Source organism: Mesorhizobium sp. M0954 (assembly GCF_040319155.1).
Classification (GTDB): Bacteria; Pseudomonadota; Alphaproteobacteria; order Rhizobiales; family Rhizobiaceae; genus Mesorhizobium.
In genome coordinates this window covers 507,119-561,778 of record NZ_JAMYNR010000001.1, presented here as the reverse complement: position 1 = coordinate 561,778, position 54,660 = coordinate 507,119, and the positions used below count along the sequence as shown (strand labels likewise).

The window sequence follows — 54,660 nt, the reverse complement described above, 5'->3', positions numbered from 1 at the left end:
CCAGGCGGACCATCGCCGGTTCGAGTCACTGCCCGTATCTGGTCCTGAAAGCACCAGCCGTGGTACCTTGATTCCGGGCAGCTGCTGCTGTCGGAACGTCGATGGCACGAGCGCATTTCCATGTCCGGTGCAACGCCGATGCAACCCGGGTTGATTTCAAAAGCCCAGATTGATTTCGAAAGCAAAGGGACCAGCAATGACAATCGCCAAGAACACGATCTGCCTTTGGTACGACAAGGACGCCGAGGCTGCGGCCCGCTTCTATTCCGAGATTTTTCCCGACAGTTCGGTGAAATCCGTCCACCGCGCTCCCAGCGACTACCCGTCCGGCAAGGCAGGCGACGTGCTGACGGTCGAGTTCACGGTCGTCGGCATCCCCTGTCTCGGCCTCAATGGCGGGCCCGCGTTTAAACACAACGAAGCCTTCTCCTTCCAGATCGCCACCGACGATCAGCAGGAGACCGACCGCTATTGGAACGCCATCGTCGGCAATGGCGGCCAGGAAAGTGCCTGCGGCTGGTGCAAGGACAAATGGGGCATCTCCTGGCAAATCACGCCGCGCGTGCTGACCGAAGCGATGGCCGCCGGCGGCGATGAAGCAAAGCGCGCATTCGAGGCGATGATGGAGATGAAGAAAATTGACGTTGCGGCGATCGAGGCGGCGCGGCGCGGCTGACAGTCCTGCGGTGACCCGAAGCGGAAGTCGGTGCATCACCCGGTCCGGCCTTCCCGTCAGTCCATTTGCGGCGTGACTTCTGAGAGCAGCCAATCCCTGAAAGCCTTGACTTTGCGCTGACGGATCGCCTCCGGCGGGTAGACGAAATAGAAGCTGGAGGGGGATTTCAGGGCGTGGCCGAAGGGGCGGACGAGCCGCCCGGCGGCAAGGTCGGCCGCAACGAGCATGGTCCGGCCGAGCACCACGCCCTCGCCTTGTGCGGCCGACTCCATGGCAAAGGTGGCAGAGTCGAAGGTAATCCCGCTCTGCGGGTCCACGCCCTCGACCCCGGCGCTTGCCAGCCAGGTCGCCCAGTCGATCGGAAAGCTGTCACGGATCAGCGTGTGGTGTTTGAGGTCCTCAGGCGTGCGGAGCGGATGTGCACCCTCAAGAAGCTTTGGGCTGCACACTGGAAACACCTCCTCGCCGGTGAGGAACTCTGACGTGAGCCCCGGATAGTTTCCGTTGCCATAACGGACGGCGACATCGATGCCGTCGCCGAGGAAGTTGGTCAGCTTCCCGCTTGTCGAAACCCGCACATCGACGTCGCCATGCGCACGGTGAAAGCGATAGAGGCGCGGCACCAGCCATCTGCCCGCGAAGCCATCGGAGGTGCTGACGTTCAATGTCGAGCTCGAATAGCGGGCTGTTGCTGCCGCGGTGGCGGTGGCCAACTGGGCGAGCGCCTCGCGCACCGCCCGCGCATAGGGCTCGCCAACGGCTGTCAGACTCACCGAACGCGTACCGCGCTCGAACAGCTGCACACCGAGCTGATCCTCAAGATTCTTGATCGCCCGGCTGATCGCACCGTGGGTGACATGAAGTTCCTCTGCCGCCTTGGAGAAACTCAACAGGCGCGCCGCGGCCTCGAAACTTGGCAAGGTGGTGAGGGGAGGCAGCTTCCGGGGCATGGATCGATACCTGTACGTGTGAGTGATGCTCACAGATTGTCGCCGATAAGTCGTTTGTCGTCCAGGCCAGAAGCCGGCATGTTTGCTCGCGTAATCAGTCATTCACCGCCGCTGCAAAAGGCGAGTTTGATGTGACTGATACTCTCGCTGACGAAAGTCGCGGGGCAACTGCTGAAACCAAAACTGCCGCCACTCTGGGAGAGCACCATGAACGCCAAACGAGTTGAACCCATCGTCGACGTCCTGACCGGCATGGCCGGCCGCATTCTCGCCTCGAGCAGCCGGCGCCGGACCGGGCGGCAGATTGCACGCTTCTCGACCCGCCGGCTCGAAGACCTCGGGTTTGCCCGCGACTGGGACGGTTCGGTCTATCGGCCGTCGGACCACCGCTAGCCTGAACGAAAGCAACAGCGGACAGGCTCTTCGCCAAAGATCGCTGTCGCAAGGAATTAATGGAGAACGGACATGGCCACCATCCACCCATTCCTCTGGTTCAACACCGACGCGGAGCAAGCCCGCGATTTCTATCTCTCGGTCTTCAAGAACAGCAAAGCGCTCCAGACCATCGAATACACCGACTGGGTGTCCGGAACCAACAAGACGGTCCCGCATGCCACCTTCGATTTCGAGCTCGAAGGACTGCACCTTACTGCGCTCAATGCCGGGCCGCAGCCGCCCTTCAACGAGCGGCTCTCGCTTTACATCGAGACCAGGGACCAGGCCGAGACCGACTACTACTATGAGGCGCTCACCGCCGGCGGCGGCAAGGCACAACCCTGCGGCTGGCTCACCGACAGATACGGCGTCTACTGGCAGGTCATCCCGGAAATCCTGCCGCGGCTCAGTGCCGATCCGGATCGCGAAAAGGCCAACCGCGTCCGGCAGGCGATGTACGGGATGCGCAAGATCATCATCGCCGACCTCGAAGCCGCCTATGCCGGCAAGGCCTGACCCTCACCGCAATCGCAACGAACGGAGAACCCTCATGACATCGCTCGTGGACAGGAAAGTCATCGTCGTCGGCGGTAGTTCCGGCATCGGTCTCGGCGTCGCGGAAGCTGCTCTCAACGGCGGAGCGAAGGTCGTGATCGTCGGACGCTCGCCCGAGAAACTGCTGGCTGCCGAACGGACGCTCAATGCGGGCCGCGTGACCAGCGTGGTCGCCGACATGACCGACGAAGCGGACGTCGCTCGCCTGTTCGACGAGGTCGGTCCCTTCGATCACCTCGTATCGACCGCCGGAACACTGCCGCCCGGCGATCCGATCGGCAGTACCGACATGGAGGCTGTGCGAGGCTTCGTCGATAACAAGCTGATTGGCGCTGTCATGCTCTCCAAGCATGCTGTGCGCACCCTGAAAGCCGGCGGCTCGATGACCTTCACCTCGGGAATAAATAAGGATCGGCCGCCGGTGCCGGGAGGCTCGGTCGTCTCCGCGATTGCCGGTTCATTCAGCTACTTCGCCCGCGCTCTGGCGCTCGAACTGGCCCCGACGCGCGTCAATGTCGTGTCGCCCGGATGGGTCGATACACCGATGTGGGACATTGTTGGAGAAGCCAAATCCAGCTTCTTTGCCGACATGGCTGCCCGGTTGCCATCGAGAAAAATTCCGACCGCTGCGGACGTCGCCGCCGCCTACCTCTACCTCATGGAAAGCGACTTCACGACCGGCGAGACGATCCGCATCGATGGCGGCCATAACCTGATCTAGCCGCCATTTGCACGCCGCCTGGATGGGCTGAGCCGGCATGACTGCTAGACCGGTGCACTGCTGCCGAAGGCGACGAACGCCGGCGGGTCATGCCGGCGTCGCGCAATCGGGGTTTACATCGGCAGCCAGGTCCCTAGTTTTAGCGTTTCGCGCCGCGCACCTAAGTGTGTGGATGATCGAGGACGGGACCGTGAGCTCTGGCCGGCCCCTCGAAACTTTCAAAGGATGGCTATCATGACACAGGCCAAGAATGGCGACACCGTGCGCATCAATTACAATGGCCGCCTGGCTGACGGCACTCAGTTCGATTCTTCCGGCAACGAACCGCTGCAATTCACGTTGGGTGAAGGACAAGTGATCGCCGGTCTCGAAACCCATGTCGAGGGTATGGAGGTGGGCGCGAAAAGCACCGTCACCATTCCCGCCGACGCCGCCTATGGCCCCCACCGCCCCGAAGCGGTCATGACCGTCGACCGCGCCCGCGTACCAGACAACATCAATGTCGATATCGGCGCTCGACTGCAGGTCAGAACCCCGGAAGGGCGCCCGATGCCGGTAACAGTCGTCGGCGTGGACGACACCAGCGTCAAGCTCGACGGCAATCATCCGTTGGCCGGGCGCGATCTCGTGTTCGACGTTGAACTGGTCGAGATCGTTCAGGCGGCGTAGGGCACGGCAAAGCGCGTGACGGCCATGATTTTCGGGTGACGCATTTCGACCGGCGGTTCCGGCGGTGCGTCACCTGTTTGGAGGCAAAGACCGCGACGGCGGAAATCGTGTAGCGTGCAGCAACCCATAGAGACATTCGGCATCTGGAATGTCCAATTCAGGTCGCGGTCTCGAGGACCTGTGGAAGGGTAGTGTCTCAGTTTGAAATTAAGACGACGGTCCATCGTAGTCAGGCGGTGGCGGCGTGCCTGGCCACCGAAGCACGACTTCCTCGCAGGAGTCTTGCATGCGCATGACGCGGACGGCGTTGCCGATCACATCGGCGGGGCGCTTCTGGCCTTTAGGTCCGGTGGGCAATTGCTGCCTCCTGAATTGGCCAGCGCTTATACGCGACGACCCAGAGAATGATTATCATTCCCAACGGGACCACAGAGAGAAGCACCCACGCCCGAGACATTCTTAGTCGCCCAAACAGCACCCACGCGGGGATTGCTGTGAGGACTGTCAACAAGGCGAATGGTAGCAACTGAATCGGATCTGACATTGGGTGCCTTCCATGCTTTCCGCTGAGCACATAGGCGGTTTCGCCTAGGCGAGCAAACCGGGATAGGCGCTTTCGCATATTTCAAATTTCAAACTGAGACACTACCTTTGGAAGACCTCGCTTGACAGCCGACTTCTCGTGACAGCAAAGTCTCGTGATGCGGGCGATTGGTTGGAATAGAATTGCGCGTGCCGGGGCAATCGTGCTGATGATTGGCACAAATGTTCCTGCGCCGGCACGTTCCGACTCGCTCCTTCTCACAAGCCCGTCCCAGCCAGCCAATGTCGGCGATGCGATGCTGGCGGCTGCCAATTATCATGATTCCGGCGACTATGACCGCGACCTTGCCGCTGTGGCGAAGCAGGCAGGCGACTGGGTCATCAAGCGCGCAATGGAGGTGCCTCGCCCCGCACTGGTGCTCGATATCGACGAGACGGCTTTGGCCAACTGGGAAGTGATCACACGTGACAATTTCGGCCGCCCGATCGGCGGCGCCTGCGACATCGCAATCGATGGTCCCTGTGGCTGGGCCGCCTGGGATCAGCTTGCGAAGGATCCGGCCATCGACGCCGTGCTGGAGGTTTTCCGGCAGGCGCGAACGGCGAAAGTCGCGGTGTTCTTCATCACCGGACGTCCGGAGGACCAGCGTCAGGCAACCGAACAGAACCTGCAGTCGGCCGGCTATGCCGGCTACGAGCACCTTTACATGGTCCAGCCTGGGGCCAAATACGGCTCCGCCGCAGATTTCAAGGCACCCATAAGGGCCGAAATCGAAAAGGCCGGCTACACGATAATTGCCAATGTCGGTGACCAGCCATCCGACCTGTTCGGGGGGCATGCGGAGAAGCTGTTCCTGCTGCCAAATCCGTTCTACCGGGTTCGCTGACGGCCTGTACGGCACAACCCCGGATCCTTGCGGAGCACCTACTAAGGTATCAAGACGACCTTGCCGGTCGCGCTGCGCTCCTCCAGCAGGCGATGCGCCTGGCTGGCCTGGTCGAGCGGGAAGCGGCCACCTTTGGTCACCACAAGCTGACCACCAGCGGCCAGACCGAAAAGCTCCAAAAGGCCGTCACGGAGCCCGTCCGTAGACAGCAACGGCAGCAGGGCAAAACCCTTCAGCGACTGGTTGCGGCCGATCATCGCCTCCATCTCCGGGGCGCCGAGCGCGTATCTGCCAAGTGCTGCAAACACCAACTCTCCGCGAGGTGCCAGAGCCTCCAGCGCAACCGCCGTCAGCGGGCCGCCGACAATGTCGTAGATGATGTCGACGCCGGCGCCGTCTGTGGCTGCCCGGACGTGCACCGGCCAATCCGTGTTGCTGTAGTCGACGGCAGCATCGGCTCCCAGCGACAAAGCAACGTCGAGCTTGGCCTTGCTGCCGGCTGCCGCGATGACACGGCTCGCGCCGGCGCGCTTGGCAAGCTGGACGAGCAACGAACCGACGCCGCCCGCGGCAGCGGCGACCAGCACCGATCTGCCGGCCGGCGGGCTTTGCCGCGATAGATACAATGCCGTCAGTCCTTGCACCATCAATGCCGTCGCGTTTTCGAACGAGAGCGAATCCGGCAAGGGCACGGTCAGGCTTGCGTCGATCGTCACATACTCGGCATAGCCGCCAAACGGGCGGCTCGAGGCGAACAACGGCGCGGCGACGCGCGTGCCGAGCAAGGAAGCGTCCGCCCCCTGGCCAAGCGCCTCCACGATCCCGGCGGCCTCGACGCCAGGGATCATCGGCAGTTGCGGCGTCACCGCATAGCGATCCGCGCGCATCAGCACTTCGAAGAAATTCACCCCGGCCGCATGAACGCGGACCAAGACTTCGCCGGCTTGCGGCTCAGGCTTCGGCACCGCGACTATGTCGAGAACGTCGGGCCCGCCGAAGCGGCTCAGTTGAATGGCTCTCATCGCATGCACCGATCGCTGTTGGCATCGGCCGCTGTTTGCCACTATCTGCCTGGCTTCGACTACACACCGATTTGTCCGCTGCTGACCGGGAGGTGACCATGGCCAAGCTGATCAAGAGACTGCCGACGCTGCCGGCGGAGCGCGCGCTGAAAGTGATTTCGGGCCGCTGGAAGGCGGTCATCCTGTACCATCTCTTCGACGGCCCCCGGCGGCTGTCGGCGCTGCAGGCGCTGATGCCCGATATCACCCAGAAAGTGCTGATCCAGCAACTTCGCGAAATGGAAGAGCACGGCCTCGTCCGCCGCGAGATCTTTGCCGAGATACCTTCGCGCGTCGAATATTCGGCGACGCGGCTCGGCCTCAGCCTCGAGCCGATCCTGCTGGCACTTTGCCAGTGGGGCCAGCATCACGCCGACGAGCTGAATGAGATGGACCGCCTTGCCGATTGCATCATCAGACCACGGCAAGCGCAGGACGCCCATGCCGTATGAACAAAAAGGGCGGCGCATGCGCCGCCCCAATGCTTGGGAGAATTAATCCTTGGGAGGACTGCTCGAACCTGTGCTCAGGCCGCCTTGACTTCCTCGGCGACGGCATCGGCCTGACGCGCCGTCTTCAGCACCCTGGCCCACCATGCAATGTCGTTGACCAGCGCGGTTGCCGCCTGGTTGAGGTGCTCGAACTCATCGAGCTTCTTGTCGCCTTGCTTGACGGCAAGGAAATCGGCCCAGGCGATGTGTACGGCGGACTTCACCGGCGCCATCTGCAACTCGACCGCATGCAGCCTCAGCTGCTCGACCGCGCGCGCGCCACCGACGCTGCCATAGCCGACGAAGCCGGCCGGCTTCTTGTTCCACTCGTTGGCGGCGTAGTCGATGGCGTTCTTCAGCACGGCCGTCGGGCCATGATTGTATTCGGCGGCGGTGAAGATGAAGCCGTCGAATCCGGCGACCTTCTTTTGCCAGCGCTGCGCCACTTCGTTCTGCGACGGCACCCAGGCGGAGGATGCGACCTCATCGAAGAACGGCAGCGGGAAATCGCGCAGGTCGACGACTTCGACGTCGATGTCGGCGTGCGACTTGGCTATCTTGGCAATCCATTGGGTCGGGACGTCGGCAAAGCGGGCCGCGCGGGTTGAACCAATGATGATGGCGATTTTGGGTTTTGACATAGAGGGGGCTCTCCTTACGGGAATACTGGTATCGTTTAGATACCTGAGCTATATGAGTAACTGGCCGTTCAATGTGCAAGGAGGCACTTTTTTGTTACCAAGGCACCCGCACCGCACCGAGGACTGCCGCGCCATCTCGGAAATCCTGCAGCGCGTCGGCGACAAATGGACGGTGCTCGTAGTCGGCAAGCTTGGCAACGGGCCGCTGCGTTTCAACGAGTTGCGCAGCGCGGTCGGCGGCATTTCGCAAAAGATGCTGACCACGACCTTGCGCGGGCTCGAGCGCGACGGCTTCGTTACGCGCACCGTGTTCCCGACCATCCCGCCGCGGGTCGACTACGAATTGACCGATCTTGGCTACGAACTGCTGGTGCCGGTCGATGCGCTCGGCGAATGGGCACGCAAGAACACCGAGCGCGTCAAGGCGGCGCGCGAGAAGTTCGACGCCATGCACAGCTGAACCCTTGTGCTGCAAGGGTTTGAACCTGCCCGGGAGCCTCCGGATGAGCGCTACTGCTGTAACTGCATCTTGGTCTTCGGCAGCTTCTCGATCCGGTTCCGTTTCGGGTTGGGACTGACCACCCTGCCGCCAATCGTGCAGGTCGTGGTCGTCTCCTTGCGGCAATTGCTCACCGTCGTGCCGCTGGTGTCGCATTTCGTCGCCGAGCAGATCTCGCACTTGGCCGCCTGCCCGTTGATGGTGCGGTTTTCCGACGTGCAGGTGGCGCCTGGATCGCCTTTTTTGACCTCGGCAAAAGCGCTTGCGGACGACAGGCAGAGCAAGGCTGCAAAGCCACTCGCCAGGGCAGCGTTCAGCATGTGTTGACGCATTGTGTTTCCTCCCAAGATCCCGTCGGTCGCGCTGCAGGCGCGCATGCGGGAACCCGTTAGCCAAAGACCCCGCGGGATCGCTGTCCGCATCCCCCGCGCGGGAGAGACGGCTGTTTAAATCCGTCTTCTGGAATCAGGCCGGGTCAGCCTTCGGCCGGAACCGCCTTCGGCTTGCCTTCGCCGTCCAGCGCCACCATGACGAAGTCGGCATGGGTGACCTTCTCCATCAGGTCGGAGAGATAGCGCTGCGCCCAGGCCTCGACCTTGAGCGTCATCGAGGTGCGGCCGACGCGTTCGACATGCGTATAGATGCACAGCGTGTCGCCGATCTTCATCGGCTTGGCGAAGGACATTTCCTTCACCGCCGCCGTCACCACGCGGCCCTTGGCGCGCTCGGCGGCGCGGATGCCGCAGGCGAGATCCATCTGCGCCATCACCCAGCCGCCAAAAATGTCGCCTGCCGCATTGGCGTCGGAAGGCATGGCCAGCGTCCTGAGCGTCAGATCGCCGATCGGCCGCCCGTCCGCGTAATGCACCATTTGGCCAATCCTCTCGAAGCCGATTGTCCCGATCCCGTATCGTCATGGCACGGACAGGTCAACGCGCCACTGGACAGGTCGCGGCCTGAAGTTCGGCTATCGGTCGACAGTGTTGAAAAGATGCTGTGCGAAGCGGGACGTAGGCATAGGCGTTGCCCTCGCGGATAACATGACCGATGCCTGGAAAGCGCAGGTGCATGCCTGCGACGAGCAGGCCATCCGCCGACACCATGTCGAGCACCTTCTTGCGTGTGACGATTGCGGCCTTCTGGTCCACGTCGAAGGCGATTGCCCATTCCGGATGCGCAAATTGCAGCGCGGAGGCGTGGATTACGTCAGTGAAGAGCAGCAGGTGGTTGGCCTCCGAACGGCCTCGCTGAGCCCCGGCTTGGCCGCCTACTGGACAGGTGTCCGACGTTCGAGCGCTCGACGCAACGTCGGCGCCTCTTGCTCGATATGATCCCACAGACGGTTCGAGATCGGCCCGTGCGGCCGGTCGCGGCGGCGCGCCACCACCAACTCCTCGGTGCGGCCTGGCAGATGACGGCCGGCAACGGATTGCAGGCGTCCGTCGCGCAGCTCTTCCTCGATCAGGAAGCGGGGCATGTGGCCCCACGCGAGGCCCTGCAGGATGATTTCCTTCTTCATCCCCTGGTCGGCCACCATGCATTGCGGCGCACCCTCGATCATGAAGTAGTCTTGTTGCGGTGAATGGCGGGCCGTGTCGCGCATGACACATTGGGTGAACGCGTGCATCTGATCCGGCGTGATGGGGTGCTTGATCCGCTCCGGTAGAAAGCCCGACGCCACTACTGGGACGAAGGGCACCTTGCACAGATCGATCCATTCCACCCGCGGATCGCTCTTGTCGATCCAGTGCAGGATCAAATCGGCTTCGTCATCGAAGAGGCGCTCCCACGGGCCGCCCACCGCCTCGAAATGCAGGTGCAGGCGTGTGCCCGGACACTGGGCGAAGAACCGTCCGAGCATGCCCAATGCCTGCGGGGCGCGGGCAAAGGTCGCCGATCACCACATGGATCTCGCTTTCTTCGCCCATTGACAGCTGAGCAGCATGAAGCCGCAAGCCCTCGAGCTCGCGCAGCAGCGATTGTGCCCTGCGATGGAACGACAGCCCTGCCTCGGTGGGGCGCACGCGATAGCCGCTGCGATCCAAAAGAACGAGGTCGAGTTGCCGCTCCAGCTTTGCAACGGCTGCGAACACAGCCGGGTGCGAACGATGCAGCATGGCCGCCGCAGGCTGAAAGCCGCCGCAGCGGACCACGGCATCGAAGCATTGCAGGTCGTGCAGGGTGAATTCGGCCATGTCGGCTTCTATTACAGAGATAGTCCTATGTTTGTAATATCTTCAAAAGCGTGCCGCAGCTAGGCTTTGCCACATTCAACGCTCCAAGAAGGAAGGTGTATTCACCCATGAATGAGCTGGATTTCGTGACCGTCGGCGATGGCACACGCATCGCCTACCGCATCGACGGCGACGCCGGGAAACCCGTGCTGATGCTGTCGAATTCCATCGCCACCACGCTGCGGATGTGGGACATGCAGGTCGGCGAGCTGTCGAACCATTTCCGTGTTCTGCGCTATGATTTTCGCGGCCACGGAGGGTCGAGCGTTCCGGCCGGCGCTTATTCGCTCGACCGGCTTGGCCGCGACGTGATCGAGTTGCTCGACACCCTGGGCATTGAACGCGTACACTTCCTCGGTCTGTCGTTGGGCGGCTTCGTCGGGCAGTGGCTCGGCATCCACGCGCCCGAGCGGATCGAGCGCTTGATCCTGAGCAACACCTCATCCTACCTCGGACCGGCAAAGCAGTTTGACGAGCGGATTGCCGCCGTGCTGCAGGCGCCGGATATGTCCGAAACCGCCGAGATGTTCCTGGGCAACTGGTTTCCTGCGCGTATGCTGGCGGCCAACGAGCCCGTCATCGAAGAATTTCGCGCCATGCTGCTGGCCATCGACCGGCAAGGCTTGGCTGGTCTGTTCGCGGCGGTTCGCGATGCGGACCTTCGCCGAACCGTAGCGCTGATTTCCAGGCCAACGTTGGTGATCGCCGGCCGGCACGACACTGTGACAGCCGCCAGCCATAGCGAGTTGATCGCGGCGATGGTGCCCGGCGCGAAACTGGTTGTCCTGCCCGCGGTCCACTTGTCGAATGTCGAGTACCCCACCGAGTTCATGGAGGCCGTGCTTGGTTTTCTGCGCTGAGATGGAGCACGACAGGGACGCTGAGTGAAACCCCGGTTTGAACATCCCCGCATGGACCGCAACCTATGATGCGCTAGCGCGCAGTGCAGGCTAGACTGGGCAATATCAATAGCGGATGACGGCTGACATGGAACTTGGCTTTCGCCCATTAACGCCCGATCTGTGGCCGGCGCTCGAGGACCTGTTCGGTGACAGCGCCGTCTGCAGTCGCTGTTGGTGTATGTACGGACGGATCGGCAGTTCTTATCGAAAGCGGCCCGGCGAGGAAAACAAGGCAGCGTTCCGGCAGGCCGTCCAGCATGGTCCGCCTCCGGGTTTGCTCGCTTTCGACGGCGATACGGCTGTCGGCTGGTGCCGGGTGACGCTGCGAGATGCCCTGCCCTGGCTCGATCGGCTATGGCAGCTCAAGCGCGTGGACGACAGGCCGGTCTGGTCCCTGTCCTGCCTCTACGTGCGAAAACGATACCGCAGGCGGGGCGTAACATTCCAGCTGATTGCGGAAGCACTGGAAGTCGCAAGGCGCGCAAATGCTCCGGCACTCGAAGCCTATCCTTTCGAGGCCGACGTATCGCCGAGTGCTTCCGGCAGCGGATATGCCTCCACCTTCGCGCGCGCCGGGTTCAGGGTCGTCGCTCGCAGAACGCCGGCCCGCCCGATCATGCGCTATGATTTCAAGCAGATTGCCGATCATCGCCTGTAATGCTTGGATCGCTTGCGAGGAAGCTCAGGCACTTCGAAATGAAGCCGGATCGTTTTCAACTTTTGGTCAGAGGCACAACGTGGATTGGTTCACACGACGCAAGCCGTTCTCGGGCGCTGCGAAGTCAGCTTTCCCATTCAGCATGTTGACCACCATGGCAGAGGAGGAGCTGACGCCCTTTGTCGACGACACTTACCGAACGACGTCCCGACATCTCATTTCTGATGGAGCGGTCATCTATATTCCTTATCGGTTACATTTTCTGCCAAGCGTGCGAGAGCATCACCTTGGCTTTTCATTTCCGTCGCATTGCCTGCTGACACGATCGACAGATGGCTTTTTGCGGCAGAAATCAGCCAAGGTGATCCTGTCGCTGAACGAAAGTTGGAGCATCGCCTTCGTCGTTCTGCTGTTGGGCGAATATGTCGTCGAAATCGCCGAAGACATCTACGCCGCAGTACCTGATCTGGACGCTTCAGCCTATGCCAGTTTTGTCCGACAGAACCGAGACGTAATGCGTGCAATGCGCAGCAAGGCCACAAGCTATTGGAATGCCTATTACAGGCGTGCTTATCCCAACCGGAAATCCTATCCAGCCATTGCTGTCCTCAATCAACTCGATGCGTGGGCAAGTTAGGTCTTCATCAATCTTCTTGGCGCTGAAAGTCGAAATTCAAACGAAGTTGCCAGTCGCTTTTTTCACATCGGATGCCGGAAGACCCGGCGACGCCGCGCCGCGCTCAAGTCTAGGCTAGAGCTGAATTCCGGAGCCAGCCGTATCCACCATGCAGACCTATGATTTCATCATCGTCGGCTCCGGTTCGGCCGGCTCGGTCCTGGCCGAAAGATTGTCGGCTTCCGGCCGCTTCTCGGTGCTGGTGCTCGAGGCCGGCGGCAGCGACCGTCGCTTCTACGTGCAGATGCCGCTCGGCTACGGCAAGACCTTCTTCGACCCGGCGGTCAACTGGAACTACAAGGCCGAGCCGGATCCCGGCCTGGCCGGCAATGCCGACCACTGGCCGCGCGGCAAGCTGCTCGGCGGCTCGAGTTCGATCAACGCCATGGTCTGGATCAGGGGCGCGCGTGAGGATTTCGACGCTTGGGCAGCGGCCGGCAATCCCGGCTGGGGCTTCGATGACCTGCTGCCCGCCTTCAAGGCGCTGGAGGATAATCAGGCCGGCGCCGACCAATGGCGCGGCGTCGGCGGGCCGCTGCATGTCACCGACTGCTCGACCTCCGTCCATCCGCTCACCAAGCGCTATCTCGCCGCCGCCAACCAAGCCGGCCTGCCGCTCAACCCGGATTTCAACGGCGCCTCGCAGGAAGGCGCCGGCGTCTACCAGATCACCACCAGGAACGGCCGCCGCATGTCGGCGGCGCGCGCCTTCCTGCGCCCGGCGATGAAGCGCAAAAACGTCCGCGTCGAGATCAACGCCCTAGCGACAAAAATCCTGTTCGAGGGCAAACGCGCCGTCGGCATCGAATATCTCCAGAATGGCGCGACGAAAACCGCCCGCGCCGGCCGCGAGATCATCCTGTCGGGCGGTTCGGTCAATTCGCCTCAACTTCTCCAGCTTTCCGGTGTCGGCCCGTCGGCGCTTCTTGGCGCGCTCGGCATTCCCGTCGTTCACGCCAACGAGAATGTCGGGGCAAACCTGCAGGACCATGTCGGCATCAACTACACGTTCAAGGGCAGGCTGCCGACGCTCAACCAGATCCTGCGCCCGTGGTGGGGCAAGCTGCTGGTCGGCATGCAATACGTGTTTTTGCGCTCAGGCCCGCTGTCGCTGTCGATGAACAATGCCGGCGGCTTCTTTCGCACCGATCCGGCCACGGCACGGCCCAACATGCAGCTCTATTTCCAGGCGTTTTCAACCGTCATTCCGAAGAGCGGCGAACGCCCGATCCTGACGCCCGATCCATGGCCGGGCTTTTCCATCGGGCTGTCCAATTGCCGTCCGTCGAGCCGCGGCGAAATCATGATCCGTTCCGCCAATCCGCGCGATTATCCCAAAATCGTCGCCAATGCCTTTTCGACCGAGGCGGACGTCGCTGAAATGCTGGCGGCGGTGAAATTCGTCAGGAAGATCGCCTCGATGCCGGCGATGGCCGAGATCATCGAGGAAGAGGTTTTGCCCGGTCCCTCGATCACCTCCGACGCGGATCTCATTCAGGATTTCAGGAAGCGCTCGGGCACCGTCTATCACCCGGTCTCGACCTGCCGCATGGGGCCGGACGCGGCGCACGCCGTCGTCGATCCGCGCCTCAAGGTACACGGCATCCAGGCGTTGCGCGTCATCGATGCCTCGATCTTTCCCGACAACATAACCGGCAACACCAACGCCGCCGCGATCATGACCGGATGGAAGGGCGCCGAACTGGTTCTGGAGGATCAGAAATGAAAATCACCGACGTCAAGACCTGGGTGGTCGGCAATCCGCCGCCCGGCATCGGCGGCAAGTATTTCATCTTCGTCAAGCTCACTACCGATGGCGGCGTCGTCGGCTATGGCGAGGCCTACAACGCCACCTTCTCGGCCCATGTCACGGCGAAAATGGTCGAGGACATGGCCGAGCGTTATCTGATCGGCCGCGACCCGCACGATATCGAGACCTTCTTCCGCCGCGCCTATTCATCCGGCTTCACCCAGAGGCCCGACGTGTCGGGCATGGGCTGTTTCTCGGCGCTGGAAATCGCCTGCTGGGACATTATCGGCAAGGAGGCCGGCAAGCCGGTCTACAAGCTGCTTGGCGGCCAGGTACACGAAACGCTGCGTTCCTATACCTACCTCTACCCGCACAGCGGCAGCGTCCATTCGGAGGACGCCCGCGGCAAGAACGTCTACAACGACCCAGATCTGGCCGCCGCCTGCGCGCTCGAATATGTCGAGCAGGGTTTCAATGCGGTCAAGCTTGACCCAGCCGGCCCCTACACCGCCTTCGACGGCCACCAGCCGCGCCTCGTCGACATCGACCTCTCCGCCCGCATGGTCAAGGCGATCCGCGAGGCGGTCGGCACCAGGGCCGACATCCTGTTCGGTACGCACGGCCAGTTCACCGCATCGGGCGCGCTGCGCCTCGCCCGCGCCATCGAGCCCTATGATCCGCTGTGGTTCGAGGAGCCGGTGCCGCCCGACATGCCCGAGGTGATGGCGCAGGTCGCCCGCGCGACCTCGATCCCGATTGCCACCGGCGAGCGGCTAACAACCAAATTTGAGTTCGCCCGCGTCATCGAGAACCGTGCGGCGACCATTCTTCAGCCCGACCTTGGCCGCTCCGGCGGCATTCTCGAAACCAAAAAGATCGCCGCCATGGCCGAAGCCTACCACATCCAGGTCGCGCCGCACTGCTACTGCGGACCGATCGTCGGCGCCGCCAACATCCAGCTTGCGGTGACGCTGCCCAATTTCCTCATTCTGGAATCGCTGAAACAGTGGGACGGTTTTCACGCGAAGCTGCTCAAGAAGAAGATCGAATGGCTGGACGGCAACGTCATCCCGTCGAAGGAGCCAGGCCTCGGTGTCGAACTCGACGAAGCCGTCTGCGAGGCGCATCCCTGGACCGGCAAGGACCTGCATTTGCAGATGCTGCAGACGCCGTTGATGCCGTGAGCGCGCGTCAGAGCTATGCCTTCGTCGGTCTTGGCCATCTCGGCGGCCAGTTCGCCGCCAACCTGATCCACAACGGCTTTGCCGTCACCGTATTCGACCTCGACCAGGCGGCCGTCGAGCGGCTGGTGATGCTTGGTGCCGATGCCGCCAACAGCCCGGCTGATGCCGCTGGCCGCGCCGGCAATGCCATCACCTGCCTGCCCTCGCCAAAAGTCAGCGAGGCGGTGCTGGCCGGCCCCGGCGGATTGCTCGAAGGCCTGCCCGCAGGCGGCAGTTGGATCGAGATGTCGACCAATGGCCAAGACGAGATCTTGCGCCTTGCATCCCTCGCCTCGGCAAGAGGCGTCGAGACGCTCGAATGCCCGGTCACCGGCGGCGTGCATCTGGCAGCCGTCGGACAGATCACCGCGCTGGTCGGCGGCGACACAGCGCTTTATGCGCGCCACCGCCCTGCCGTCGAGGCGATGTGCGCGCGCTCGTTCCTGATGGGTCCGGTCGGCTCGGCGGCGGTGATCAAGGTCATCACCAACATGCTGGCCTTCATCCATCTGGTCGCCGCCGGCGAAGCGCTGATGCTGGCCAAAAAGGGCGGGCTCGACCTTGCCCAGTCCTATCACGCCATCGTCGCCTCCTCCGGCAACAGCTTCGTCCATGAGACCGAAAGCCAGCTGGTGCTGAACGGCTCCTACGACATCGGCTTCACCATGGACCTGGCGTTGAAGGATCTCGGCTTCGCCCTCGGCATGGGTGAAAAATTCGGCGTTCCGCTCGAGCTTGCCTCGCGCGTCGACGCAATCTTCAGGCAAGGCAAGCAGGCCTATGGCGGCAGCGCCTGGTCGACGATGATCGTGAAACTGCTCGAGGATGCCGTCGGCACCGACCTGCGCGCACCCGGTTTCCCGGCTAAACTCGCAAGTTGATATTGGCCGGATTATCAATCGATTTCAGTCGATTGGAGAGATCGCCGGAACCAGAGCCGCAGTCAACTGAATCAAAGACTTAACAGCTTGATTCAATATCTCAGCGTCAATGCGCCGGGCAGGATCTCGAAAGTCGCTGGTATGCGACCCGGCGATTCGCCGTCTATGTCGATCAGCGCGGCGTTCTTTTGCAGATCGCCGAGCGGCTCGACAACCACTTTCTTGCCGCGCAGGATGGTGATCGCAGGATGGTTGCGGTGCCGCCCGCCATAGAGCAGGCGGATGTCCCAGATCAGCTTCAGCTTGCCGGCGGCGCGCAGGATGACGATGTCGAACTCGCCGTCGTTAAGCTCGGCGTCGGGCGCGATCATCATGCCGCCGCCGAAGAATTTGCCGTTGGCCACCGCCACCAATGCCATGCGCGCCTCAACCGGGGCACCGTCGTCGATGGTGATCGCAACCTCCTGGAAGCGGTAGCGGAGGAATTCCCAGACCGTGCGCCAGTAGAACAGTGCCTTGGCCGAAACCTTGCCCTTGCGCCTGTCGGCGTTGACGGCACGGTCGGTAGCGCCGGAAAGCCCGAGGCTGGCGATGTTGATGAAATGGCGGCTGGCCAGTGCGCCATGGTCGTCGACATAGCTGATGCAGCCGGCATCGACCTTGCGCGGCTTGGCCTCGGCAATCCGCTTCAGCGTCAGATCGACATTGTTCGACAGGCCGAGCCCGCGGGCAAAGTCGATGCCGGTGCCGCAAGGCAGCAGCCCGAGTTCGGCCGTCCGGCCGCTTTCCCGGAAAGCCTTCAGCAGCCCGTCGGCGACTTCGCTGGCGGTGCCGTCGCCGCCGGCCGCGATCACCAGCTCGAAGCCGATGGCGGCAAGGTCGAGCGCCAGCCGTTCGGCATCCCCCTCGGCCTGCGTTTCACGCAGCTCGAAATCACCGAAATGTCTTTTCAGCGAAGCCGCAACCTCGGGCCAATGCCGCTTGAGCCTGCCGCCGCCGGCGATCGGATTGAGAACCACCGCGACCTTCAAGCCTGCCTCCCCAAGGCCATCGAACACGCCTTCCAATCATTTGCCGGCATTGAAGCCCGCGCCGGCCTGCGGGGCAAGGGTCGATTACCCGACAATGCGGCTTCGGCATCGAGGCGGCAAATCCCGACCGGCGGCGGCAGAGATCGGAAAGTCGCTATTTTGGCAGGGTCAGTCCCCGATAATCCCGCTATCCACAGGCATGCGGCAGTTCCGCCAAACGCTTATCCGACGTACGTTAAAACCCATCTCAGGCGGCTACCGATCGCCACGCCGAAAGGCAAAGCGGAACGGCGGATTTCCTGAGGCCCGTACGGCCCTGAACGAGAACAGGCTTGCTTGTTGGAGGGATGGACGCCGAGACCTACGGGGCCGCGGAAAGCGTGCGAACGCCGACGGCGGACCGATGCTGCCATGAAGGACGGCAAAAACCTTCGATGGCGCGCTGGGCAAAGCTCGCAAGAGTGGAGACCGGCGTGGTCCGGAACGGACGCTGCCCTCGGGTGGCGACTGGCAGGACCGTCAAAATCAAGGCCGGCATGGCGCGACATCTTTCGGGAGTTGCTGCCGCGACCGTGTCCTGATCTGACAGGGAGGCGCTGGGAGAAATCCCGGCGCCGACTGTCTTTGTGGCCCCGCCTGACGATTTTGCCGGCGACGCTTCACGCTGCGCCAAAATCAGCTACTATCCATTTGTCGTCGGGGGCCGTTTAAAGGGGCTGACGGCAGGGGGACATTTCATGACGCTCATCCAGAAGCTTGCTGTTGCCTATGCTTTCCTGTTCTTCGGCGTTGTTGCCATCGGCTATGTGCCGGCTTTCAACGACGCCGGCGGCAATCTGTTCGGCCTGTTCTCGCTGCAATGGTACGACGATTTGCTGCACGCCTTCTCCGGCGTCTGGGCGCTGGCCGCCGCCTTCATCTCGCACCGCCAGGCGGTGTTCTATTTCAAGCTGTTCGGCTCGGTCTATCTGTTCGACGGCGTGCTCGGCCTGGTCACCGGTTCCGGCTGCCTCGATGGCGGCATCTTCATCAACGGCTTCCGCTCCCTGAACGACATCGAATTCCCGGCCCGCTTCTTCGCCAACCTGCCGCACATCGTCATCGGCGGCTTCGCCGTCTACGTCGGGTTCTGGCTGTCGAAACGTGTGTACGACCATTTCGCCACGGCCTGACCGGCCATGTTCCTGTTCCGCTGGCTGAAGCGCATCATCAAGGCGATCCTCTGGCTCGTCGTCATTGTCGTGTTGATCCCGATCGCCGGGCTGGCCTACGGCTTTCTCACGACGCCGTCGCTGGACACAACGCCATTGCCGGGCGTCGCCGAGGGTGCCCCGCCAAAGGCGCTGGCCGACAAGATCCGTGCCGAGATCCCCGGCTACCAGCGGCCGGAGGAATCGACCTTTCTTACCTATCCGGAATGGGCCATCGTCTACGCCGCCCGCGAATATGCCGGCTTCGTCGACAAGAACCAGCCGAGCGGTTTTCCCTATCTCTCCTATATCGGCCGCTTCTGGCAGGACTATGCGATGGTCATCCGCGCCAGTTCTACCTACAAGTTCAACCTCGACAACCACCAGATGCTGGTGATCATCGGCACCAGCCACACGATCGAGCACGCCATCCAGTGGGCCTATGAAAATACGATCGGCCGCGTCACCGAAGCGACAGCCGGCAAGCGCACCGCCGTCGACATCTACCAGGCCAAGGTGGCGGCCGACTACGCCGGTTTTCTCGATCAGGTGCCGTGGTACCAGTTTCCCTATGCCGAAAAGCGTGCCGGCCTGTTTGCCGTCCAGCCGGCAGCGGACGACAGCGCCGTCCGCACCAGCGAACGCAAGCTCGCCTTCGGCCTCGCCGACACGGTCAAGCAGGGCTATGCCGATCTGATCAAGTCGGCGCTCGCCGCCACCACCGATCCCGCCTTGCTCGATATTCATGTCTGGGCCAAGGGTCCGGTCGGCGAGGTGACGCGCAACGAACCCGACACCTTGCTGGAGCGCGATCTCGGCGCCGACAGCGCGATCTTCGTCACCAGACGCTATCAGGTGTTCACCGACATGATCCCGCGCCTGATCGCCAAGGGCGTCTCCTTCGTCGAGATCGGCGGCAATGACGAGATCATGGTCACCATGCTTTCCAATGACGAGATCAATGTTCCCGAAGGCGCACGCACCTTGTTCAGCTACCCGCTTCCGGCGCAACCTTCGACGCGCCGCACCGGCCTGACCGTCGCCGTGCGCAAGCTGCACATCGTGCTGCCGGCGCTGATGACGGCGGGCGCCAGGCTCGAGCATGTCTACGATTACTGAGGCCTTTCGGTCACAGCCGGCCTCGGCAGGACGTTGCGTGATGCTCCGTCACGCTCATTCCACAATCGCGGCCAAATCCCGCCTTGTTCCGCAACGATTGATGATGCCGTAGACACGTTGTCTTGCGCACATGTGCCAGGCAACTCGGAGGGACACGACCGTGATCAAGACCGCCCTTGTCGCCATGACCATCGTCGGCTGCGATTGCGACGCCAGGCTTTGCGAATATATCGGCGAGACGCCCGCCAAATGGTCGACCATCGCCGAATGCGAAGCGGCGATGAAAAGCCAGATGCTGCACAAGCGCAATTTCGACTATCCGCTGGTCTCCGGCATCTGCCGGACACAGAACTCGTCTTCGTCATCGCAGCTCGCTGCGACCGCTTCCGAGCCTGAATTGACGACGGCCAGTACGGCCGCGACAGACCCGCTGCCACCGGAACTGAGCCATCGGCCCAGTGCTGCGGTCGGAACGCAGGCCACGGCGACGGAAACGGAAGCCGTCCGGCCGGTCGCCTATGAAGCGGCGGTCGATGGCGGCCGCGCCGTGCTCTACCGCACGAAGGCCGGCTACGCCGTGGTCAAGACCGATCTCGGCCGCGCCGCATCGGCAACGATCGGCATCGCCAGGCGTTCGGCGAACTGGCTGGCGGCGAAGCTGCCTGACGGTCTGTAGCCGCCGCTTCAGGCCGCGCCGATCAGTGCCTTGACGGCGCGATAAAAAATCGACGAAAACAGCTCGCCCGGATCGTATTGCAGCTTCTTCGCCAGGAAGGACGGCAGTTCCGGATAGGAGGCAAGCAGCTCCTTGCCTGTGTAGTGGAGCTGGTAGGGCAGGAAAAAACGCCCGCCATGCTTGATCGTCACGTCGATCAGCGCCCTTGTCAGCGCCCGCATCCTGGCATTGCCGTCAGCGTTTGTCGGCTGATTGATGTAGAGCACCAGCGAATAGGCCGGCTCCGGCGCATAATTCAGCGCTACATCCTCCTTGTGGACGATGCGTACCGACGCGTTGAGCACCGGCAGGGTCTGGTTGCGCAGGATCTCGCGCGCTTCCGCGATGAACGGGTTATAGGCCGCCCGCGGGATGAAATACTCGTGCAGGATGTCGGTCTCATCGAGCAGATCGTTGAACAGATAGGGCACTGAATCGTGCATCGGATGGTTGCGCGTGACCAGGCAGGCCTCGCCCTCGCCCATTGCCGTCGTCCGCGCCACCGTGCAGCTCTCGAATTGCGGCTCCAGCGTCTTTTCGGTGAACCATTTCAGCTCCTGGAACAGGCTGCCCCATTTCGCCAGGTTGATGATCACCCGCTTGAGCCCGACCGAACCCGGTTCACCGATTGCCGGCTGGTCGGCCGGCGGCTGGTCGGCGACCTTATCATAGCGGTAGACGATCATATCCTCGAGGAAATTGCCCGGCGCAGTCGACAGATGCCCATAAAACAGACCGATCGCCCTGTTTGGCTCCAGAACCTCGGCGAAGAACGTCGGGAAATCGTCCGATTTGATGATCTCGCGCGAGGTCCGGTAGACGGCGTTGTCGACGATGTCGAGTGTCGCCTCCAGCACCACGCCGAACAGGCCGTAGCCGCCGATGACGTGGCGGAACAGCTCGGTATTTTCGGCCGGTGAGCAGGTCGTCACCGAACCGTCCGCCAGCATCACCCGCATCGATCGGATCGAACCGGCGACCGAGCCGGCCTGGTGGTCCATGCCATGCGCGTTGACCGACAGCGATCCGCCGACCGAAAAGATGTCGGTCGACTGCATCGCCTTCACCGCGAAGCGCGGGTGCAAAAGGTTCTGGATGTCGTGCCAGCGCGCGCCCGGCTGCAAGGTCATCGTCTTTGCAGCCGGGTCGATACTGACCTTGTTGAATTTACGCATGTCGAGGACCAGCGCGTTGTCGTCGAAGGCGTGGCCGCCCATCGAATGGCGCACCGCCGCGACCGAGACCTTCAGGCTATTGGCGCGGGCAAAGGCCAGCGCGCTCGCGATGTGGTCTTCCTTGCTGACTTCGATAACGCCGTAGACCGGTGTCATCGACAGGCCGCTGGCATCGTTGATGTTGCCGCCTTTGGTCAGCCATGGCAGCGCCGGATCGTAGGCTGGCGGGCCCTCCAGCGGCTTCTGCGCCAGGTCGATGCCGTCAATGTCGGCGATGCGCCCGGAATTCTTCTGCCCCGACGGACCGCGCGCCAGCCGCGCCACGGTCGTGCCGCCCCAGAGCATCGCGCCGCCGACCACGGTTGTACCCAGCAGCAGCCGCCGCGACAGGCGAAACCCCTTGCGTTCTTCGACCATAACCCCACCCCACTGGCCCAGGAATAGCGCCTGATGGAGACAAAAACCAGTTGCCAATCAGACGTTCGGCGAACGATGATCCGGTTTGTCTGGCGAAAATGTCGAAAGCAGTCGCATCATGAAGCTTGCAGCCCGTATCGCGCTTGCCCTGTTGCTTGCGTTTGCTCCGGCATCAGCCGACGCGCAGACTCCTGGTCAAGGCGACGACAAGGTCGTCAGCGTAGCTGGCGACGATCCGGAGATGGCGGCCGCTATCGAGCAGGCGCGTGCCAGTCTCGACGACTTCCTGGTATTGGCCGACGCACCGCCATCCGGAACGGCCGACTTCCAATTGAAAGTCGTGGTCAGGGACGGGGACGCCACTGAACATTTCTGGGTCTTTCCCTTCCACCGGACGGCGGCCGGATTTGCAGGAACCTTGGACAACGAGCCGCAGACCGTGCACAACGTCGTGGCAGGCCAGGAGATCGAATTCAGCCGGGACGATATTTCCGACTGGGGCTACATGAAGAACGGCCGCCGGGTGGGAAGTTTCACTGTCTGCGTTCTCTTCAAAAAAATGTCGAAGGAAGACGCCGACTATTATCGCCAGAACTATGGCTTCGATTGCTGACGGCTGAATTCTAGTTCAACCGGCTTCTACATCCTTCACGCCGATCTTGCGGACCAGTGCCGCGGTCGCCAGGATCGTGGCCATGTCGGCGATCATCGGCGCAACATGCTTGGCATAGTCGAGCGGCACAGAGATGTCCGGCAGTTCGAAGAAGTTCTTCGTCTGCGGAAGCAGCAGAAAGCCGTCGCTGCCGTTGAGCGCGACGCGTGCCGGTTCCTTCGGCCATGTTTCGCCAAGCCATTCGAGCGCCTGCGCCAGCCGGCCGGTCACCAGCGGCCGCGCCGCTTCGATGTTGTCGGTGTGGAACTCGTAGGCGGCGTCGAGTTCGGGTACGCCGCATGACAGTTGTTCCGTCTTGCTGCCGAACATGCCTCGGAAGAAACCTACCACCATATTGGCACGGCGCGCCGCCACCAAGATTCCCGGGAACGGCGCAATGGTGTCGAACGCGATAATGACGCCCTTGAACGCCTGAGATGTGGTCTTGCCGTTCCTCTCCAGCAGCGTCACCTCATAGAGCTCGAACGCAAAGCCTTCATACCGACCGGAGACGACGTCCTCGAAATACGAACGGTTGAACACGCCAATCGTCTCGCGCGGCAGCCGATCGAAGGAGTTCGGCGTTACGCCATGCTGATAGCGCACGTCCTGGATGAAGCCGAAGACGATCGGCAGCAAACTGTTGCGGAACGTCTGCTGCAATTTGCGCGCCGGCCTGATCGCGTGGAGATAGAGCAGGATCGCCGCCAGGAACCCGCCGATATAGAGGAACACATGCGGGGTCGAGAACCACTGCTCGTTGGGGTCGGCAACCCCGTTGAAGAGCCAGGCCACCAGCGCCACGAAGACAACCACCGATCCGATGAAAAGTGGCACCCGCCAGTGCGTCCGGCGATAGGCCGAAGCCCTTTGCGCCTCGTAGGCCTCGATGTCCTTCCTGAGGCCGGCGATCACCGCTTCGCTCGGCATGAAATCCGCAGTTTCCATCACCCACCCGCCCCACAAGCCCGCCCGCGTTGGGCATGATAGCCGGTTTGGTGGACCGCGTCAGCGCAGCTGTCAGCGCCCGGCACCGAAGATCGCATCGAGGCGGGCCAGAACCATTTGCCTGGATTTTCCCGCCAGCGTTTCAACCGGCATCAGCCGCTCGTGATCGCCGGCGCGCAGCCGCATGAAGGCATGCAGCCGGTAGGCGGCGATGGCCCCGCGCGTGCCGGGATCGTCGCTGATGTCGACGACGAGAATGGCGCCGATGCGGCCGGGCCATGGCTGGCGCGCGAAGGCGGTGCCGATGAAATCGCCGAGCCCATAGGCGACGAGCGTCTTGCCGATCCGCTCGATCGGCTGCACGACATGGGCATGATGCCCGGCGATCAGGCCGACGCCATGTTCGGCCAGAAGTCGCGCCATTGCCCGCGTCTTCGCACGTGGAAAATGCCGGAATTCCCAATCCCAATGCGGCACCGCGCAGAGGAGGTCGACACCCGAAGCGGCAGCGTGCGGCCATTGCGTCGGATCGGCTTGCATCGAGACTCGGCCCGCCAACTGAGCCTCGTCGGTATTGCGCCACAAGGTAAAGGCGGCAAGGCCTATGGTCAGCGAACCAACCGCAAACCGCTCGACCGGAGCCGCACTGCCGATCGTGCGGATGCCTAATTGCTCCAGCGCGGCGACGGTCTCGTCGAAGCCGGCAATACCCTGGTCGAGCACATGGTTGTTGGCCAGCGACAGCACCAGTTTTTCACGCGAAATGCCGGCGGCGGCCAGCGCCTCGGCAAGGAACCGCTCGCTCATCGCGTGGTGCGTGCCGAGCCTGGTGCCCCAAACAGCGCTCGGCCGCTCCACCACCGGGCTTTCGCAATTGCCGACCACCAGATCGGCCGAGGCAAGCAGTGCCGCGATCGCCGGATCGCAGTCTGGCGCGCGGCGATTGGCCACCGCCGAGATATCGCCGACGAAAGCCAGCCGCACCGTCCGCGCCGGCAGTGGTTCGAGCAGGGCTGCGGCCGCCGGAGCAAAGCCGCGCGCGTCGCCATTGAGCGAAGGCCGGAGAAAACGCGGCAGCCACGACAGTTTGTAGGAAAGCGGATAGTTCGACACGCGACGCCCAATCGTTTGCCTTGTGTAGACCGTCCGCCGGATTGATTGAAGCGTCGACTGTTGTGGGTGAACCGCAGGCCACAGGCGCAGCGAACCAAATGCGTGTATGATCCACTGCGGAGCGACAAAGGGGCGATCACGATGACGCGTTTTTCCAGGCTGGTGGCGTGCGCCATCATTCTTCTCCTGCCGCTGGCTTCACCCAGCGCCGCGGCTCCCGAAGCGGCGGCCCTGTTCGAGGCAAAAATCGTAGCCGAACGCGACAGCGCTCTTGCCGCTCTGGAAGCCGCCGTGCCAGGCGATCCGGCAGCCGCCTACGCCGCCGGCGCCGGCGAATTCTTCACCGCGCTGGAGATCCTGGCCGGCGGCCTGCACCGCCACGGTTTCGACAGCCCGCAATCCTTCATGCTGCCGCTGATGCGGCTGCCGGTGCCGGACAATGCCAATCCCGAGCCGCTGACCTACGAACAATTCCGCGCCATTCTCGTCGCCTTCCGCGACCGGCTGGAGAAATCCGCAGCCACGCTCGGTTCGGTACCCCCCGACGCCGACATCGGCATGGTCATCGACCTCACCCGCCTCGGCATCGACCTCAACGAGGACGGCACGATCGCGCCGGACGAGAGCGCCGCCGCGATCATGGCGTCTCTGTCACGCGGCGGTGGTGCGCCAGACGCGGCCGCACCCGCCCTCACCTTCCGCTTCGACCGCGCCGACGGTTATTGGCTGCAGGGCTATGCCGAGTTCCTGATGGCGCAGGCCGACTTCTGGCTGGCGCATGATTTCAGAAACACGTTCGACGGCTCCTTCCACATGCTGTTCCCGCGCGCAAAACTGCCGCTGCAGGATACGCTCGTGCCGCTAGACGGTGGCACGAATGGCGGCATCCTGACGTCCGAATGGCGACTAGCCGACTTTATCTCCCTGGTGCATCTCATTAACTGGCAAGTGGTCGAGCCTGAGCGCCGGCAAGCGGCACGCCGCCATCTCATGGAAATGATCCGGCTGTCGCGCGAGGACTGGAAAGCCATCCGCGCCGAAACCGACAATGACCGCGAATGGCTGCCCGGGCCGCAGCAGAAAGGCACCAGCCCGCTGACCGGTCTCGAAGTTGGTGAGCAGCAGGTACAGGCCTGGCTCGCCGCCCTTGATATGGCCGAGGATCTTCTGGAAGGCCGCACCTTGCTGCCGCATTTCCGCATCGCCGACAAAGGCATCAACATGAAGCGCTTCTTTGATGAGCCAAAAACCTTCGACCTGGTGCTGTCGATCACCGGCCCGGCCATCGCGCCCTATCTTGAGCGCGGCAAGACTCTCACCAGCGAGGAGTTCAACCAGATCCAGCGCCAGTTCGGCGGCGCCGGGTTTCTGACGTTCGCGCTTTGGTTTAATTGAGCGGCGCACTTCGACGTTGCTCCTGACAGCCTGCTGTCAGCAGCCAAATTGCGCGCGGCACCCTTCACCACTCCGCTCTTTCCATTTTGGCCGATACCTCCCATATTCGGGGCCATGGCCAGACTCTCCGACAAGAAAACGCCGCCGCCGGCGAATGACGAGCGCGCTTCGCCGCCCAAGCGGCGCAGTCCGCTGACCGATTTCCTCGATGCGTCGGAGCCCCTGTACAAGGGCGGCTTTGCCGAGGCGCCGCAGGCCGAGTTCACCGGCGCGCCGCTGACCGGCTCGATCGCCGACTGGGCCGAACAGATCGAGCAGGAAGCCGAGAAGGAAGGGCGTCAAATCTCCCCCCTCGAGGGGGAGATGTCGCCGAAGGCGACAGAGGGGGTCGGCAAAGGAAGCGCTCGGCGTCAAGGGTCGCCGAGCACTGCCGCACCGACCCCACCCGGCGGCTCCGCCGCCACCCTCCCCTCGAGGGGGAGGGAAGGCGCCAAGTCTGCCAAGAAAATCCCGGAGCGCTCCTCTTCTCCCGGCCGTACGGCACGCGGCACCTCGATGGGCGGCGCGGCTTCGGCGCGGGAGCGCACTGCGGCCGGTCTCAACCCTGTCGCTGGCCTCGATGTCTCCCTGGAAGAGGCCGAGACCATGGCCTCGGGCGGCGTCACCGCGACCGTCGCGGCGCTGTCGGCGCTGATCGAATCCGGCAATCCGCTGCACAAGGACGGCGTGCTGTGGACGCCGCACCGCCCTGCCCGGCCTGAGAAATCCGAAGGTGGCATCGCCATCAGGATGGTCTCGGATTTCGAGCCGGCCGGCGACCAGCCGACGGCGATCAAGGATCTCGTCGAAGGCGTCGACCGCAACGACCGCACCCAGGTGCTGCTCGGCGTCACCGGCTCGGGCAAGACCTTCACCATGGCCAAGGTGATCGAGGAGACGCAGCGCCCCGCTCTGATCCTGGCGCCCAACAAGACGTTGGCCGCGCAGCTCTACTCCGAGTTCAAGAAATTCTTCCCGGAAAACGCCGTCGAGTATTTCGTCAGTTACTACGACTATTACCAGCCGGAGGCCTATGTGCCACGGACCGACACCTACATCGAGAAGGAATCCTCGATCAACGAGCAGATCGACCGCATGCGCCATTCGGCGACGCGTTCGCTGCTTGAGCGCGACGACGTCATCATCGTCGCCTCGGTGTCCTGCATCTACGGTATCGGCTCGGTCGAGACCTACACGGCGATGACCTTCCAGATGCAGATCGGCGACCGGCTCGACCAGCGCGCGCTGCTCGCCGACCTCGTCGCCCAGCAATACAAGCGCCAGGATATCAATTTCGTCCGCGGTTCGTTCCGGGTGCGCGGCGACACGATCGAGATCTTCCCGGCCCACCTTGAGGATCGCGCCTGGCGCATCTCGCTGTTCGGCGACGAGATCGAGGCGATCACCGAGTTCGATCCGCTGACCGGCCAGAAGACCGGCGAGCTGAAGAGCGTCAAGATCTACGCCAATTCGCACTATGTGACGCCGCGGCCGACCTTGAATCAAGCCATCAAGTCGATCAAGGAAGAACTGAAGTATCGCCTGCAAGAGCTTGAAAAGGCTGGCCGCCTGCTTGAGGCGCAGCGGCTTGAGCAGCGCACCCGCTTCGACCTGGAGATGCTGGAGGCGACCGGGTCCTGCGCCGGCATCGAGAACTATTCGCGCTATCTGACCGGCCGCCAGCCGGGCGATCCGCCTCCAACCTTGTTCGAATACATACCCGACAATGCGCTGGTCTTCGTCGACGAAAGTCACGTCACCATACCGCAGATCGGCGGCATGTATCGCGGCGACTTTCGTCGCAAGGCGACGCTGGCCGAGTATGGTTTCCGCCTGCCGTCCTGCATGGACAACCGGCCGCTGCGCTTCGAGGAATGGGACGCCATGCGCCCGCTCTCCGTCGCGGTTTCGGCGACGCCCGGCGCCTGGGAGATGGAGCAGTCCGGCGGCGTCTTCGCCGAGCAGGTCATCCGCCCGACCGGCCTCATCGACCCGCCGGTCGAAGTACGCCCGGCCAAGACGCAGGTCGACGACGTCGTCGGCGAAATCCGCGAAACCACGAAGGCCGGCTACCGCACGCTGGTGACCGTGCTGACCAAGCGCATGGCCGAGGATTTGACCGAATATCTGCATGAGCAAGGCATACGCGTGCGCTATATGCACTCCGACATCGACACGCTGGAGCGCGTCGAGATCCTGCGCGACCTGCGCCTCGGCGCCTTCGACGTGCTCGTCGGCATCAACCTGTTGCGCGAAGGCCTCGACATTCCCGAATGCGGTTTCGTCGCCATTCTCGATGCCGACAAGGAAGGTTTCCTGCGCTCCGAGACATCGCTGATCCAGACGATCGGCCGCGCCGCCAGAAACGTCGACGGCAAGGTCATCCTCTATGCCGACCAGATCACCGGCTCGATGGAGCGGGCAATGGCCGAGACCAACCGCCGTCGCGAAAAGCAGATGGAGTGGAACGCGGCCAACGGCATCACCCCGGAATCGGTCAAGTCGCGCATTTCGGACATCCTGGACTCGGTCTACGAAAAAGATCATGTCCGCGCCGATATCTCGCAGTTCACCGACAGCGCCGGCGCGATGATGGGCAACAATCTGAAAGCGCATCTCGACGCCCTGGACAAGCAGATGCGCGATGCCGCCGCCAATCTCGATTTCGAGAAGGCAGCCCGTATCCGCGACGAGATCAAGCGGCTGCGCGAGATGGAGCTGTCCATCTCCGACGATCCGCTGGCCAAATATGCCGACATGGAAAGCCCGGTCTCGGGCCGCGAAAAGGGCAAGCACAACAAGGGCGTGGCCAAACACCGTACATCGGAGGAACAGGAGCGTTTCCGCAAGCTCGACGAGGCACGTTCGGCCGAAGAGGCGGCCCGGCCCAACCTCTTCCGCAAGCCGGCACTCGACGAGATGGGCGCCGACGGCGCCGTGCCGGTGAAGAAGCCGCTGTTTTCGAAGCCCTCGCTCGACGCCATGGGGCCGGGCACGGATATGCCGACCCCGGCCGGCGCAGTGTCGCGTTCGCTGTTCAAGAAGCAGTCGGCCGAAGAGGCGCACGGCTCCGACTTCGGCATCCCGGGCGAACCGACCAAGCCGCTATTCAAGAAGAACTCGCTCGACGAGATGACCGTGCGGCGGACGGAAAAGCCGGTCGAAGGAAAGGTGCCAGCGAAACCACAGCCGATCTCCCCCGGTGTGGGGGAGATGCGCGGCAGGGCAGAGGGGGGCGCAAAGGAACGCAACGATTCCGCCAAACCCATTGTCCGCCAGCGCAGTGGTATCGGCTCCTACGAAGACCCGGCCGACGCCCGCCGTGAAAAGCGCCGCCCCGGCAAGACGGGGCGCCCGGGACGCTAGCGAGCTTCCCTTCTCCCCTTGGGGGAGAAGGTGGATCGGCGCGCAGCGCCGAGACGGTTGAGGGGTGCTGGACGGATCGCCGTCGGTGCCAAGCTGGAGCACCCCTCATCCGACCGCTTCGCGGCCACCTTCTCCCACAAGTGGAGAAGGGGGAGCCTAGCCACTTGCCATCGGCCCTAGCCTTGGTGTAGCCAGTTTCTACAACTCGAACGTCTTGAAAGGAGGGCTGCGTGTTATTTTCTCACCACCGTCAGCGCGGCCCTGTCTTTGCCCTGCGAGCTAGCTTGCAGGGCTGACCAGGGACGGTCCGGGTTTTTCCCCGCTTCGATTTTTTGGTCTGCCCTTCGTGGTGCGCAATGCCGAGCCTAATGGCTGGCACGTGCACCGTCAAAGTGCATTGAGCCGGGCTCCGGCAAGACCAGAGAAATCAAAATGGCCCTGATCAGCCTCAAATCCCTCGGCGTCACCCTGAATGCGCCGCTGTTTTCCAACCTCGACCTCACCATCGGCACCGGCGACCGGCTCGGCATCGTCGCCGCCAATGGGCGCGGCAAATCCACTTTGCTGAAGTGCCTGACCGGCGAGATGGAGCCGACATCAGGCGACATCACCCGTACGCGCGGCCTGCGCGTCGGCTATGTCGAGCAAGTCGTCCCGGCAGCGCTGGCCGGGCGCAGCTTCCAGCAGGTGGTCGCTGATGCCTTGCCGGCCGGACAGGTCGAAAGCGAACAATGGCGCGTCGATGTGGTTCTTGACTCGCTTGACGTGCCAGAACCGATGCGCGGGCGGCCAATGCAGGCGCTGAGCGGCGGCTGGCAAAGGCTGGCGTTGATCGCCCGCGTCTGGGTCACCGATCCCGACGTCCTGCTTCTCGACGAGCCGACCAACCATCTCGACCTCGGCAAGATCAGCCAGCTCGAGACCTGGCTGAACGCGCTGCCGCGCGAGGTGCCGGTGGTGATCGCCAGCCATGACAGGGCGTTCCTCGATGCCACGACCAACCGCACGCTGTTCCTGCGTCCCGAACAATCACCGGTGTTTTCGCTGCCCTATTCGCGGGCGAGGCTTGCGCTGGACGAGGTCGACGCCTCGACCGAACGCAAGTTCCAGCGCGACATGAAAGTGGCGCAGCAGCTGCGCCGGCAAGCGGCCAAGCTCAACAATATCGGCATCAATTCCGGCAGCGACCTTTTGACGGTCAAGACCAAGCAGCTCAACCAGCGGGCAGAGCGCCTGGAAGAAGCGGCAGCGCCGGCACACCGCGAAAAGTCGGCGGGCGCGATCAAGCTTGCCAACCGCGGCAGCCATGCCAAGGTGCTGATCACGCTCGACGAGTTGGTGGTCGGAACACCTGACGGCACGGTTCTGTTCAGCACCGGCAAGCGCCACATCTGCCAAGGCGACCGCATCGTCCTGCTCGGCCGTAACGGCGTCGGCAAATCACGGCTGATCGGCCTGATCCGGAACGCCATCGTCGAGCCGGAAACGGCGGCGCAAAGCCTGAAGGTGACACCGTCGACCGTGCTCGGTCATAGCGACCAGGCGCTGTCCGGCATCGACGGCGATGACACGCCGCTGGCGATGCTCTCGCGCAAATTCGACGTCGGCGAGCAGCGCGCCCGCTCGCTGCTCGCGGGCGCCGGCGTCAGCATCGACATGCAGGAGCGAAGGATCGGCGTGCTGTCCGGTGGGCAAAAGGCGCGGCTGATGATGCTGGCGCTGAGGCTCGCCAATCCCAACTTCTATTTGCTCGACGAGCCGACCAACCACCTCGATATTGATGGCCAGGAGGCGCTGGAAGCGGAATTGCTGGAACATCAGGCGAGCTGCCTGCTTGCCTCGCACGACCGCTCCTTCATCCGCGCGGTTGGCAACCGCTTCTGGCTGATCGAGAAACGGCGGCTGACCGAGGTCGACGACCCGGAAGCTTTCTTCCGGGAGGTAGCCGAAGCCGGCGGTTAAAAAATTGCGGAAAAAATCCGGCGCTCTGTCGGATGATGATCGCATGCCACGTCCTTGGGTTGCCGACACGGTGATGCCGGCGCCAATCGAGGAGAAAGCATCATGTCCATTCTGTCATCCATAGGTCACGCCGTAACGCGTTACTCGGCGGCTCGCGCCCGTTATCGCAGCGAACGCGCCATCCTGTCATTGCCGATCGAGCTGCGCAAAGATATTGGCTGGCCGGAAATCGTCGTCGACGCGCAAAACAGCCCGCGGATTCGCATCGAAGGTTGAAGGTGGCAGTTGGCCGTCGCGGCAGGCGCCATTTCAAATCCAAAAAACCATCGGCCGTGTAGGATCGTCGCCGTTCCGTTCGTCCTGTGGTTCGCAAAGGCAAACCAGACGCAAAGAGGAGCATGACATGAATGACCAGCCGCAGACCCAGCCCGCCGCCAAAGTGCGTGGCGGATTGACGCCCTACCTTCAGCTTGACGGCGCTTTCAAAGCCGCAGAATTTTACCAAAAGGCCTTCGGTGCCGAGCAGGTCTTTGCCTATCCGCCGGACGAACAGGGCCGTACCATGCATATCCATCTCCACATCAACGGTTCGACCCTGATGCTTTCCGACTTCTATCCCGAGCATGGAATGGCCGCTGTGAAGCCGCAGGGCTACACCATGCAGCTCCATCTCGGCAGCGACGACATCGACGCCTGGTGGCAGCGGGCCATCGAGGCGGGCTGCGAGGAAGTCGTGCCGTTGCAAGTGATGTTCTGGGGTGATCGCTGGGGCAATATGCGTGATCCGTTCGGCGTCGAATGGGCAATGAACGCACCGGTGAAAGCAGCTTAGCATTCCACACAGGCTGTGTCTGAAATCACCTCTCCCGCTCCAGAGGGAGAGGAAAACGATCGCATGGAGGAAATCAGATGTCCTATGTCGACGGTTTCGTACTTGCCGTACCGAAGGCAAAGCTCGATGCTTACAAGAAGCTGGCGGAAACCGGCGGCGCCGTCTGGAAGGAGCACGGTGCTCTTGCCTACGTCGAATGCGTCGGCGACGACGTCCCTTATGGCGAGCTCACCTCGTTCCCGCGCGCCGTACAGGCCAAGGACGACGAGGTCGTCATCTTCTCATGGGTGGTCTACGAATCGCGCCAGAGCCGCGACGCGGTGATGGCCAAGGTGATGGCCGACCCGCGCCTCAAGTCGGACTGGGAGACCATGCCATTCGACGGCAAGCGCATGATCTTTGGCGGTTTTCAGCCCTTCATCGAGCTGTAGGCGCCCCTCGATCAAGTTTGTCGTGCAGCGGCTTCAGCCGGTCGCCATAGCGCTTCCACAGGTCGACCGAGCCCTGATACATCGGCTGGCGCACTTGCGCAGCCGACGCCGTTCGCACCGGCCGGTCGGTCTCGTGGAACGACAGCACGGCGTCGTCCCACGGCAGGCCGAGATGGGCGATCAGCGCCCGCGACCGGCCTTCCTGGTCGGCGACGAAATCCTCGTAGCGAACGTCGTGCACGACATCAGGCAGCACGGCATGCCAGTGCGCCATGATGTCGGTGTACAGATTGTGGAAATCGGCGAGCTCGTCGAGATCGTAGCCGTAGCGATGGCTGTCGCCGCGGAAGTGCACCTTGTAGATCGACAGGCAGGTCGCCGCCGCATCGCGCGCGCAATGGATGATCTTGGCCCGCGGCAGCATCATGTGGATGAAACCGACCAACAGGAAATTGCCGGGCATCTTGTCGGTGACGTGTCGAGAACCCGGATAGCGGGCGTGCAGCATGTCGAGATAGGCCTGGCCGGCCTCGGCATAGGCCTTGTCGGGCATGTCGGCGATGCCCCAGGGAAAGCCGCCCTTCATGCTGAGCGGAAACTGCTTGCCGACCGCCGTCTTCAATATGCTGAGCTCGCCGGCGCCATAGACCTGCGGATGGCTGGCGATGATCTGCTCGACCAGCGTGGTGCCGGAACGCGGCATGCCGACGACGAAGATCGGCGTGTCCTCGGCTATCTCGCTCGGCTTGTGCCTTTCAAAAAAGGCCTTGTCGAACACCGCCTTCATCGCCTCGAACTCGCCGCGCGTCTTGCCGGCGTCGTAGTCGATGCCCTGGCGGCGGATCGCGTTGCCTTCGGCGAAATAGTCGAAGGCGCGGCCATACTCCCTGAGGTCGTCATTGGCCTTGCCGAGACCGAAGGAAAGCTGCATGCGCGCCAGGCTGCCTTGCGGCGCCTTGGCGTGCTCCGCCTCCATGCGGGCAAGCTCGGCGTCGCGCTCCTTTTGGCGCTTGACCTGGGTAAGCATCAGCCAGGCCCTCGCCATGCCGGGGTCCACAGCCAGCGCCTGCCTGAAAAGATCCGCAGCCTCGTCGAGATTGCCCTTTTCCATCAGCCCGACACCCAGGCCGTGCAAAAGATCGGCATCCTTCGGCCGGATCGTCAGCGCCTCGCGAAAAACAGCCAGTGCCTCATCCAGCCGGCCCGCTTCCTGCAGCGTTTCGGCAAGCCCGACGCGGGCGCGGACATGGAACGGGTTGCGGCCGATCGTGCCGCGATAAATATCCTCGGCGCCTTCGAATTGGCCGAGCTGCTTCAGCGACGAGCCGAGATTGTCACGCGCCGCCAGCTGGTCCGGCCGAATCGCCACCACCTTGCGGAAGAGATCGGCGGCGGCCGCGACCCGGCCGAGGTCGCGCAGCACGGTGCCGAGATTGTTGAGGAAATCCGGATTGTTCGGTTGCAGACGCACCGATTGTTCGATCAGCGCCAGCCCCTCGGCGCTGCGCCCGGTCTGGTGCAGCAGAAGCCCGAGGAAATGCGCAGCAGCCGGGTGGTTGGCCTTTTGCGCCAGCACCTGTCGGTAAAGCGCCTCGGCTTCCTGCCGGCGCCCGGCCTGGTGCAGCTGCAGCGCCTGCTGCACGTGCTGGTCGAGCCCCAGCGGCGGCTGTCCGCCTGAGCCGTAACGTGCGCCTGCCGGTTGTCTCGGATCTCTGTTGATGGGAAACCTGCCGTGTTGTCCGCCTGCCGCGATCTAGGCCATCGCTGCGGCGCGTGCAAGAGCAGACGGCGGTCGCTACGAAGCAAAACTTCGAACCCGGGGGAGCCTACCGAAAGTCGGCCGGCGTCAGCACATACATGTTCCTGCGGCCGTGCGAGTAGGCTTGGCGCGCAATCTCGTGGATCGACGAACGCTTGGCGTCGAAGGCGCTGAGAAATTCGGCCTCGGCTCCGCTTGCTGCCGGGTTTGCCGCCGAAAGTGCCGCGACCTCGACAAAGAACGGGACTTCGAGCATGCCGTCATGGCCGACGAAACGAATGCGCTTGGCCGCCGGGTCATAGGAGCGGCTGGGATTGGGAAAATTGAGCGTCATGGCTTGCGCGTCAAATCAGGCGGTTGCTTTCGGCAAGCTGGCGCGCCCGCCGCGCCGTGCCGTCGGTGTCGGCAATCCTTCGCCTTGCCGCCTCGTCGCTTCTTATCGTGAGACGCGGCGACAAGACCTTTATCGGCTTTGCGACAGGACTGACTGCAACTGTCGGGACATCCGGTGTTCTTGCGGAGTTCATGACTCTCTTCCTTCCATTGCTAGATAAATACAAATGCCGGAGGAATTTTTTCGGAAGTTCTTCAAACAATTTTTGAGGTGCACCGGGACCGTATCATCGTTCTGCGGATAACTATAGAAAAGTAATTTGACGTTGGTAGGGGTAAGAGGCCGAAAACTTCTTGAATAAGTCGTATTTTCAGACTAGAGGTATGAAACCGTTTGGGTCATGCTTGGCCCCGCGGTGTCAGGGATTCTCGGCCCGCCAAACTTATCCAAATCGCCGACACCTGGTACCGCAATGCAGGCTCCGCTTCCGGGGCAGGCCGGAAAGAAACTTCAAGGCACGAGAACTTCAAGGCACAAGCGAGAACTTCGAGGCGCACAAGAATGTCTGCTCGCACCACCCATTCCATAGCGCATTTCGCGGCACCTTTCGTGCTTGGCGGGCTGGATGGCATGCAGCCGGCCGGCGACTATGACATCGACCACGACGAAGAACTGATCGACGGCATGTCCTGGCCTGCCTGGCGCCGCGTCGCCACTTTCATCCATCTGCCGGCAAGGACAGTGAAAAGCGCGACCAGCCAGCTTGTCGCCATTGACCATGCCGAGCTCGACGCAGCGCTTCGGCACGACCAGGAGAATGTCACATGATCCGCTTCCAGCAGAATGCGCGGCGCACGGACACGCCGGCGCATATCTTCACCGTCGGCCAGACCGTCCGCATGAAGAGCCGCACCGGCCTTGCCCAAAAGACCGCGGAGCTGTTCCAGATCAAGAGCCGGCTGCCGGTCAAGGACGGCTCGCCGCAATATCGCATCCGCAGCGATCAGGAGACCTATGAGCGGGTCACCACGGAAGACAATCTCGAACCGGTCGACAACCCGGCCAACTGAGCCGACGCGCCACAACGCTGCTTCACATGCTGATAATGCCGCAGATCCGCATCTCCAACGGGAACGGCGCTGAGCTCTACGCCGGCCCCCAGATGGTGCTTATCCGGCCAGGCTGTAGGTCGGTGCGCTAGCAGGGCCCGTCATCGACGACGCGATAATCCGCCGCGCGGGCTTCGCATTCGTTGGGGAATGTGCGCAGTTCGCCATGGCGACGGGCACAGACTGGGCGGTATTCGCGGGTGCAGAATGTCTGCTCCTCACCGCCACCACCACCGCCGCGGCACTCGCCCTCGCGAATGATGCGGTATCCGGCCCGTTCGGCAAGGCAGGCATTGGCGAAGGTCTGGCGGTCGCCGCCGCGCCGGGCACAGACCGGGTCATATTGCCTAGTGCAGAATTGCGGCCCCGGCCGTGGCGGGCGCGGCCCCGGCCCCTCATCATCCACCACGACGGTGCAGGCTGCGAGAATTGCCGACAGGAACAGGATGGAAAAAACCTGCCGCGGAAAGATTGCCGCAAGAAACCGCATGAATGTTCTCTCCCTCGAAACTCCGGCCCGCACAAATGGTGCCTGGGTCAGGCCGATCCTCGTCATTCCGCTGCCAGATGCAACCCCTGTTTGCAACTGGCGAGCCAGAGCGGTATGCCGGCGCAAGCCAAGACAGCACCTGCCCCGCTTGCTGGACCATGCCTGGGTGAAGTCTGGCCGATGACCGCGCAGCGAACCCGGACTATCGGTGCGATGCGTCGGGATGCGCCTGTTGGGGCCGCCCGCGGCTGTGTCTTGCAAGCATCACGTTTCCGTGCGATAAATTTTGTGTTCGGGCATTTGCGACCCGGAGAGCGGAACGTTTTGGACGACCTTTCCCCGATACTGTGAATCTCTGACAGCCCCGTTTTCGGCGGGGGGTTTTACCATGCGCCAATGCATGACTGCCGAAGCAACCACCGGGACTTGCCCACGGCGCCAGGCGGCGGGCGGAACCACCAAGACTGACACGGGTGAAGGAGTTTCCCCAATGGCCCAGACCGGCACCGTTAAATTCTTCAACGCTACCAAAGGCTTCGGCTTCATCACGCCCGATGGCGGCGCCAAGGATGTGTTCGTCCACATCTCGGCGATCGAGGCTTCCGGGCTGCGCACGCTCGTCGACGGTCAGAAGGTCACCTTCGATGTCGAGCCCGACCGTATGGGCAAGGGTCCGAAAGCGGTCAATCTCCGCGCCGCCTGAACGGCGGCGTTCCGCGCGTCCTTTCGGGGTGTGAGGATGCTGCAAGGCTTTTGAGTGAACTTGAATTCTGTAAAGGCGCGGCGGTTTTCGTCGCGCCTTTTGTGTTCCGGGATGCTTGCCGGCACCCGCAAAACTTTCTCTTGCCGATGGCACTAAAATAAAGGACAAATTTCCGTCCGGGCATTTGCCGGCCCGAGACTGGACTTGTGGGATCAAAGGAGCTTCCCATGCCGCAGACCGGCACCGTCAAATTCTTCAATCACGCCAAGGGCTTCGGCTTCATCACGCCGGACGACGGGGCAAAGGATGTCTTCGTCCATATTTCGGCCGTGCAGGCGTCGGGTCTTCCCGGTCTCGAGGATGGGCAGAAAGTGACATTCGACACCGAGCCGGACAAGCGCGGCAAGGGTCCGAAAGCCGTCAACCTGTCGATCGGCTGAACCACCCCCGGGCAGAATGGACGTGGGCCGGTCTGGCCTGCGGTATTTGCCGCACGCTTGAACCGCCCAGTTAGATGAACCGCCTGGCCAAATTTCGTTCAGCCCCCGTTCAGCCACGGTCGCATATTAATCTTCGTTAAAGCCGGACCGCATCCCCCGAAACGACCCGGGCCGGCACGAAGGAGACTGACATGAACCGAATTTTCAAGACTGCCATCCTGTCCGCCGCGGTCGTTGCGACCACGCTTGCGACCTTGCCCGCGGCCAATGCCGACGAATGGCGCCATCACCGCCGCCACCACGGCCACGGCGACGCCGTTGCGGCCGGCGTGCTCGGCCTTGCGGCCGGTGCCCTGATCGGCGGTGCGCTCGCCAGCCCGCAGCCCCGCTATTACGACCCGGCCTATGATGATGAATACTACAGGCCTGCCCCGGTGCGCCGTTATTACGTGCAGCCGCGAGTGGCCTATGCCGAAAGCTATGCGGAGCCGTGGACCCGCGGCTGGTACGAATACTGCTCGGACCGCTACCGGAGCTTCAACGCCCGTACCGGCACGTTCACCGGCTATGACGGCGAACAGCATTTCTGCACCGCCAATTAGCGGAGGCAGTTTCCCGTCGGAAAAAAGCGCGGTCGCACAGGCCGTGCTTTTTGTTTCCGGCAAGCGGTTTCAGACCAGAAAAGGATTGCTCCGCCGCTCCTCACCAAAACGGCCGCCGGGACCATGGCCGCAGATAAAGCCGATGTCGTCGCCCAACGGCAAAAGCTTCTCCTTGATCGAGGCGATCAGCGCGGCGTGGTTGCCGCCCGGCAGATCGGTGCGGCCGACCGAACCGCGGAACAGCACGTCGCCGACATGGGCGAACTTCGCAGCCCGGCTATAGTAGACGACGTGGCCGGGTGCATGGCCCGGACAATGGAGCACCTCGAACACGTGCGAGCCGAACGAAACGGTCTCGCCTTCGGCAAGGAACCGGTCGGGGACACAGTTGCGCACGGGATCGGTGATGCCGTAGCGCTTTGCCTGGTTCTCGAGATTGGCGAGCAGCGGCCGGTCGGCGGCATGCGGACCGATGATCTCGATACCGAGCGCCTCCTTCAACTCCATGGCCCCGCCGGCATGGTCGATATGGCCGTGCGTAATCCAGATCGCGCCGGCAGTGATCGCATTGTCCTCGAGCGCCGCCAGCACCTTGTCGATGTCGCCGCCCGGATCGACGACAACGCCTTGCCTGTCGTCCATGTCGAAGAGGATGGTGCAGTTCTGCTGGAACGGCGTGACCGGCACGATGCCGGCGTTGAGCTGACCCATATTCGTCCTTTCACGCTGTCGGAGCGCTGCGCGTCCCCTCGAACGCGTCAGGAGAGCTCCAACCTTGAACCAGGCCCTGATGTAGAGACACACGCGAACGGCGTCCACCGCTCCCACAAACGGCAAACGAAATGGGCGGCCGAAGCCGCCCATTTGAAAACCTGAAACGTCAAAGCTTATTTCTTCATCGCGTTCATGACCGCACCGATGATGCCGGTCAGGATGGCGCCGCCGCCGGCACCGCCAACGATATTTGAAATGTTCAACGCGCTGCCGGCCCCTGCCGCCGTGGCGGCGGCTGCCGGATCGACCGAGCCACCCAGCAGACTGTTGAGGATGGCCGCACCGCCGACGCCGCCGACAGCGCCGCCCAGGATTTTGGTAAGCTGCCCCATCGCCGCAGTCTTGATAGCCGCGCCAACCGCCTGACCACCGATGATACCCGTAATCACCTGAATAATGATCGGAAGAAGCGTGTTCATATCCATATTTCCAGTCCCTCCATAGCTGCCAGCCTCCCGGGCCGACCCCATCATGAGACGCCGAATTGTGTGAAAGTCAAATGCAGAAGCGCTTAAATAAAAGGGGCGGCCCGAAAACCGCCCTTACTAGTTAAAAAAGCTGTGACTTTCGTTATTCTGCAGCGATTGCGTGCTTGGGCTGAACGGCCGCAGAATAGTCATTCATCAGCGTCTTGGCGATTTCGCCGACCTCGAATCGGTATGGACCGATCTCCGAAACCGGCGTCACCTCGGCTGCCGTCCCGGTGAGGAAGCACTGCTGGAAGCCTTCAAGCTCATCCGGCATGATGGCGCGCTCGATCACCTCCAAACCGCGGTCCTTGGCAAGGCCGATAACCGTGCGGCGGGTGATGCCGTCGAGGAAGCAATCAGGCTTGGGCGTATGGATCTTGCCGTCCTTGACGAAGAAGATGTTGGCGCCTGTCGCTTCCGCCACCTGGCCACGCCAGTCGAGCATCATGGCGTCGGCATAGCCCTTTGCCTCGGCGGCATGCTTGGACATGGTGCAAATCATGTAGAGGCCGGCCGCCTTCGATTTCGACGGTGCGGTGCGCGGGTCGGGGCGGCGCCATTCGGCCATGTCGAGGCGGATCCCCTTGAGCTTCTGCGCCGGGTCGAAATAGCTTGGCCACTGCCAGATGGCGATGGCGCAGTTGATCCGACTGTTCTGTGCGGAAACGCCCATCTGTTCGCTGCCGCGCCACGCGATCGGCCGGACATAGGCGTCCTGGAAACCTTGCTTCTTCAACAGCGTGCGGCAGGCGTCGTCGATCTCGGCGACCGAGTAGGGTATCTTGAAGCCAAGCAGGCGCGCCGATTCATGCAGGCGTTCGGTGTGGTCGGTCAGCTTGAAAATTTCGCCCCCATAAGCGCGCTCGCCCTCGAATACCGCGCTGGCGTAGTGCAGCCCGTGGGTCAAGACGTGGATCTTGGCGTCGGCCCATTTGACGAATTCGCCGTTCATCCAGATAAAGCCGTCCAGTTGGTCGAAGGGAACGGATGCCATGGTAACCTCCCGCGGGCGGCAGCCCGCACATCATTGTGTCGTTGCGTGTTTCGCCTCGGCCGCTGCGGGCGGCCATTGTCTCAAAGCGTAGGCGGATATTTAAGGTCTGGCAAACTCAGGAAGTTCCGGAAAAAACGGCTTCGCTTGCCTTTTCGTTCGCAATCCGCCGAAAAGCTTGCCAAAAATTACCATCGCGCGGAAAATACGTCAATAGTGCTGACATAATTTCCTGCTTCACACGGAGAAAAGATGACGAGCCACGCAGCCGCAGAGCCGATCAGGACAGCGATCACCGACGAGGACGGCATCGATTTCGCCATCATCGAGTTGTTCTTCTTCGCCTATCGCGACTTTACCTCCGATCCGGACCAGATCCTGGCCGATTACGGTTTTGGCCGCGCCCATCATCGGGTGTTGCATTTTGTCAATCGCCGGCCCGGCCTGACGGTCGCCGAGCTCCTCGATGTGCTCAAGATCACCAAGCAGAGCCTGGCGCGCGTGCTCAAGCAACTGATCGACACCGACCATATCGTGCAATTGCAGGGCCCCCGCGACCGCCGCCAGCGCGAGCTTTATCCGACGGCCAAGGGCCGTGCTCTGGCGCTGGCACTGGCGCGGCCACAGTCGCGCCGCATCCATGCTGCATTGGAAGATTCCGGAGCCACCGAACGCGCCGTTATCGAACGGTTCCTTGAAGCGATGGTAAATCCGGAACTAAGGGCGCAGATCGACATTGTGCCCGCAAAGATGTCAGGGAAAAACCATGGAGACCATTGAGAGGGTTGATCATCCGACAGCACCGGAAGACGACGCGCCGCATCTGCTGGTGGTCGACGACGACACCCGTATCCGCAATCTTCTGAAACAGTATCTGACCGAAAACGGTTTTCGCGTCACCGTCGCCGGAAATTCTGGCGAGGCGAGGCGCAAGCTCGCCGGCCTCGACTTCGATCTGATCGTGCTCGACGTCATGATGCCGGGTGAAAGCGGCGTCGATCTCACCAAGGCGCTGCGGGCCGAGAAAAACGTGCCGATCCTGATGCTCACCGCACTGTCCGAAACCGACAGCCGGATCACCGGGCTCGAGGCCGGTGCCGACGACTATCTGCCTAAACCGTTCGACCCGCGCGAGCTGATCCTGCGCATCAACAATATCCTGCGCCGCGGCGGCCCCGCGACGACGCCCAAGGTCGAACAGCTGGTCTTTGGCCCCTATACGTTCCAGATCGCCAGGCGTGAGCTGAAGCGCGGCGGCGAGGCGCTCAAGCTGACCGACCGCGAGCAGGAAATCCTGGCGATCTTCGCTGCGCGTGCCGGCGAAACGATACCGCGGCATGAGCTTGTCGGCGATGAATCCGAGGTCGGCGAGCGCACGATCGACGTCCAGATCAACCGGCTGCGCCGCAAGATCGAACGCGATCCGTCCAATCCGGTCTGGCTGCAGACCGTGCGCGGTATTGGGTATCGGCTCAGCGTGGAATAGAATGCCGCCGACAGCGGCCCTTTGCCGGGTCCCGGTGAGCGAAAGGACGAATGGCGACCACGCAACTCGAACGGCCGGGAGATGGCGGCTTCAGCGCCCGCGCGACGCGGGCGCTCAAGGCCGTGCCGCGCGCCTGGAACCGTTTCTGGCGCCTGGTGTCGCTTTACATGCCGAAGCGGCTCTATGCCCGCTCGCTGATCATCGTCATCGCGCCAATGATCATGCTGCAGTCGGTCGTCGCCTTTGTCTTCATGGAGCGCCACTGGCAGACCGTGACGCAACGCCTGTCGCAGGCCACGGTGCGCGACATCGCCGCCATCATCGACCTGATAGAGACCTATCCTCACGACGCCGACTACGCCAACGTCATCCGCATCGCCCAGGATCGCATGCAGCTGAAGGTCGACCTCCTACCGCCCGACCCGCTGCCGCCTCCCGGGCCAAAGCCGTTCTTCTCGATCCTCGACGAGATCCTCTCGTCCGAGATCACCCGCCAGATCAACCGTCCGTTCTGGATCGATACGGTCGGCAATTCCAATATCGTCGAGGTCCGTGTCCAGCTCGAGAACAAGGTGCTGCGCGTCTTCGTGCGCCGCAGCCAGGCCTATGCATCGAACACCCATATTTTCCTGATCTGGATGGTCGGCACCTCGCTGGTGCTGCTGATGATAGCCATTCCCTTCCTGCGCAACCAGATCCGGCCGATTCTGACGCTGGCCGAGGCGGCCGAGAGCTTCGGCAAGGGCCGGCCGATGCCGCGCGATTTTCGCCCGCGCGGCGCGGAGGAAGTCCGCCGCGCCGGCTTTGCCTTCATCCAGATGCGCGAACGCATCGAACGCCAGCTCGAGCAGCGCACCGCCATGCTGAGCGGCGTCAGCCACGATCTGAGGACCATCCTCACCCGCTTCAAACTGCAATTGGCGCTTGCCGGGACCAAGGCGGCCGATACCCAGGCACTCGACCAGGACATCGACGACATGCAGTCGATGCTGGAAGGCTACCTTGCCTTTGCACGCGGCGAAGCTTCGGAAGACGCCGGTCAGTTCGATCTCGAAGCCTTCTTCGACAAGCTTCGCGAGGAAGCCGCGCTGCGCAAGCGCAAGCTGTCGACCGTGCTTGTCGGCGATCCGCATGTGCACGTGCGCCCCAATGCCTTTGCCCGGCTGCTGTCCAATGTCGTCGGCAATGCATTCCGCTATGCCAAGACGGTGGAGATCAATGCCAATCATGGGCGCGGTTCGCTGCTCGTCACCATCGACGATGACGGCCCGGGAATTCCGCCCGAAAAGCGAGAGGATGTATTCAAGCCGTTCGTGCGGCTGGACGAGGCCCGCAACCTCGACGCCAGCGGCACCGGCCTTGGCCTCTCCATCGCACGAGACATTGCCCGCAGCCATGGCGGCGACATTGTCCTCGAACGCAGCCCGCTCGGCGGCCTTCGGGCGGTGATCAAGGTCCCCGCTTGACGGCAGCGACACCCGGCCTTCATCGGCCCGTCATGAAACCATGGTGAAGAGCGCCAATGAAGCGCGCGATCCTGATTGATTCGGCCCTGCGGCCTCATTTCGACCCCGCGCCTGCCCAGGTGCGCTGGTGCGACGCCCGAGCTGCGGCGTGGTCGCCGCTCAGGCGTCGCGGCGAGGCAATCAAGCTTGCCGCCAAGGGACCGCCATGCGCATCCTGATGGTCACCGACGCCTGGCGCCCGCAAGTCAACGGCGTCGTCCACACGCTAGAGCGTCTCTCGGAGACCCTGAAATCCTTCGATATCGAGACGGACTTCCTGACGCCGAATATCTTTCGCACCCTGCCTCTGCCGACCTATCCCGATATCAGGCTGGCGCTGACGACGCCGCACCGCGTGGCGCAGCTGATCGAGGCACGCAAGGTGGACCACATCCATATCGTCACCGAAGGACCGCTCGGCATTATGGCCCGGCGCTACTGCCGCAACGCCGGCCGCCCGTTCACGACCAGCTATCACACACGTTTTCCGGAATATCTGAGCGCGCGCCTGCCGGTGCCTGAAGCATGGGCCTATCGCTGGCTGCGTGATTTCCACAATTCAGGACAGGGCACGCTGGTTGCCACCCAGTCGCTTGCCGACGATCTTGCGGCCCGCGGCTTCACCAAGCTCCGGCCGTGGACGCGCGGCGTCGACACCGATCATTTTCGGCCGGACAAAAGAAAGGACCTGGGATTTCCCGGACCGATCTTCCTCTGCGTCGGCCGCGTCGCGATCGAAAAGAACCTGCCGGCCTTCCTAGACCTCGACCTGCCCGGCAGCAAGTTGGTCGTAGGCGAAGGGCCGGAATTGGCGAAGCTGAAGGCCAGATATCCCGATGCCCATTTCGTTGGCCATCGTCCGAACGACGAACTGGCCGAGATCTACGCCTCGGCCGATGCTTTCGTCTTCCCCAGCCGTACCGACACGTTCGGCAACGTCATCATCGAGGCGCTGGCCAGCGGCACGCCGGTCGCAGCCTATCCCGTCACCGGACCCATCGATATTGTGGGTGACGGCATCGGCGGCGCGGTGTCGGACGACCTGCGGCAAGCAGCGCTCGCCGCCCTTCACGTCGACCGCGCCGAGGCGCGGCAACGCGCAATGCGCTACAGCTGGAAGACCTGCGCGGAAATGTTCATGGAAACGGTCGAAGAAGCGCTGGGTACCAGGCGTAAACTGGCTGCGTGAACAACAGCGCAGCTAGAACAACCTGCCGCCGTCCGGCACTTTGCGTTCGATTGCCCCAAGCACCACCGCGCCCTCTTCATCGGGAAAGCCGAGCGTCAGCACTTCCGACATGAATGGCCCGATCTGACGCGGCGGGAAATTGATCACAGCGAACACCTGCCGGCCGATCAGGGCTTCGGGCGAATAGTATTTCGTGATCTGGGCCGAGGATTTCTTCACCCCGATCACGGGACCGAAATCGATTTTCAACTTGATCGCCGGCTTGCGCGCCTCGGGAAAAGGCTCTGCCTCGACGATCGTGCCGGCGCGGATGTCGACGCGGTCGAAATCGGCAAAGCTGATCTCGGGTTTTCGCGCGTTGCTCGAAACCATCGACGGTCAGGCGTTTCCGTAGGTTTCGAACAGCACGCCGGCCAACGCATCCTTGGCCGAAGTTCCCGACCAGACGACGAACTGGAACGCCTGGAAATAGCATTCGCAGGCCTCCAGCGCCGACGACAGCAGCACCTCGACCTGCTGGCTCGACGGCTCGACCCCACCGGCCAGCAGCAGCGACTGGCGGAACATGATGGCGCCTTCCTGCTCCCAGAGATCGAAATGGCCAAACAGCATCTGCTCGTTGATCAGCGAAAGCAGCCGCATCACCTCGAGCGCGCGCGCCTCCGGGACCTTGATGTCGAAGGCGCAGGCCAGGTGCAGCGCCTCGTAGTCCTCCATCCAGGAGAATGAAACGTGGTAGTCGGTCCAGCTTCCGGCAACCGAGATCGAGATCTCGTCGTCGCCGGCCCGCTCGAAGGACCAATCGTTGTTGTGCGCCACCTGCTCGATAACATCCACCGGATGGATTTCGCGGGAGAATTCGAGTTCGAGAAGTTCCATGAAATGCTTCCTGTCGTTCTGGGAGCGCCACCACACGCTCCGCGGGAGAGGCACACTCGAACAATTCTGCCTAGAACTCGGACGGCCAGGACTTCGTCAACGCAAAGACCCCGGACCGGACCCCACCGCCCGGCGCATGACCCTGCTCCGAATCATGCAACAAATTCAGTCTATTGATCGGGAGTCGCGTGACCAGCCAAATTTTTCGGACTGCGTCATTCGCATGTGGAAAGGCGCTGTCACAAAGATTCACGCAGTACCGGTAAGCGATTCACGACAAAGCGCTTTTTGCGATCCGGCTTTGTGGAAAAGTTTAACGATTTATTTCTTGTTATTTTTTTGCACGCGGCTTTGACGCAGCCGCAGGCGCTGGTTGACCGGTCAATTCGGCAAGCCTGGCCTCGAGCGCCTCGATGCGAGCGGCGAGGCGGGTGTTTTCTTCCCTGGCCTTCGCCGCCATGTCGCGAGCGGCCTCGAATTCCTCGCGCTGCACCACGTCCATGGAGTTGAGTATGCGCTCGGCCTGGCCCCTGAAGGCGGTCTCCACCTCGCGCCGCACGCCTTGCGCGGCACCGGCTGCGTCGGTCATCAGCTTGGCGAATTCATCGAGAATGCGGTTCGGTCCGGTCGCCATGGCAAATCCTCGCTTGGTCGAATTGACGTAGTGGCGCGCGATTCGGAATGCAAGCATATGCTTGCCTTGACCCCGCCAAAAGCCTGCCGCATGGTCCGCGCCCGAACCTGATTGGGAACCCGGAGACCCTGTTGAGCGAATATTTGCTGCCGCTGGCCGCCCTGCCCTTTCCCAACATCGACCCGGTCATCGTCCGGATCGGACCGCTGGCGGTGCATTGGTACGGCGTCGGCTACATCGTCGGCATTCTGTTCGCCTGGTGGTATGCCAAGCGCCTCGTCACCAACCCAAAACTGTGGCCCGACGGCACCCTGCCGATGAAGCCCGTCGACCTCGACGACTTCATCGTCTGGGCAGCCATCGGTGTGGTGCTCGGCGGACGCACCGGCTACGTGCTGTTCTACGACCTGCCGCGCTACATCGCCAATCCGCTCGATATCGTCGCCGTCTGGCAGGGCGGCATGTCGTTTCATGGCGGCCTGATCGGCGTCATTCTCGCAATGACGCTGTTTTCCCGGTCTCGCGGCATCCGCACATGGTCGCTGTTCGACGTGGTTGCCGCCGGCGTGCCGGTGGGGCTTGGCCTCGTTCGCCTGGCAAACTTCATCAATTCCGAACTATGGGGCCGGCCGACCGACGTTCCATGGGCATTCGAATTCCCCAATGGCGGTCCGTTTGCACGCCATCCGAGCCAGATCTACGAGGCGCTGCTCGAAGGGCTGGTGTTGTTCCTTATCCTGCGCTTCCTCACCCATTCGCGGCTCAAGCTGAAGACGCCGCGCTTCGTCGGCGGCGCCTTCATCGCCGGCTATGGCGCCTCGCGCATCTTCGTCGAATTCTTTCGCGAGCCCGACCAGCAGCTTGGCTACCTCCTTGGCACGAGCTGGCTGACCATGGGAATGGTGCTGTCACTGCCGATGGTGCTGGCCGGCATCTGGGCGATGGCTACAGCCAAGCCGGTGACAAAACCGCAGCCGGCATGACGCGGCTGGAGACCCGCATCGCCGAGCTGATCGGTGCGGTGGGACCGATCCCCATCAGCGAATACATGGCGCTCTGCCTGTTCGATCCGCAGGACGGCTATTACACGACACGCGAGCCGTTCGGCGCCGCCGGCGACTTCGTCACCGCGCCGGAGATCAGCCAGATGTTTGGCGAGCTGGTCGCCATCTGGCTCTACCAGGCGTGGCTGGCGATCGACCGGCCGACGCCGGTCGCCATCGCCGAAATAGGCCCCGGCCGCGGCACGCTGATGAGAGATATGCTGCGCACGCTTTCGCGGCTCGATCCGACGCTTACCGCCAGCGCATCGTTCGCCTTGATCGAGACCAGTCCGCGGTTGACCGAGGTCCAGAAACGAACGCTTGCCGGGACGTCGGCCACCGTCGCCTGGCATGAGGCCGTGGACACACTACCGCAGGCGCCGCTTCTGATTGTTGGTAATGAGCTGTTTGACGCGGTGCCCATCCGCCAGTTCGTCCGCGCCGGAGCCGGCTGGCGCGAGCGGATGATCGGTCTCGACGATGCGAACCGGCTGCGCTTTTTCGTCGGCGCCGGCTCGCTCGACCCGATGCTGCTGCCGGAGGGTGCCGAGAATGCGCCGGAAGGTGCGATCGTCGAGGTGGCGCCAGCCCGCGCCGCCCTGATGGCGGCCATCGCCGGGCGACTTGCCGGATTTGGCGGCGCCGGCCTGTTTCTCGACTACGGTCACCTCCAGCCCGGGATCGGCGACACCTTGCAGGCCTTGCGCAAGCACCGTCATGAGGACGTGCTGGCCAATCCGGGGCGGGCCGATCTCACAGCCCATGTCGATTTCGCTGCCCTCGCGGCAACCGTTCGGGCACACAGCCTCGATGCCCACCTCTCAACGCAAGGTGAATTCCTGCTCAAGATGGGGCTTCTCGAACGAGCTGGCCGGCTCGGCGCCAATGCCGATGAGGCAGCTCGCGAAAAGATCGCGGCCGACGTCGAGCGCCTCGCCGGCCCGCTGGCCATGGGCGAACTCTTCAAGGTGCTTGCCGTCCTCCCCGCCGGCATTGCCGTTCCGCCGTTTCCAAGCATGGATTGACTTTTCGCTGCCGCCTCTCCCACTCTCCCGTCTCCGACTAGCGGCCGACATCAACTGCGCCAGCCTTCAACTGACCAGCCTTCAACTGCGCCCCTTCAACTCGCTTGACGAAATCGCCTATACGGACAACAAAGCCGCCATGCTGAATCAGACCAAACCGGATCCCGTTCGGTCGCCCTTGCTGGAAACGGCGCAAGGCATCCGCCACGGCTACTTCACGCGCGTCGGCGGCATTTCCAGCGGCATCTACCGGGGCCTCAACATCGGCACCGGCTCGAACGACGACCAGACGCTGGTGCGCGAGAATCGCCGCCGGGTCGCCGAATGGATGGGCGTGCCTGCAAACCATCTGCTGACCGCTCACCAGGTTCATTCGCCGGACGTCGTCATTGCCAGGGAGCCTTTTGCCGACGAGCGGCCCAAGGCCGACGCCATTGTCACCGACCGGCCGGGCATTGCCGTCGGTGCCTCGACCGCCGACTGCGGACCGGTCCTCTTCGCCGACGCCGAGGCGCGCATTATCGGCGCCGCCCATGCCGGCTGGAAAGGCGCTTTCACCGGAGTGCTGGAAAACACCATCGCGGCAATGGAAAGCCTCGGCGCCCGGCGCGACCGCATCGTCGCAGTGCTCGGTCCTTCGATCGGCCCACGGAATTACGAAGTCGGACCGGAATTTGTCACCCGTTTCGTCGACGCCGATGCCGGCAGTGCCCGCTATTTCGCGCCCTCCGCAAATGCCGGACACGCGATGTTCGATCTCAACCGCTACACGGTCGACCGGCTGACCAAGGCTGGCGTCAATGCCGAAGGACTTGGCCGCTGCACCTATGCCGAGGAAGAGCTTTTCTACTCCTATCGGCGCAGCACGCATCGCAACGAGCCCGACTACGGGCGGCAGGTTTCGGCAATCGTTTTGGAGGCTGACTGATGGCGCTGCATTTCGAACGCTCGGAATTCGACGCGCGGCGCGATCGACTGATGATCGAGATCGCCGAAAAGAAGCTCGACGCCGTCCTGCTGTTTGCCCAGGAAAGCATGTATTGGCTAACCGGCTACGACACCTTCGGCTTCTGCTTTTTCCAGTGCCTGGTGGTCAAGGCCGACGGCTCGATGGTGCTGCTGACGCGTTCGGCCGACTTGCGCCAGGCGCGCCACACCTCGATCATCGACAACATCGTTTTGTGGACGGACCGCAACGGCGCCAATCCGGCGGTAGATCTGCGCAATCTGCTCAACGAGCTTGACCTGCTCGGCGCCCGGATCGGCGTCGAATACGACACCCACGGCCTGACCGCCTATAATGGCCGGCGCCTCGACGAGCAGTTGCAGACCTTCGGGCAGATCGCGGATGCCTCCGGCATTGTCAGCCGGCTACGGCTATTCAAGAGCCCGGCAGAAATCGCCAAGGCGGAAAAAGCCGCAAATCTGGCCGACGACGCGCTGGACGCAGCACTGCCGCTGATCAAGCAGGGTGGCGATGAGGCGCTGATCCTCGCCGCCATGCAAGGTGCGATCTTTGCCGGCGGCGGCGATTATCCGGCCAACGAGTTCATCATCGGCTCCGGAGTCGACGCCCTGCTTTGCCGCTACAAGGCCGGTCGCCGCAAGCTCACCAAGAACGACCAGCTGACGCTCGAATGGGCCGGTGTCTTCCATCACTACCATGCGGCAATGATGCGCACGGTGTTGACCGGCAAGGTATCGAAACGCCACCAGGAATTGTTCGATGCCGCCCGCGCCGCGCTACTTGCAGTCGAGAAGGCGATGACGCCCGGTAATACGTTCGGCGACGTGTTCGACGCCCATGCCCGCACCCTCGAAGCCCACAACTTGACCAAGCACCGGCTCAATGCCTGCGGCTATTCGCTCGGCGCCCGCTTCACCCCGTCCTGGATGGATATGCCGATGTTCTATCAGGGTAATCCCGAACCGATTGCGCCGAACATGACGCTGTTCGCCCATATGATCATCATGGACTCCGAAACCGAAACCGCGATGACGCTTGGCCGCACCTATCTGACCACCGAATCCCAGCCGAAGCCGCTGTCCCGCCATGATCTCGACTTGATCGTGCAGTGAATCCATAATGGAGAGAGTGTGAGGGGCGTTCGTCGCCAAGGAGTTTTCAGGCTAATGAGACGATCGCATGTGACGACCGTGTCATTGCTCGTGGCGCTGGCACTGGCGGCCTGCACCAATGCGAAGGACGTTCTCGAACCCTCGGCCATTGCCCCGCAATCGACGCAATCCCTCTCCGGAGCCGGAGGTGCCGCGACGCCCCCCGCAACTCCGGCTCAGCCTGCCGGCACCGCGCAAACTGCAGATACGGCGCAGCCTTCCGCTGCAGCAGCCGTGCCGCCCGCCAAAAGCGCGGCTGCCATTGCGCGGACCCGGCTGCAGGTGGCGCCGATCGTCGGCGCCTCGGTAGAAGCCGCGACACCGCTGACCGCCGAGCTTCAGACACGCGCCAGGCAGCGCGGCATCACCTTGGCCGGCAGCACCGACCAGACCCCAACACATGTGCTCAAGGGCTATTTCTCGACCATGACGGAAGGCAAGGACACTACCGTCATCTATGTCTGGGACATCTATGACCCGGCCGGCAACCGGCTGCATCGCATCAACGGCCAGCAGAAGGCGCCCTCTGTTGGCGGCGGCGAAGGCTGGACGGCGGTCGCCCCGGCGACCATGCAGGCAATTGCCGACCAGACAATCGACCAGTTCGCCACCTGGCTTGGCGGCGGCGCCGGCTGACCTGGAGTATGATTTCCGAAAAGTGAATCCGGTTTTCGGAAAAGACCATCCTCAGACTGAAAGATAGAGCTATCCCCGATTCCGTCGGCATCGAAGTGGACCTATCGCGGCATCGTCAAGCCGTAAGCGTTTATTGAGATTAGCCGGCGGATTCCCATTCACGACGCTTGCAATACCGGCGCGGGCCGCTAAAAGCCCGACTAAGAGGCTGGAGTGCTATCGGAGTCTCTCAATCCTTCGCCAGGAACGGTGCATGAAGCTCTTCGCGGGCAATTCCAACAGGGTGCTGGCCGAATCAGTCGCCCGCTACCTCAACATTCCGCTGGGCAAGGCCAGCGTCAGGCGCTTCGCCGACCAGGAAATCTTCGTCGAGATCCAGGAGAATGTGCGCGGCGAGGACGTCTTCATCCTGCAGTCCACCTCGTTCCCGACCAACGATCATCTGATGGAACTGCTCATCATGATCGACGCCTTCATGCGCTCTTCGGCCAAGCGCATCACTGCGGTTATTCCTTATTTCGGCTATGCCAGGCAGGATCGCCGTGCCTCGGGCCGCACACCGATCTCGGCCAAACTGGTCGCCAACATGATCACGAGGGCGGGCGTCGACCGGGTGCTGACCCTGGATCTCCATGCCGGCCAGATTCAAGGCTTCTTCGACATCCCGACCGACAATCTGTTTTCCGTGCCGGTCATGGCCCGCGACGTAAAGGCGAAATACAAGCAGCTTGCCAATGTCATGGTGGTGTCGCCGGATGTCGGCGGCGTGGTCCGCGCCCGCGCGCTCGCCAAGCGCATCGACGCCCAGCTTGCCATCGTCGACAAGCGCCGCGAGCGCCCCGGCGAATCGGAAGTCATGAACGTCATCGGTGACGTGCGCGGCAAGGATTGCCTGTTGATCGACGACATCATCGATTCGGGCGGCACGCTGTGCAATGCGGCCGATGCGCTGCTTGCCGATGGCGCCACCAGTGTGACCGCCTATACTACCCATGGCGTTTTGTCCGGCGGCGCCATCGCCCGCATCGGCGCCTCGAAACTGCAGGAACTGGTCATCACCGATTCCATCCAGCCGACCCAGGCAGTGCTGGACGCCGCCAATATCCGCGTCATCTCCATCGCCGAACTGATGGGCGAGGCGATCTCGCGCACGGCGACCGAGGAATCGGTGTCGAGCCTGTTCGATTAATGCGTGTCGCGCAAAACTGTGCAGCGGTTTTGCGATAACGACATGCATACAACAAGAACCCAAAGCGCGTCGCATGAGGCCGGTCGAACGCGACGCCCTTCAGGGCTGCGCCTCAGGCCGAGCCGGACCACTTGTTCGTCGCACACCTTCGCCAGCATCACGGGCGCCCCGCATGTAACCGCGTGGCGAGGCTCCCAGCATGCGCTTGAACATGGTGATGAACGCCGGCACGCTGTCATAGCCGAGATCGAGCGCCACCCTCGTGATCGGCTCGCCGTCGGCCAGCCGTGGCAGCGCCGCGAACAGACAGGCCTGCTGACGCCAGGTCGACAGCGACAATCCGGTCTGGCGGTGGAACGCGCGGGTGAAAGAGCGGCGGCTCATGCCGACGATAGCGGCCCACTCGTCGATCGTCGCATGCGGTGACGGTGCCGAGACGAAGCGCCGGCACAGCGTCGCCAACCTTGCATCGGACGGGAACGGAAGGCCGAGCGGCCGTTCCGGCAGGTTCGGGATTTCGTGCAGCAGGAGCTTCATGATCAGTCCGCCCCGCCCCTTCAGCTCGGCGCCTTGCGGCAGCTTTTCCGATTCCACGATCAGGCTGTGCATCAGGTCGGTGATGCCGACGACACGCAACCCGTCCGGCAGGCCGGGAATGGCCTCCGGCATCACATAGACGGACCGCATGCTGACGTCGCCCAGCATCTCGACGGAATGTTCGGTGCCGGCGGGGATCCACATCGCGTGGTCCGGAGGCACCATCCAGCGCCCATGCCGCGTCGTCACCAGCACGACACCGACCAGCGCGTGCAGCAACTGGCTGCGGCTATGATGGTGCCGTGGCACATGGTAGCCGTCCGGATATTCGGTCGGCAGCGCCACTGCCGGCCCGACGGCCTCTTCCAGCCATTGCCAGCGACGCTCATGCAACAGCCCGAGATCGGTGTCGCCCGCTCTGAACATTTCCCTGCCATGCGGCATCAGCTATGGCCCACTTGCGAAACTATTGGACCAAACCACGAAAGAAGTCGCGTGACAAGCAACGTATAAGGCTGCGCCCTATAAGACCGCCTGCGGGAGCGCCCGCCAAAAAGACCACGGAGCCTGCCTTGACCGATACCACAGCAACCGCCGACGCCAAGCCGGCAGCGGCCAGCCACATTTCAGCTCAGGCGACGGCCTTCACCGTCATCCTGGCGGTGAGCTTCTGCCATTGCATCAACGATATCATGCAGTCGCTGCTGTCGGCGATCTATCCGCTGCTGAAGGACAATTACGGTCTCGATTTCTGGCAGATCGGCCTTTTGACTTTTACCTTCCAGGTGACGGCATCCTTGCTGCAGCCGGTGATCGGCATGATTACCGACAAGCGGCCGATGCCTTATTCGCTGCCCTACGGCATGGCTTCTTCGCTGATCGGGCTGGTCGTGCTGGCCTATGCCGGACATTACTCGCTGCTCCTCATCGGCGCCTCGCTGATCGGCATCGGCTCGGCGATCTTCCACCCGGAATCCTCGCGCATCGCCCGCTTCGCCTCCGGTGGCCGGTTCGGTCTTGCGCAGTCGCTGTTCCAGGTCGGCGGCAATTTCGGCCAGGCGATGGGGCCGCTGCTGGCAGCCTTCATCGTCGTGCCCTTCGGCCAGACCAGCATCGCCTGGTTTGCCGGCGGCTCGCTGATCGGCATCATCGTGCTGTGGCAGGTTGGCGGCTGGTACAGCCGCCTGCGCGCCGCACAGGGCACCCGCAAAGCGGCAGGCTTCGTTTCGCCTTTCCCGCGCCGCAAGGTCCTGGGCGCGCTGGCGGTGCTGACCTTGCTGGTATTGACCAAGAACGCCTACATCGCCAGCCTGTCCAGCTACTACACCTTCTATGCCATCCATAAATTCGGCGTTTCGGTGCAGATGTCGCAGGTCATGCTGTTCCTGTTCCTCGGCGCCTCGGCCCTGGGCATCCTGCTCGGCGGCCCGTTCGGCGACCGCTACGGACAGAAGGCGATGATCTGGTTCTCGATCGTCGGCGTGCTGCCCTTCACCCTGGCCCTGCCCTACGCCAATTTCGAGTGGACAATGGTTCTCACCGTGCTGATCGGCCTGATCCTGTCCTCGGCCTTCTCGAACATCGTCGTATTCGCGCAGGAACTGGTGCCCGGCCGGGTCGGCATGATCGCCGGCATCTTTTTCGGCTTCGCCTTCGGCATGGGCGGCATCGCGGCCGCCGTGCTTGGCGTCGTCGCCGACATGAAGGGCATCGATTTCGTCTTCCAGGTCTGCTCGTATTTGCCGCTGCTCGGGCTGCTGACGGTTTTTCTTCCCAACATGAAGGAGGCGAGGAAGCTCAAGGCGGGGACCACGATCGGGTGAAGTTTGGGTTGGACTTCGGCTTCCCCGCCCACCGGGCAGCGCGAAATTCGGTTCTCGACATAGACTTCGAGCCGGTCAGGGCCGCCG

The 54,660-nt window shown here is 62.8% G+C and carries 61 protein-coding genes and 1 pseudogene; 40 read left to right on the top strand and 22 right to left on the bottom strand.

The window, feature by feature from the left end; translation table 11 throughout:
• The first annotated feature begins 202 nt into the window (after positions 1-202).
• Positions 203-676, top strand: a complete 474-nt coding sequence (locus tag NKH93_RS02740) for a VOC family protein (RefSeq protein ID WP_352541103.1) — start codon at positions 203-205, stop codon at positions 674-676.
• A gap of 56 nt (positions 677-732) precedes the next feature.
• On the opposite strand, the gene gcvA is transcribed toward NKH93_RS02740, so the two are convergent.
• Positions 733-1,626, bottom strand: coding sequence for a transcriptional regulator GcvA (gene gcvA / locus NKH93_RS02735; protein WP_352819945.1), 894 nt, complete (start codon positions 1,624-1,626; stop codon positions 733-735).
• A 207-nt stretch (positions 1,627-1,833) separates the two neighbouring features.
• Between gcvA and NKH93_RS02730 the strand changes: the two genes are divergently transcribed.
• From NKH93_RS02730 to NKH93_RS02710, 5 genes are all read left to right on the top strand, one after another.
• Entirely contained in the window at positions 1,834-2,019 is a 186-nt protein-coding gene (locus tag NKH93_RS02730; RefSeq protein ID WP_352567970.1) for a DUF1127 domain-containing protein, read from the top strand.
• A gap of 72 nt (positions 2,020-2,091) precedes the next feature.
• A complete protein-coding gene (locus NKH93_RS02725) occupies positions 2,092-2,577 on the top strand; it encodes a VOC family protein (RefSeq protein WP_352450460.1) in 486 nt (161 codons plus the stop codon).
• Between the two features lie 34 nt (positions 2,578-2,611).
• Positions 2,612-3,337 carry an SDR family oxidoreductase gene (locus NKH93_RS02720; protein WP_352586823.1) on the top strand — a complete coding sequence of 242 codons (726 nt, stop codon included), beginning with the start codon at positions 2,612-2,614 and terminating at the stop codon, positions 3,335-3,337.
• Between the two features lie 234 nt (positions 3,338-3,571).
• Positions 3,572-4,006: an FKBP-type peptidyl-prolyl cis-trans isomerase gene (locus tag NKH93_RS02715; RefSeq protein WP_352450461.1), complete on the top strand. Its 435-nt coding sequence runs from the start codon at positions 3,572-3,574 to the stop codon at positions 4,004-4,006.
• 839 nt (positions 4,007-4,845) lie between these two features.
• Entirely contained in the window at positions 4,846-5,436 is a 591-nt protein-coding gene (locus tag NKH93_RS02710) for an HAD family acid phosphatase (RefSeq protein ID WP_352684341.1), read from the top strand.
• A 41-nt stretch (positions 5,437-5,477) separates the two neighbouring features.
• Here NKH93_RS02710 and NKH93_RS02705 read toward each other — a convergent pair whose 3' ends face one another.
• Positions 5,478-6,458, bottom strand: coding sequence for a quinone oxidoreductase family protein (locus NKH93_RS02705; RefSeq protein WP_352969000.1), 981 nt, complete (start codon positions 6,456-6,458; stop codon positions 5,478-5,480).
• Between the two features lie 98 nt (positions 6,459-6,556).
• Between NKH93_RS02705 and NKH93_RS02700 the strand changes: the two genes are divergently transcribed.
• Complete coding sequence (locus NKH93_RS02700; protein WP_023678376.1) at positions 6,557-6,949, top strand: winged helix-turn-helix transcriptional regulator; 393 nt, start codon at positions 6,557-6,559, stop codon at positions 6,947-6,949.
• A gap of 74 nt (positions 6,950-7,023) precedes the next feature.
• Here the strand turns inward: NKH93_RS02700 and NKH93_RS02695 are convergent, their stop codons facing one another.
• Entirely contained in the window at positions 7,024-7,629 is a 606-nt protein-coding gene (locus NKH93_RS02695; RefSeq protein WP_023678377.1) for an NADPH-dependent FMN reductase, read from the bottom strand.
• Positions 7,630-7,720: 91 nt separating this feature from the next.
• Here NKH93_RS02695 and NKH93_RS02690 point away from each other — a divergent pair, with 91 nt between their 5' ends.
• Entirely contained in the window at positions 7,721-8,089 is a 369-nt protein-coding gene (locus NKH93_RS02690) for a winged helix-turn-helix transcriptional regulator (protein ID WP_023678378.1), read from the top strand.
• Positions 8,090-8,139: 50 nt separating this feature from the next.
• On the opposite strand, the gene NKH93_RS02685 is transcribed toward NKH93_RS02690, so the two are convergent.
• The 4 genes and pseudogenes from NKH93_RS02685 to NKH93_RS02670 form a co-directional block, all read right to left on the bottom strand.
• Positions 8,140-8,460 (bottom strand): hypothetical protein, encoded by a 321-nt coding sequence (locus NKH93_RS02685; protein WP_352921160.1) that lies wholly within the window; start codon positions 8,458-8,460, stop codon positions 8,140-8,142.
• Positions 8,461-8,603: 143 nt separating this feature from the next.
• Positions 8,604-8,999, bottom strand: coding sequence for an acyl-CoA thioesterase (locus NKH93_RS02680; protein ID WP_023678380.1), 396 nt, complete (start codon positions 8,997-8,999; stop codon positions 8,604-8,606).
• A gap of 58 nt (positions 9,000-9,057) precedes the next feature.
• Entirely contained in the window at positions 9,058-9,276 is a 219-nt protein-coding gene (locus tag NKH93_RS02675; RefSeq protein WP_352921158.1) for a hypothetical protein, read from the bottom strand.
• 119 nt (positions 9,277-9,395) lie between these two features.
• Positions 9,396-10,323 (bottom strand): annotated as a pseudogene (locus NKH93_RS02670) (LysR family transcriptional regulator).
• A gap of 107 nt (positions 10,324-10,430) precedes the next feature.
• On the opposite strand from NKH93_RS02670, the gene NKH93_RS02665 reads away from it, so the two are divergent.
• The 6 genes from NKH93_RS02665 to NKH93_RS02640 all read left to right on the top strand — a co-directional run bounded on the left by NKH93_RS02665 (position 10,431) and on the right by NKH93_RS02640 (position 16,452).
• The gene (locus NKH93_RS02665) at positions 10,431-11,222 is read left to right on the top strand and encodes an alpha/beta fold hydrolase (RefSeq protein WP_023678383.1); all 792 of its coding nucleotides are present in this window, start codon (positions 10,431-10,433) and stop codon (positions 11,220-11,222) included.
• A 127-nt stretch (positions 11,223-11,349) separates the two neighbouring features.
• Entirely contained in the window at positions 11,350-11,922 is a 573-nt protein-coding gene (locus NKH93_RS02660) for a GNAT family N-acetyltransferase (RefSeq protein ID WP_198023584.1), read from the top strand.
• Positions 11,903-12,559: a hypothetical protein gene (locus NKH93_RS02655; protein ID WP_352683509.1), complete on the top strand. Its 657-nt coding sequence runs from the start codon at positions 11,903-11,905 to the stop codon at positions 12,557-12,559. The genes NKH93_RS02660 and NKH93_RS02655 overlap by 20 nt, the downstream gene beginning before the upstream one ends.
• Before the next feature lie 148 nt (positions 12,560-12,707).
• The gene (locus NKH93_RS02650) at positions 12,708-14,324 is read left to right on the top strand and encodes a GMC family oxidoreductase (RefSeq protein WP_352921154.1); all 1,617 of its coding nucleotides are present in this window, start codon (positions 12,708-12,710) and stop codon (positions 14,322-14,324) included.
• Positions 14,321-15,532 (top strand): mandelate racemase/muconate lactonizing enzyme family protein, encoded by a 1,212-nt coding sequence (locus NKH93_RS02645; protein ID WP_352816082.1) that lies wholly within the window; start codon positions 14,321-14,323, stop codon positions 15,530-15,532. Before NKH93_RS02650 ends, NKH93_RS02645 begins: the two co-directional genes overlap by 4 nt.
• Positions 15,529-16,452, top strand: coding sequence for an NAD(P)-dependent oxidoreductase (locus NKH93_RS02640; protein WP_352921151.1), 924 nt, complete (start codon positions 15,529-15,531; stop codon positions 16,450-16,452). The genes NKH93_RS02645 and NKH93_RS02640 overlap by 4 nt, the downstream gene beginning before the upstream one ends.
• A gap of 92 nt (positions 16,453-16,544) precedes the next feature.
• On the opposite strand, the gene NKH93_RS02635 is transcribed toward NKH93_RS02640, so the two are convergent.
• Positions 16,545-17,483: a diacylglycerol/lipid kinase family protein gene (locus NKH93_RS02635; protein WP_352683501.1), complete on the bottom strand. Its 939-nt coding sequence runs from the start codon at positions 17,481-17,483 to the stop codon at positions 16,545-16,547.
• 737 nt (positions 17,484-18,220) lie between these two features.
• Between NKH93_RS02635 and NKH93_RS02630 the strand changes: the two genes are divergently transcribed.
• The 3 genes from NKH93_RS02630 (at position 18,221) to NKH93_RS02620 (ending at position 20,468) form a co-directional block, all read left to right on the top strand.
• A complete protein-coding gene (locus tag NKH93_RS02630; protein WP_023719157.1) occupies positions 18,221-18,655 on the top strand; it encodes a DUF4383 domain-containing protein in 435 nt (144 codons plus the stop codon).
• Between the two features lie 6 nt (positions 18,656-18,661).
• Positions 18,662-19,792 carry a hypothetical protein gene (locus NKH93_RS02625; RefSeq protein ID WP_352921149.1) on the top strand — a complete coding sequence of 377 codons (1,131 nt, stop codon included), beginning with the start codon at positions 18,662-18,664 and terminating at the stop codon, positions 19,790-19,792.
• A 160-nt stretch (positions 19,793-19,952) separates the two neighbouring features.
• Positions 19,953-20,468, top strand: coding sequence for a hypothetical protein (locus tag NKH93_RS02620; protein ID WP_352921147.1), 516 nt, complete (start codon positions 19,953-19,955; stop codon positions 20,466-20,468).
• Positions 20,469-20,476: 8 nt separating this feature from the next.
• Here the strand turns inward: NKH93_RS02620 and NKH93_RS02615 are convergent, their stop codons facing one another.
• Positions 20,477-22,099: an FAD-binding oxidoreductase gene (locus NKH93_RS02615; RefSeq protein WP_352921145.1), complete on the bottom strand. Its 1,623-nt coding sequence runs from the start codon at positions 22,097-22,099 to the stop codon at positions 20,477-20,479.
• 118 nt (positions 22,100-22,217) lie between these two features.
• On the opposite strand from NKH93_RS02615, the gene NKH93_RS02610 reads away from it, so the two are divergent.
• Positions 22,218-22,712 (top strand): YegJ family protein, encoded by a 495-nt coding sequence (locus NKH93_RS02610; protein ID WP_352469768.1) that lies wholly within the window; start codon positions 22,218-22,220, stop codon positions 22,710-22,712.
• 15 nt (positions 22,713-22,727) lie between these two features.
• Here the strand turns inward: NKH93_RS02610 and NKH93_RS02605 are convergent, their stop codons facing one another.
• Positions 22,728-23,699, bottom strand: a complete 972-nt coding sequence (locus NKH93_RS02605) for a DUF3137 domain-containing protein (RefSeq protein WP_352921143.1) — start codon at positions 23,697-23,699, stop codon at positions 22,728-22,730.
• Positions 23,700-23,771: 72 nt separating this feature from the next.
• Complete coding sequence (locus tag NKH93_RS02600) at positions 23,772-24,812, bottom strand: CapA family protein (RefSeq protein WP_352921141.1); 1,041 nt, start codon at positions 24,810-24,812, stop codon at positions 23,772-23,774.
• Between the two features lie 141 nt (positions 24,813-24,953).
• Between NKH93_RS02600 and NKH93_RS02595 the strand changes: the two genes are divergently transcribed.
• From NKH93_RS02595 to NKH93_RS02570, 6 genes are all read left to right on the top strand, one after another.
• Entirely contained in the window at positions 24,954-26,207 is a 1,254-nt protein-coding gene (locus NKH93_RS02595; RefSeq protein WP_352968995.1) for a hypothetical protein, read from the top strand.
• A gap of 114 nt (positions 26,208-26,321) precedes the next feature.
• Positions 26,322-29,612, top strand: a complete 3,291-nt coding sequence (uvrB, locus tag NKH93_RS02590) for an excinuclease ABC subunit UvrB (protein WP_352968993.1) — start codon at positions 26,322-26,324, stop codon at positions 29,610-29,612.
• Between the two features lie 432 nt (positions 29,613-30,044).
• On the top strand, positions 30,045-31,574 hold the full coding sequence (locus NKH93_RS02585) for an ABC-F family ATP-binding cassette domain-containing protein (RefSeq protein WP_352469763.1): 1,530 nt from the start codon (positions 30,045-30,047) through the stop codon (positions 31,572-31,574).
• Positions 31,575-31,676: 102 nt separating this feature from the next.
• Positions 31,677-31,850 (top strand): hypothetical protein, encoded by a 174-nt coding sequence (locus NKH93_RS02580; RefSeq protein WP_023719167.1) that lies wholly within the window; start codon positions 31,677-31,679, stop codon positions 31,848-31,850.
• Between the two features lie 127 nt (positions 31,851-31,977).
• Positions 31,978-32,406 (top strand): VOC family protein, encoded by a 429-nt coding sequence (locus NKH93_RS02575; protein ID WP_352921135.1) that lies wholly within the window; start codon positions 31,978-31,980, stop codon positions 32,404-32,406.
• 77 nt (positions 32,407-32,483) lie between these two features.
• Positions 32,484-32,837 carry a DUF1428 domain-containing protein gene (locus tag NKH93_RS02570; RefSeq protein WP_023678403.1) on the top strand — a complete coding sequence of 118 codons (354 nt, stop codon included), beginning with the start codon at positions 32,484-32,486 and terminating at the stop codon, positions 32,835-32,837.
• Here NKH93_RS02570 and NKH93_RS02565 read toward each other — a convergent pair.
• The 3 genes from NKH93_RS02565 to NKH93_RS02555 form a co-directional block, all read right to left on the bottom strand.
• Positions 32,824-34,479: a tetratricopeptide repeat-containing sulfotransferase family protein gene (locus NKH93_RS02565; protein WP_352921133.1), complete on the bottom strand. Its 1,656-nt coding sequence runs from the start codon at positions 34,477-34,479 to the stop codon at positions 32,824-32,826. The two genes, NKH93_RS02570 and NKH93_RS02565, sit on opposite strands and share 14 nt — an antisense overlap.
• Positions 34,480-34,663: 184 nt before the next feature.
• The gene (locus tag NKH93_RS02560; RefSeq protein WP_352683477.1) at positions 34,664-34,930 is read right to left on the bottom strand and encodes a DUF1488 family protein; all 267 of its coding nucleotides are present in this window, start codon (positions 34,928-34,930) and stop codon (positions 34,664-34,666) included.
• Between the two features lie 10 nt (positions 34,931-34,940).
• On the bottom strand, positions 34,941-35,123 hold the full coding sequence (locus tag NKH93_RS02555) for a hypothetical protein (protein WP_023678406.1): 183 nt from the start codon (positions 35,121-35,123) through the stop codon (positions 34,941-34,943).
• Positions 35,124-35,491: 368 nt separating this feature from the next.
• Here NKH93_RS02555 and NKH93_RS02550 point away from each other — a divergent pair, with 368 nt between their 5' ends.
• Entirely contained in the window at positions 35,492-35,758 is a 267-nt protein-coding gene (locus NKH93_RS02550) for a hypothetical protein (protein ID WP_352469759.1), read from the top strand.
• A complete protein-coding gene (locus NKH93_RS02545; protein ID WP_023678408.1) occupies positions 35,755-36,000 on the top strand; it encodes a hypothetical protein in 246 nt (81 codons plus the stop codon). Before NKH93_RS02550 ends, NKH93_RS02545 begins: the two co-directional genes overlap by 4 nt.
• A gap of 127 nt (positions 36,001-36,127) precedes the next feature.
• Here the strand turns inward: NKH93_RS02545 and NKH93_RS02540 are convergent, their stop codons facing one another.
• Positions 36,128-36,529: a Kazal-type serine protease inhibitor family protein gene (locus tag NKH93_RS02540; RefSeq protein ID WP_023678409.1), complete on the bottom strand. Its 402-nt coding sequence runs from the start codon at positions 36,527-36,529 to the stop codon at positions 36,128-36,130.
• 490 nt (positions 36,530-37,019) lie between these two features.
• Here NKH93_RS02540 and NKH93_RS02535 point away from each other — a divergent pair, with 490 nt between their 5' ends.
• The 3 genes from NKH93_RS02535 to NKH93_RS02525 all read left to right on the top strand — a co-directional run bounded on the left by NKH93_RS02535 (position 37,020) and on the right by NKH93_RS02525 (position 38,274).
• On the top strand, positions 37,020-37,232 hold the full coding sequence (locus tag NKH93_RS02535) for a cold-shock protein (protein ID WP_006202520.1): 213 nt from the start codon (positions 37,020-37,022) through the stop codon (positions 37,230-37,232).
• Positions 37,233-37,459: 227 nt separating this feature from the next.
• Positions 37,460-37,672, top strand: coding sequence for a cold-shock protein (locus tag NKH93_RS02530; protein WP_006202521.1), 213 nt, complete (start codon positions 37,460-37,462; stop codon positions 37,670-37,672).
• A gap of 191 nt (positions 37,673-37,863) precedes the next feature.
• Positions 37,864-38,274, top strand: a complete 411-nt coding sequence (locus NKH93_RS02525; protein ID WP_023678410.1) for a BA14K family protein — start codon at positions 37,864-37,866, stop codon at positions 38,272-38,274.
• Between the two features lie 69 nt (positions 38,275-38,343).
• Here NKH93_RS02525 and NKH93_RS02520 read toward each other — a convergent pair whose 3' ends face one another.
• From NKH93_RS02520 to NKH93_RS02510, 3 genes are all read right to left on the bottom strand, one after another.
• Positions 38,344-38,985: an MBL fold metallo-hydrolase gene (locus tag NKH93_RS02520; RefSeq protein WP_352450491.1), complete on the bottom strand. Its 642-nt coding sequence runs from the start codon at positions 38,983-38,985 to the stop codon at positions 38,344-38,346.
• Between the two features lie 176 nt (positions 38,986-39,161).
• The gene (locus NKH93_RS02515) at positions 39,162-39,473 is read right to left on the bottom strand and encodes a hypothetical protein (RefSeq protein ID WP_352450492.1); all 312 of its coding nucleotides are present in this window, start codon (positions 39,471-39,473) and stop codon (positions 39,162-39,164) included.
• 145 nt (positions 39,474-39,618) lie between these two features.
• On the bottom strand, positions 39,619-40,512 hold the full coding sequence (locus tag NKH93_RS02510) for a branched-chain amino acid aminotransferase (RefSeq protein WP_352450493.1): 894 nt from the start codon (positions 40,510-40,512) through the stop codon (positions 39,619-39,621).
• 249 nt (positions 40,513-40,761) lie between these two features.
• Here NKH93_RS02510 and NKH93_RS02505 point away from each other — a divergent pair, with 249 nt between their 5' ends.
• The 4 genes from NKH93_RS02505 to NKH93_RS02490 all read left to right on the top strand — a co-directional run bounded on the left by NKH93_RS02505 (position 40,762) and on the right by NKH93_RS02490 (position 44,689).
• Positions 40,762-41,289 carry a MarR family winged helix-turn-helix transcriptional regulator gene (locus tag NKH93_RS02505; RefSeq protein ID WP_352456926.1) on the top strand — a complete coding sequence of 176 codons (528 nt, stop codon included), beginning with the start codon at positions 40,762-40,764 and terminating at the stop codon, positions 41,287-41,289.
• Complete coding sequence (locus NKH93_RS02500; protein ID WP_023678415.1) at positions 41,276-41,995, top strand: response regulator; 720 nt, start codon at positions 41,276-41,278, stop codon at positions 41,993-41,995. Before NKH93_RS02505 ends, NKH93_RS02500 begins: the two co-directional genes overlap by 14 nt.
• A 50-nt stretch (positions 41,996-42,045) precedes the next feature.
• Positions 42,046-43,461: an ATP-binding protein gene (locus NKH93_RS02495; protein WP_352541020.1), complete on the top strand. Its 1,416-nt coding sequence runs from the start codon at positions 42,046-42,048 to the stop codon at positions 43,459-43,461.
• Between the two features lie 205 nt (positions 43,462-43,666).
• Complete coding sequence (locus tag NKH93_RS02490; RefSeq protein WP_352850315.1) at positions 43,667-44,689, top strand: glycosyltransferase family 4 protein; 1,023 nt, start codon at positions 43,667-43,669, stop codon at positions 44,687-44,689.
• 12 nt (positions 44,690-44,701) lie between these two features.
• Here the strand turns inward: NKH93_RS02490 and NKH93_RS02485 are convergent, their stop codons facing one another.
• The 3 genes from NKH93_RS02485 to NKH93_RS02475 form a co-directional block, all read right to left on the bottom strand.
• Positions 44,702-45,061 (bottom strand): tRNA-binding protein, encoded by a 360-nt coding sequence (locus tag NKH93_RS02485; protein ID WP_352850314.1) that lies wholly within the window; start codon positions 45,059-45,061, stop codon positions 44,702-44,704.
• Positions 45,062-45,067: 6 nt separating this feature from the next.
• Complete coding sequence (locus NKH93_RS02480; protein WP_023678420.1) at positions 45,068-45,568, bottom strand: type III secretion system chaperone family protein; 501 nt, start codon at positions 45,566-45,568, stop codon at positions 45,068-45,070.
• 331 nt (positions 45,569-45,899) lie between these two features.
• A complete protein-coding gene (locus NKH93_RS02475) occupies positions 45,900-46,202 on the bottom strand; it encodes an accessory factor UbiK family protein (RefSeq protein WP_352469829.1) in 303 nt (100 codons plus the stop codon).
• 131 nt (positions 46,203-46,333) lie between these two features.
• Between NKH93_RS02475 and lgt the strand changes: the two genes are divergently transcribed.
• The 6 genes from lgt to NKH93_RS02445 all read left to right on the top strand — a co-directional run bounded on the left by lgt (position 46,334) and on the right by NKH93_RS02445 (position 52,213).
• A complete protein-coding gene (gene lgt / locus NKH93_RS02470) occupies positions 46,334-47,185 on the top strand; it encodes a prolipoprotein diacylglyceryl transferase (protein ID WP_352772597.1) in 852 nt (283 codons plus the stop codon).
• Positions 47,182-48,270, top strand: a complete 1,089-nt coding sequence (locus NKH93_RS02465) for a class I SAM-dependent methyltransferase (protein ID WP_352921127.1) — start codon at positions 47,182-47,184, stop codon at positions 48,268-48,270. The genes lgt and NKH93_RS02465 overlap by 4 nt, the downstream gene beginning before the upstream one ends.
• A 139-nt stretch (positions 48,271-48,409) precedes the next feature.
• A complete protein-coding gene (gene pgeF / locus NKH93_RS02460) occupies positions 48,410-49,198 on the top strand; it encodes a peptidoglycan editing factor PgeF (protein ID WP_352968987.1) in 789 nt (262 codons plus the stop codon).
• Positions 49,198-50,349: a M24 family metallopeptidase gene (locus NKH93_RS02455; protein ID WP_023678425.1), complete on the top strand. Its 1,152-nt coding sequence runs from the start codon at positions 49,198-49,200 to the stop codon at positions 50,347-50,349. Before pgeF ends, NKH93_RS02455 begins: the two co-directional genes overlap by 1 nt.
• Positions 50,350-50,403: 54 nt before the next feature.
• Positions 50,404-51,024 carry a hypothetical protein gene (locus tag NKH93_RS02450; RefSeq protein ID WP_023678426.1) on the top strand — a complete coding sequence of 207 codons (621 nt, stop codon included), beginning with the start codon at positions 50,404-50,406 and terminating at the stop codon, positions 51,022-51,024.
• Positions 51,025-51,277: 253 nt separating this feature from the next.
• Positions 51,278-52,213, top strand: a complete 936-nt coding sequence (locus NKH93_RS02445) for a ribose-phosphate pyrophosphokinase (RefSeq protein ID WP_254819191.1) — start codon at positions 51,278-51,280, stop codon at positions 52,211-52,213.
• Between the two features lie 99 nt (positions 52,214-52,312).
• Here the strand turns inward: NKH93_RS02445 and NKH93_RS02440 are convergent, their stop codons facing one another.
• Positions 52,313-53,194, bottom strand: a complete 882-nt coding sequence (locus NKH93_RS02440) for an AraC family transcriptional regulator (RefSeq protein ID WP_352770932.1) — start codon at positions 53,192-53,194, stop codon at positions 52,313-52,315.
• Between the two features lie 128 nt (positions 53,195-53,322).
• Between NKH93_RS02440 and NKH93_RS02435 the strand changes: the two genes are divergently transcribed.
• Positions 53,323-54,573: an MFS transporter gene (locus tag NKH93_RS02435; RefSeq protein WP_352469748.1), complete on the top strand. Its 1,251-nt coding sequence runs from the start codon at positions 53,323-53,325 to the stop codon at positions 54,571-54,573.
• The last annotated feature ends 87 nt before the right edge of the window (positions 54,574-54,660 follow it).

Bases quoted from the DNA above. Each gene is read 5' to 3' on its own strand.
- NKH93_RS02595 (WP_352968995.1), top strand. From the start codon at position 24,954: ATGACGCGTTTTTCCAGGCTGGTGGCGTGCGCCATCATTCTTCTCCTG.
- NKH93_RS02660 (WP_198023584.1), top strand. From the start codon at position 11,350: ATGGAACTTGGCTTTCGCCCATTAACGCCCGATCTGTGGCCGGCGCTC.
- NKH93_RS02560 (WP_352683477.1), bottom strand. From the start codon at position 34,930: ATGACGCTCAATTTTCCCAATCCCAGCCGCTCCTATGACCCGGCGGCC.
- NKH93_RS02480 (WP_023678420.1), bottom strand. From the start codon at position 45,568: ATGGAACTTCTCGAACTCGAATTCTCCCGCGAAATCCATCCGGTGGAT.
- NKH93_RS02630 (WP_023719157.1), top strand. From the start codon at position 18,221: ATGACGCTCATCCAGAAGCTTGCTGTTGCCTATGCTTTCCTGTTCTTC.
- NKH93_RS02710 (WP_352684341.1), top strand. From the start codon at position 4,846: ATGCTGGCGGCTGCCAATTATCATGATTCCGGCGACTATGACCGCGAC.
- NKH93_RS02615 (WP_352921145.1), bottom strand. From the start codon at position 22,099: ATGGTCGAAGAACGCAAGGGGTTTCGCCTGTCGCGGCGGCTGCTGCTG.
- NKH93_RS02485 (WP_352850314.1), bottom strand. From the start codon at position 45,061: ATGGTTTCGAGCAACGCGCGAAAACCCGAGATCAGCTTTGCCGATTTC.
- NKH93_RS02585 (WP_352469763.1), top strand. From the start codon at position 30,045: ATGGCCCTGATCAGCCTCAAATCCCTCGGCGTCACCCTGAATGCGCCG.
- NKH93_RS02535 (WP_006202520.1), top strand. From the start codon at position 37,020: ATGGCCCAGACCGGCACCGTTAAATTCTTCAACGCTACCAAAGGCTTC.
- NKH93_RS02450 (WP_023678426.1), top strand. From the start codon at position 50,404: ATGAGACGATCGCATGTGACGACCGTGTCATTGCTCGTGGCGCTGGCA.
- NKH93_RS02715 (WP_352450461.1), top strand. From the start codon at position 3,572: ATGACACAGGCCAAGAATGGCGACACCGTGCGCATCAATTACAATGGC.
- NKH93_RS02495 (WP_352541020.1), top strand. From the start codon at position 42,046: ATGGCGACCACGCAACTCGAACGGCCGGGAGATGGCGGCTTCAGCGCC.
- NKH93_RS02625 (WP_352921149.1), top strand. From the start codon at position 18,662: ATGTTCCTGTTCCGCTGGCTGAAGCGCATCATCAAGGCGATCCTCTGG.
- NKH93_RS02525 (WP_023678410.1), top strand. From the start codon at position 37,864: ATGAACCGAATTTTCAAGACTGCCATCCTGTCCGCCGCGGTCGTTGCG.
- NKH93_RS02680 (WP_023678380.1), bottom strand. From the start codon at position 8,999: ATGGTGCATTACGCGGACGGGCGGCCGATCGGCGATCTGACGCTCAGG.
- NKH93_RS02515 (WP_352450492.1), bottom strand. From the start codon at position 39,473: ATGGATATGAACACGCTTCTTCCGATCATTATTCAGGTGATTACGGGT.
- NKH93_RS02555 (WP_023678406.1), bottom strand. From the start codon at position 35,123: ATGAACTCCGCAAGAACACCGGATGTCCCGACAGTTGCAGTCAGTCCT.
- NKH93_RS02490 (WP_352850315.1), top strand. From the start codon at position 43,667: ATGCGCATCCTGATGGTCACCGACGCCTGGCGCCCGCAAGTCAACGGC.
- NKH93_RS02575 (WP_352921135.1), top strand. From the start codon at position 31,978: ATGAATGACCAGCCGCAGACCCAGCCCGCCGCCAAAGTGCGTGGCGGA.
- pgeF (WP_352968987.1), top strand. From the start codon at position 48,410: ATGCTGAATCAGACCAAACCGGATCCCGTTCGGTCGCCCTTGCTGGAA.
- NKH93_RS02465 (WP_352921127.1), top strand. From the start codon at position 47,182: ATGACGCGGCTGGAGACCCGCATCGCCGAGCTGATCGGTGCGGTGGGA.
- NKH93_RS02545 (WP_023678408.1), top strand. From the start codon at position 35,755: ATGATCCGCTTCCAGCAGAATGCGCGGCGCACGGACACGCCGGCGCAT.
- NKH93_RS02540 (WP_023678409.1), bottom strand. From the start codon at position 36,529: ATGCGGTTTCTTGCGGCAATCTTTCCGCGGCAGGTTTTTTCCATCCTG.
- NKH93_RS02570 (WP_023678403.1), top strand. From the start codon at position 32,484: ATGTCCTATGTCGACGGTTTCGTACTTGCCGTACCGAAGGCAAAGCTC.
- NKH93_RS02530 (WP_006202521.1), top strand. From the start codon at position 37,460: ATGCCGCAGACCGGCACCGTCAAATTCTTCAATCACGCCAAGGGCTTC.
- NKH93_RS02440 (WP_352770932.1), bottom strand. From the start codon at position 53,194: ATGCCGCATGGCAGGGAAATGTTCAGAGCGGGCGACACCGATCTCGGG.
- gcvA (WP_352819945.1), bottom strand. From the start codon at position 1,626: ATGCCCCGGAAGCTGCCTCCCCTCACCACCTTGCCAAGTTTCGAGGCC.
- NKH93_RS02610 (WP_352469768.1), top strand. From the start codon at position 22,218: ATGAAGCTTGCAGCCCGTATCGCGCTTGCCCTGTTGCTTGCGTTTGCT.
- NKH93_RS02695 (WP_023678377.1), bottom strand. From the start codon at position 7,629: ATGTCAAAACCCAAAATCGCCATCATCATTGGTTCAACCCGCGCGGCC.
- NKH93_RS02720 (WP_352586823.1), top strand. From the start codon at position 2,612: ATGACATCGCTCGTGGACAGGAAAGTCATCGTCGTCGGCGGTAGTTCC.
- NKH93_RS02700 (WP_023678376.1), top strand. From the start codon at position 6,557: ATGGCCAAGCTGATCAAGAGACTGCCGACGCTGCCGGCGGAGCGCGCG.
- NKH93_RS02520 (WP_352450491.1), bottom strand. From the start codon at position 38,985: ATGGGTCAGCTCAACGCCGGCATCGTGCCGGTCACGCCGTTCCAGCAG.
- NKH93_RS02445 (WP_254819191.1), top strand. From the start codon at position 51,278: ATGAAGCTCTTCGCGGGCAATTCCAACAGGGTGCTGGCCGAATCAGTC.
- NKH93_RS02455 (WP_023678425.1), top strand. From the start codon at position 49,198: ATGGCGCTGCATTTCGAACGCTCGGAATTCGACGCGCGGCGCGATCGA.
- NKH93_RS02730 (WP_352567970.1), top strand. From the start codon at position 1,834: ATGAACGCCAAACGAGTTGAACCCATCGTCGACGTCCTGACCGGCATG.
- NKH93_RS02705 (WP_352969000.1), bottom strand. From the start codon at position 6,458: ATGAGAGCCATTCAACTGAGCCGCTTCGGCGGGCCCGACGTTCTCGAC.
- NKH93_RS02645 (WP_352816082.1), top strand. From the start codon at position 14,321: ATGAAAATCACCGACGTCAAGACCTGGGTGGTCGGCAATCCGCCGCCC.
- NKH93_RS02650 (WP_352921154.1), top strand. From the start codon at position 12,708: ATGCAGACCTATGATTTCATCATCGTCGGCTCCGGTTCGGCCGGCTCG.
- NKH93_RS02505 (WP_352456926.1), top strand. From the start codon at position 40,762: ATGACGAGCCACGCAGCCGCAGAGCCGATCAGGACAGCGATCACCGAC.
- NKH93_RS02725 (WP_352450460.1), top strand. From the start codon at position 2,092: ATGGCCACCATCCACCCATTCCTCTGGTTCAACACCGACGCGGAGCAA.
- uvrB (WP_352968993.1), top strand. From the start codon at position 26,322: ATGGCCAGACTCTCCGACAAGAAAACGCCGCCGCCGGCGAATGACGAG.
- NKH93_RS02580 (WP_023719167.1), top strand. From the start codon at position 31,677: ATGTCCATTCTGTCATCCATAGGTCACGCCGTAACGCGTTACTCGGCG.
- NKH93_RS02605 (WP_352921143.1), bottom strand. From the start codon at position 23,699: ATGGAAACTGCGGATTTCATGCCGAGCGAAGCGGTGATCGCCGGCCTC.
- NKH93_RS02665 (WP_023678383.1), top strand. From the start codon at position 10,431: ATGAATGAGCTGGATTTCGTGACCGTCGGCGATGGCACACGCATCGCC.
- NKH93_RS02500 (WP_023678415.1), top strand. From the start codon at position 41,276: ATGGAGACCATTGAGAGGGTTGATCATCCGACAGCACCGGAAGACGAC.
- NKH93_RS02475 (WP_352469829.1), bottom strand. From the start codon at position 46,202: ATGGCGACCGGACCGAACCGCATTCTCGATGAATTCGCCAAGCTGATG.
- NKH93_RS02510 (WP_352450493.1), bottom strand. From the start codon at position 40,512: ATGGCATCCGTTCCCTTCGACCAACTGGACGGCTTTATCTGGATGAAC.
- NKH93_RS02685 (WP_352921160.1), bottom strand. From the start codon at position 8,460: ATGCGTCAACACATGCTGAACGCTGCCCTGGCGAGTGGCTTTGCAGCC.
- NKH93_RS02550 (WP_352469759.1), top strand. From the start codon at position 35,492: ATGTCTGCTCGCACCACCCATTCCATAGCGCATTTCGCGGCACCTTTC.